This is a genomic window from Paenisporosarcina sp. FSL H8-0542 (assembly GCF_038632915.1).
GTDB lineage: Bacteria > Bacillota > Bacilli > Bacillales_A > Planococcaceae > Paenisporosarcina.
On record NZ_CP152050.1, the window covers coordinates 1,660,213 to 1,717,883 of the forward strand.

General features: G+C 37.4%; 39 protein-coding genes, 3 pseudogenes and 1 riboswitch (2 of these 43 only partly in view). Of the genes and pseudogenes, 38 read left to right on the forward strand and 4 right to left on the reverse strand.

All coding sequences use genetic code 11. From position 1 onward, the window contains the following. Window positions 1–3,462: the 3' portion of a S8 family serine peptidase gene (locus MHH33_RS08745; protein ID WP_342543594.1), read on the forward strand. 261 nt of this gene lie to the left of the window's left edge; the window shows 3,462 of its 3,723 coding nt (coding positions 262–3,723); its start codon lies off the left edge, out of view; its stop codon occupies window positions 3,460–3,462. A 101-nt stretch (window positions 3,463–3,563) separates the two neighbouring features. Here the strand turns inward: MHH33_RS08745 and MHH33_RS08750 are convergent, their stop codons facing one another. Continuing rightward, on the reverse strand, window positions 3,564–3,794 hold the full coding sequence (locus tag MHH33_RS08750; RefSeq protein ID WP_342543595.1) for a hypothetical protein: 231 nt from the start codon (window positions 3,792–3,794) through the stop codon (window positions 3,564–3,566). Between the two features lie 574 nt (window positions 3,795–4,368). On the opposite strand from MHH33_RS08750, the gene MHH33_RS08755 reads away from it, so the two are divergent. The 9 genes and pseudogenes from MHH33_RS08755 to MHH33_RS08795 all read left to right on the forward strand — a co-directional run bounded on the left by MHH33_RS08755 (window position 4,369) and on the right by MHH33_RS08795 (window position 14,692). Further along, window positions 4,369–7,881, forward strand: a complete 3,513-nt coding sequence (locus tag MHH33_RS08755; RefSeq protein ID WP_342543596.1) for a S8 family serine peptidase — start codon at window positions 4,369–4,371, stop codon at window positions 7,879–7,881. Window positions 7,882–8,370: 489 nt separating this feature from the next. After that, entirely contained in the window at window positions 8,371–8,769 is a 399-nt protein-coding gene (locus MHH33_RS08760; protein WP_342543597.1) for a DUF1259 domain-containing protein, read from the forward strand. A gap of 503 nt (window positions 8,770–9,272) precedes the next feature. Beyond that, a complete protein-coding gene (locus MHH33_RS08765) occupies window positions 9,273–9,704 on the forward strand; it encodes a DUF2975 domain-containing protein (RefSeq protein WP_342543598.1) in 432 nt (143 codons plus the stop codon). Window positions 9,705–9,794: 90 nt separating this feature from the next. Continuing rightward, window positions 9,795–9,942 (forward strand): annotated as a pseudogene (locus MHH33_RS08770) (helix-turn-helix domain-containing protein). A 151-nt stretch (window positions 9,943–10,093) separates the two neighbouring features. After that, on the forward strand, window positions 10,094–10,864 hold the full coding sequence (locus MHH33_RS08775; protein ID WP_342543599.1) for a DUF817 domain-containing protein: 771 nt from the start codon (window positions 10,094–10,096) through the stop codon (window positions 10,862–10,864). A 761-nt stretch (window positions 10,865–11,625) separates the two neighbouring features. After that, on the forward strand, window positions 11,626–11,988 hold the full coding sequence (locus tag MHH33_RS08780; RefSeq protein WP_342543600.1) for a YrdB family protein: 363 nt from the start codon (window positions 11,626–11,628) through the stop codon (window positions 11,986–11,988). A 608-nt stretch (window positions 11,989–12,596) separates the two neighbouring features. Beyond that, window positions 12,597–12,803: a hypothetical protein gene (locus tag MHH33_RS08785; protein WP_342543601.1), complete on the forward strand. Its 207-nt coding sequence runs from the start codon at window positions 12,597–12,599 to the stop codon at window positions 12,801–12,803. A 289-nt stretch (window positions 12,804–13,092) separates the two neighbouring features. After that, entirely contained in the window at window positions 13,093–14,076 is a 984-nt protein-coding gene (locus MHH33_RS08790) for a ring-cleaving dioxygenase (RefSeq protein ID WP_342543602.1), read from the forward strand. A 19-nt stretch (window positions 14,077–14,095) separates the two neighbouring features. Continuing rightward, entirely contained in the window at window positions 14,096–14,692 is a 597-nt protein-coding gene (locus MHH33_RS08795; RefSeq protein ID WP_342543603.1) for an NADPH-dependent FMN reductase, read from the forward strand. A 360-nt stretch (window positions 14,693–15,052) separates the two neighbouring features. On the opposite strand, the gene MHH33_RS08800 is transcribed toward MHH33_RS08795, so the two are convergent. Both MHH33_RS08800 and MHH33_RS08805 read right to left on the reverse strand, forming a co-directional pair. Continuing rightward, a complete protein-coding gene (locus MHH33_RS08800; RefSeq protein ID WP_342543604.1) occupies window positions 15,053–16,270 on the reverse strand; it encodes an MFS transporter in 1,218 nt (405 codons plus the stop codon). 79 nt (window positions 16,271–16,349) lie between these two features. Then, window positions 16,350–16,973: a LysE family transporter gene (locus MHH33_RS08805; RefSeq protein ID WP_342543605.1), complete on the reverse strand. Its 624-nt coding sequence runs from the start codon at window positions 16,971–16,973 to the stop codon at window positions 16,350–16,352. A gap of 594 nt (window positions 16,974–17,567) precedes the next feature. On the opposite strand from MHH33_RS08805, the gene MHH33_RS08810 reads away from it, so the two are divergent. The 27 genes and pseudogenes from MHH33_RS08810 to MHH33_RS08940 all read left to right on the forward strand — a co-directional run bounded on the left by MHH33_RS08810 (window position 17,568) and on the right by MHH33_RS08940 (window position 55,943). After that, a complete protein-coding gene (locus tag MHH33_RS08810) occupies window positions 17,568–18,818 on the forward strand; it encodes an MFS transporter (RefSeq protein WP_016427076.1) in 1,251 nt (416 codons plus the stop codon). A 220-nt stretch (window positions 18,819–19,038) separates the two neighbouring features. Then, a complete protein-coding gene (locus MHH33_RS08815) occupies window positions 19,039–19,512 on the forward strand; it encodes a DUF4306 domain-containing protein (RefSeq protein ID WP_342543607.1) in 474 nt (157 codons plus the stop codon). Window positions 19,513–20,195: 683 nt separating this feature from the next. After that, window positions 20,196–21,452: a UV damage repair protein UvrX gene (locus MHH33_RS08820; protein WP_342543608.1), complete on the forward strand. Its 1,257-nt coding sequence runs from the start codon at window positions 20,196–20,198 to the stop codon at window positions 21,450–21,452. A gap of 184 nt (window positions 21,453–21,636) precedes the next feature. Then, the gene (locus MHH33_RS08825) at window positions 21,637–23,391 is read left to right on the forward strand and encodes an ABC transporter transmembrane domain-containing protein (RefSeq protein ID WP_342543609.1); all 1,755 of its coding nucleotides are present in this window, start codon (window positions 21,637–21,639) and stop codon (window positions 23,389–23,391) included. Next, window positions 23,391–25,169 carry an ABC transporter ATP-binding protein gene (locus tag MHH33_RS08830; protein ID WP_342543610.1) on the forward strand — a complete coding sequence of 593 codons (1,779 nt, stop codon included), beginning with the start codon at window positions 23,391–23,393 and terminating at the stop codon, window positions 25,167–25,169. The genes MHH33_RS08825 and MHH33_RS08830 overlap by 1 nt, the downstream gene beginning before the upstream one ends. Before the next feature lie 378 nt (window positions 25,170–25,547). Next, window positions 25,548–25,819 (forward strand): annotated as a pseudogene (locus tag MHH33_RS08835) (DUF3784 domain-containing protein). Between the two features lie 143 nt (window positions 25,820–25,962). Next, window positions 25,963–26,181 carry a hypothetical protein gene (locus MHH33_RS08840; RefSeq protein ID WP_036659328.1) on the forward strand — a complete coding sequence of 73 codons (219 nt, stop codon included), beginning with the start codon at window positions 25,963–25,965 and terminating at the stop codon, window positions 26,179–26,181. A gap of 423 nt (window positions 26,182–26,604) precedes the next feature. Further along, window positions 26,605–26,967, forward strand: coding sequence for a hypothetical protein (locus tag MHH33_RS08845; RefSeq protein WP_342543611.1), 363 nt, complete (start codon window positions 26,605–26,607; stop codon window positions 26,965–26,967). 137 nt (window positions 26,968–27,104) lie between these two features. Then, window positions 27,105–27,635, forward strand: coding sequence for a DUF5412 family protein (locus MHH33_RS08850; RefSeq protein ID WP_231391041.1), 531 nt, complete (start codon window positions 27,105–27,107; stop codon window positions 27,633–27,635). Between the two features lie 123 nt (window positions 27,636–27,758). Continuing rightward, window positions 27,759–28,244: a hypothetical protein gene (locus MHH33_RS08855; RefSeq protein WP_016427084.1), complete on the forward strand. Its 486-nt coding sequence runs from the start codon at window positions 27,759–27,761 to the stop codon at window positions 28,242–28,244. Between the two features lie 156 nt (window positions 28,245–28,400). Further along, the gene (locus tag MHH33_RS08860; protein WP_016427085.1) at window positions 28,401–28,910 is read left to right on the forward strand and encodes a hypothetical protein; all 510 of its coding nucleotides are present in this window, start codon (window positions 28,401–28,403) and stop codon (window positions 28,908–28,910) included. A gap of 262 nt (window positions 28,911–29,172) precedes the next feature. Further along, window positions 29,173–29,278: riboswitch (SAM riboswitch) on the forward strand. A 146-nt stretch (window positions 29,279–29,424) separates the two neighbouring features. Further along, entirely contained in the window at window positions 29,425–31,725 is a 2,301-nt protein-coding gene (metE, locus tag MHH33_RS08865) for a 5-methyltetrahydropteroyltriglutamate--homocysteine S-methyltransferase (protein ID WP_342543612.1), read from the forward strand. A 231-nt stretch (window positions 31,726–31,956) separates the two neighbouring features. Continuing rightward, entirely contained in the window at window positions 31,957–32,118 is a 162-nt protein-coding gene (locus tag MHH33_RS08870) for a YezD family protein (protein WP_016427087.1), read from the forward strand. Window positions 32,119–32,356: 238 nt separating this feature from the next. Continuing rightward, entirely contained in the window at window positions 32,357–33,469 is a 1,113-nt protein-coding gene (locus MHH33_RS08875; protein ID WP_342543613.1) for a methionine biosynthesis PLP-dependent protein, read from the forward strand. After that, window positions 33,469–34,662: a cystathionine beta-lyase gene (gene metC, locus MHH33_RS08880; RefSeq protein WP_342543614.1), complete on the forward strand. Its 1,194-nt coding sequence runs from the start codon at window positions 33,469–33,471 to the stop codon at window positions 34,660–34,662. The genes MHH33_RS08875 and metC overlap by 1 nt, the downstream gene beginning before the upstream one ends. After that, window positions 34,659–36,521, forward strand: coding sequence for a bifunctional homocysteine S-methyltransferase/methylenetetrahydrofolate reductase (locus MHH33_RS08885; RefSeq protein WP_342543615.1), 1,863 nt, complete (start codon window positions 34,659–34,661; stop codon window positions 36,519–36,521). The genes metC and MHH33_RS08885 overlap by 4 nt, the downstream gene beginning before the upstream one ends. Window positions 36,522–37,191: 670 nt before the next feature. Next, window positions 37,192–37,320 (forward strand): hypothetical protein, encoded by a 129-nt coding sequence (locus MHH33_RS08890; protein ID WP_342543616.1) that lies wholly within the window; start codon window positions 37,192–37,194, stop codon window positions 37,318–37,320. Window positions 37,321–37,534: 214 nt separating this feature from the next. Continuing rightward, window positions 37,535–38,767, forward strand: a complete 1,233-nt coding sequence (locus MHH33_RS08895; protein ID WP_342543617.1) for a helix-turn-helix domain-containing protein — start codon at window positions 37,535–37,537, stop codon at window positions 38,765–38,767. A gap of 278 nt (window positions 38,768–39,045) precedes the next feature. Beyond that, window positions 39,046–40,059 (forward strand): annotated as a pseudogene (locus MHH33_RS08900) (transposase); the annotation flags it as partial. 189 nt (window positions 40,060–40,248) lie between these two features. Continuing rightward, window positions 40,249–44,427, forward strand: coding sequence for a S8 family serine peptidase (locus MHH33_RS08905; RefSeq protein ID WP_342543618.1), 4,179 nt, complete (start codon window positions 40,249–40,251; stop codon window positions 44,425–44,427). A gap of 512 nt (window positions 44,428–44,939) precedes the next feature. Then, window positions 44,940–45,581: a response regulator transcription factor gene (locus tag MHH33_RS08910; protein ID WP_342543619.1), complete on the forward strand. Its 642-nt coding sequence runs from the start codon at window positions 44,940–44,942 to the stop codon at window positions 45,579–45,581. Between the two features lie 1,181 nt (window positions 45,582–46,762). After that, a complete protein-coding gene (locus MHH33_RS08915; protein ID WP_342543620.1) occupies window positions 46,763–51,007 on the forward strand; it encodes a S8 family serine peptidase in 4,245 nt (1,414 codons plus the stop codon). Between the two features lie 384 nt (window positions 51,008–51,391). Then, window positions 51,392–52,669, forward strand: coding sequence for an IS110 family transposase (locus tag MHH33_RS08920; RefSeq protein ID WP_342541766.1), 1,278 nt, complete (start codon window positions 51,392–51,394; stop codon window positions 52,667–52,669). Between the two features lie 622 nt (window positions 52,670–53,291). Beyond that, window positions 53,292–53,783: a peptide ABC transporter substrate-binding protein gene (locus MHH33_RS08925; RefSeq protein ID WP_342543621.1), complete on the forward strand. Its 492-nt coding sequence runs from the start codon at window positions 53,292–53,294 to the stop codon at window positions 53,781–53,783. A 137-nt stretch (window positions 53,784–53,920) separates the two neighbouring features. Next, the gene (locus MHH33_RS08930) at window positions 53,921–54,376 is read left to right on the forward strand and encodes a hypothetical protein (RefSeq protein ID WP_342543622.1); all 456 of its coding nucleotides are present in this window, start codon (window positions 53,921–53,923) and stop codon (window positions 54,374–54,376) included. A 324-nt stretch (window positions 54,377–54,700) separates the two neighbouring features. Beyond that, window positions 54,701–55,144, forward strand: a complete 444-nt coding sequence (locus MHH33_RS08935) for a GNAT family N-acetyltransferase (RefSeq protein ID WP_342543750.1) — start codon at window positions 54,701–54,703, stop codon at window positions 55,142–55,144. A gap of 466 nt (window positions 55,145–55,610) precedes the next feature. After that, on the forward strand, window positions 55,611–55,943 hold the full coding sequence (locus MHH33_RS08940; RefSeq protein ID WP_342541919.1) for a DUF3139 domain-containing protein: 333 nt from the start codon (window positions 55,611–55,613) through the stop codon (window positions 55,941–55,943). A 697-nt stretch (window positions 55,944–56,640) separates the two neighbouring features. On the opposite strand, the gene MHH33_RS08945 is transcribed toward MHH33_RS08940, so the two are convergent. Continuing rightward, window positions 56,641–56,793: a hypothetical protein gene (locus tag MHH33_RS08945; RefSeq protein WP_016427923.1), complete on the reverse strand. Its 153-nt coding sequence runs from the start codon at window positions 56,791–56,793 to the stop codon at window positions 56,641–56,643. 337 nt (window positions 56,794–57,130) lie between these two features. On the opposite strand from MHH33_RS08945, the gene MHH33_RS08950 reads away from it, so the two are divergent. Continuing rightward, window positions 57,131–57,671, forward strand: partial view of a hypothetical protein gene (locus MHH33_RS08950; RefSeq protein WP_342543623.1) — the 5' portion only. Its footprint extends 170 nt past the window's final position; the window shows 541 of its 711 coding nt (coding positions 1–541); it begins with the start codon at window positions 57,131–57,133; the stop codon falls past the right edge of the window.

Below are 57,671 nucleotides of genomic sequence, written 5' to 3' on the forward strand. Positions count from 1 at the left end.
GCTCAGATTCTGAATATTGGTGAAGATACGTATGTTATTCCAGGGTCAGCTATGCCTTACCTCGCTGCGGATAAGTTAGATAAGGATTTGTTTAATGTAACGGAATTGATCGAAAATGGCTATGATGACAAAACGCTTTCGTCTCTACCCGTTATCGTAGAATATACAGAAAAAAAAGGCAAAGCCGTTCAAGTAAAAGCTGAACCAAAAGGAGCTAAAATAGTTCGCGTGTTAGAGAGTATTAACGCTGTTGCCCTCTCTGCTACCAAAAATAAAGCGGATACGTTCTGGGAAGATATCACACCTGAGGTTGAATCAAACACGGCTTTATTTGAGCAGGACATTGAAAAAATCTGGCTGGATGGCAAAGTGGAAGCCACTTTAGACAACAGCGTACCTCAGATCGGTGCCCCAACGGCTTGGGAATCTGGTTTTACAGGTAAAGGTGTTAAGGTGGCGGTACTCGATTCAGGTATCGATCCTAATCATCCTGATCTGGCAAGTCAGATAGACGAGGCGAAAAGTTTTGTACCTGGAGAAACGGTGGATGATGCTCATGGACACGGCACACACGTTGCTTCAACAGTACTGGGAACAGGTGCAGCATCTGGAGGGAAGAACAAAGGGGTTGCTCCGGAAGCTCGGTTGCTCGTTGGTAAAGTATTAAACGACTCAGGAAGCGGTTTGGATTCTTGGATTATTGATGGTATGGAATGGGCTTCAGACAACGCCAAGATTGTAAGCATGAGTTTGGGAAGCAGCGAGCCAAGTGACGGAACAGATCCTATGGCTCAAGCGGTAAACAGTCTAAGCAAAGACAAAGGGACACTCTTTGTCATAGCTGCCGGAAACTCAGGTTATGAAGGGGCCATCGGTTCACCAGGAGCTGCAGATGCTGCATTAACAATCGGTGCCGTTGATAAGTCAGACAACATTGCTTATTTCACTTCCAAAGGGCCTCGTTATGGAGACATGGGATTGAAACCTGACCTGTCTGCACCGGGTGTTGACATCGTTGCAGCTCGATCTGGTCTTTCATCAGGAAGCGGATCTTACAAAAGCATGAGTGGTACATCCATGGCAACTCCACATGTGGCGGGTGCTGCTGCAATCCTTCTGCAGAAGAACCCTGAGTGGAATGGAACTCAACTAAAAGAAGCGTTGATGAGTACGTCAAAAAAATTAGATTACTCGCCTTATCATATCGGATCGGGTCGATTGGATGTACCAGCAGCTGCATTCAGCACAGTGAGAGCAACTGGTTCTATATCATTTGGATTTTTCAAATGGCCACATGATAATGCTCAGCCTGTACAGAAAACGGTCACGTATACAAACGACAGTGACTCCGCTTTAACCTTAAATCTTCAAGCAGATTTTAAGAATACAAAAGATGATGCCGCACCAAATGGTATGTTAACCGTTTCTGAGAGTGAAATTACTATCCCGGCAAAAGGTACGAAAGACGTAACGGTAACGTTGAACCCGACACTTGGTGAATTAGGCTCTCGTTATGAAGGACACCTGACAGCAACAGATGCCGATGGCAAACAAGTGGCTCATACTTCAATGGGTATGGTAAAGGAAGAGGAAAAGTATCCGTTAACGTTTAACGCTACTGACCGTAACGGGAACCCTACCCTTACGTATGTTGGACTCGTTAACAAAAACATGGATCCTGAATTTGCTGCTGTAAACGGAACAACAGAAGTTCGTTTACCCGCTGGAACCTATTCAGCTATGTCTATGATGGAAGTAGATACTGAAACAGATCACCAAGGTGTGGCATTGGTTGGTACACCAGAGATTAAATTAGACGGTCCTCAAACAGTAGAACTTGATGCTCGACAAGCAAAAGAAATTTCAGCAGAAGTGCCGAAGAATACAGAACCAAGCTATCAGCGCATGGAATACTACCGTTCTCTTGATGGCAAAACAATGAATCACATTTATTTAATGCCTGTGTGGAACGATAAAATGTATGCTGTCCCAACAAAGGAAGTTAAGACAGGAGACTTCGAATTTTTGACTCGCTGGCGTTTAATAAAACCTTCCCTTGAGATCAATTTTAAAGGAAAAGTGTTGGATGATATTCCGTTGGCTGGAAGTACACGTCTTGATGGAAAATATAACTTATCAACCGTTTATGCAGGAAAAGGAACGGCAGTTGACTATGAGCGTCTGAAAGCAAAAGGCAAAGCGGTTGTCGTCGATCGCAACACGGAAGTTACGCCATCTGAGCAGGCCGTTGCGGCATATGCAGCGGGTGCAAAGCTGTTGATTATCGTAAACAATGAAGATAAGGAATTCAATGTGTTTGTAGGAAATCCAGATTATACAGATATTCCTCTTGCCGTTGCTGGAATCAGTAAAAGTGAAGGCGATAAAGTGATTTCAGCAGCACGTTCCGGTGACCTGAAATTGTTTGTTGAAGGTGAAGTAAATACACCTTATGTCTATGATCTAATGGATGTGCATCAAGACCAGATTCCAAAGAATTTAAAATATGCACCATCTAACAATGAATTAGTTAAGATTGATACGCGTTACAAATCAGACCGTGAAGCACCTGGCGGAGAGTTCCGTTATGATCTGCGTCCATACACAAGAGGAGCTGTTGGGTTTTTATACAAATTACAATTGCCATCTGTTCGAACAGAGTGGGTTTCAGCAGTGAAAGATACACTCTGGTATCACCATGCAGAAGTATTAGACAGTCCTTGGGAAGTTCGCCAGCCTGCTGTTACCTATGAAAAAGGTCAAAAGCTTCAAGAAGACTGGTTCTCACCAGTAGCTCGTCCTCGTTTGGGAGTTGGTTATTGGGCACCTAACCGCCAAGGGAACTATTTACAATTTAATATTCCTGCTTGGGCAGATTCAGGGAATGGCTCTACAGGCGGTATCGGTTATGATGATTCCGTGAAAAATCAAACTCTAAAATTGTTCCAAGGAGATACCCTTCTTAGCGAAAGAAAAGGACAGGCTTTATATTTATTTAATCCAGTCCCAGAAGAAAAAACACAATACCGGTTAGTAAGTGATGCAAAGCGTGATCCGAATCGGTGGACAACATCTTTAAGTACTCATACGGAATGGACATTCTGGTCTGGAAAAGGTGAGGATTTCCAAACGTCGCTTCCGTTCTATTCTCTTGACTACAAAGTTGCAACAGATATGAACGGCAATGCATTAGCTGCACCATCCACTGCAATCGAACTTTCTGTTGCAAAACTTGATGATGTAGCGGGTTACGGTAAATTAGAGGGAGCTACATTAGAGGTTTCCTTTAATGAAGGAGAGTCATGGAAAAAAGTAAAACTTGAGCGTACAGCGGATGATCGTTGGACAGCTAAGATTAACAATCCTACGACAAACAAATATGTTTCCCTCCGTGCAACCGCTTGGGATGACCAAGGAATCAAAATTTCTCAGGAAATTATTAAGGCTTATGGTTTGAGATAACATCAATTAGATTAATAGCATACCCCTCACTAGCTGAGGGGTATGCTATTTTTAGTGATATTTACTAGTGCTTTAAATAGTCTATATAGCTATATCTCCTCTCACAATAAGAATCCTTTGTCCTCGAAATATTGGACAACTGGCGTATGATAATGTCCTGTGGATTCCAACACAATGGGTGGACGTTCTCCAGATACATCTTCTATTTCCCTAATAAATTCTAGAAGGCTTGTCAGCCCCTCAAGCGTATGCGCTACTTTAAAGCTCTTTTTGTACGGTTGCTTTTTATCCAAGAATGCTTGAACCTGACTTTCACCTTTTGGAAGTAACATTAGGTGAAAAAATCATTCTTCAAACATATTCATCTTCAACTAACGGATGCTTTAGTTGAAGAACAGGAAATCGTCAGAGAGGTTCTTTAATGCACAGGATCAAGGAATGTAAGGACCATTCGGCCATTAATATTATATTTCTACATAATGAATACATGAACTAAATACCATATACGTTTCTAGTTCTTTATATACTCATTTTAATAAATTGTTGAATTTTCATAAAATTCTACCTATTATGTTTATTTCCCCCAATTTAAGAGAAAATACTCTCACTAATATTTTTGATTTCGACAAAATCAGAAATGTTTTTCCTGATAATAACTTAAAATTCTATTTTAAATGACAATCTTTTTTATGGAATCTTTTACATATAAGTCTATCGAACTATGCTATATTCCCCCAATTTACTGTTTTTTATGTTGTATGTACAATTTGTAGTGTAATTATTCACTCAGTAGGGTTAGCATTATTCGTAAAGTTATTATTCCATAATTTTATTAAATTTCTAAACTCATAATTGTAGTGAAATAATTATAAAACTCAAAGATAAATAATAAAAGGAGAGATGTGAATGTACAAGAGTAAATTAATGGCATTTAAAGTGATGACTACTGCAGCTGTAACATCCTTACTTCTTTCATCAATCTCAGTTTTTGCGGAAACGAATGACACATCAACCGAGTCACAATTGACTAACCAAGTATTTGAGTCTAATTTAACAGAAGCAACTACAGATGAACCAGGGACATTAGACCAAGCCCACAAGCCAGTTGATACTCAATATGCTCCTAACGATTCTGTACGAGTGATTGTGGAAATGACAGGAGAACCTGTACACAGTGCCAAGGGAAATGAATCTGAAAAGAAAAAATTAAAGCAAGCTCAAAAATCATTAATCCAAGAGATGAAAGAAACGAAAAAGTGGAATGTGAAAGAGCGACATCACTTTGTAACAGGTATTAATGGCTTCAGTATGGATACAGAGTTCAAAAATATCAAAGAAATCGAAAAACTATCTGGAGTGGCTAGTGTACAGATTGCAGAGACTTATCAACAAACGATGAGCAGTAGTAAATCCATGGTACAAGCGAAAAAAGTATGGGAAGAGTTAGGTTACCATGGTGAGGGGATGGTGGTTGCTGTTGTCGATACCGGAGTGGACTATCGCCATCAAGATCTTACTATGTCTGACAGAGGAAAAGCGAAAGCCAAGTGGAACCCTACTAATATTCAAGAAAAATTAGCTGAAACAGCTGTAGAAGATCGCTGGTATTCAGATAAAGTACCAGCTGGTTACGATTGGGCTGACCGAGATCAAGATGTTCTTCCATATGCTACATCACATGGAATGCATGTAACTGGAACGATTGGGGCCAATGGAACCGATGAAATCGACGGGGTAAAAGGGATTGCACCCGATGTGCAGATCCTAGCGGAAAAAGTCTTTTCCGATTATTGGAATGGGGCATATGCAGACGATATCATAGCAGGAATCAATCATGCGGTTGAAATGGATGCCGATGTCATCAACTTAAGCTTAGGGTCTGATGCTGATTTTGTGGATGAGAACAATCCTATCCAAAAAGCAGTTCGTATTGCTACAGAACAAGGAGTATTAGTAGTAGCAGCAGGTGGAAATGCATTCTACAGTACCAAAAGTGGATCCAACGCTTATAATCATCCACCCTATGCTCAAAATCCTGATATTGGAGTAGTAGGAGCACCTGGTTCAAGTCCATATGCTTTACAAGTAGCTTCTTATGAAAATGATCAAATCCATATGAACACACTTACTCTTTCAGATGGGAAACCACTTATTTACCAACGCCATTCAGGCAATGTTCAAATGGAAAATGTTTTTGCTCCAGGTGAAGAGATTGAGTTAGTTTATGTAGGTTATGGTCGTACTGAGGATTACACAGGAAAAGACGTAAAAGGCAAAATCGTGGTGGCTGAACAACAATTCGTGGGCAGTGAACAATTCATACAAAATCCTGCTTACCAGAGAGAAGCAAAAGGAGTAATAATGGTTCCTTTAGCAGAACAAGGAGATTATGCTAAATTGCTTTTTTCCCCTTATGGCAACGTTCCAGGAGTTAGTATTCAGATCGCTGAAGGAAAGGCCTTGATTCAACGTTTGAAAGATGGTGAAAAGATTAAGGTTAAAGTGGGTAAGGGAACCTTGATAGATAATAAAAACAAGGGGACTATGTCTGGATTCTCATCATATGGAGCACCGCACACCCTTGATTTTAAACCTGAAATCACCGCACCTGGTGGTAAGATTTATTCTACTGTCATGGATAACAAATATGATACGTATAGCGGAACTTCGATGGCTTCTCCACATGTAGCGGGTGCAGGAGCTCTAGTGTTACAGTCGCTCTATGAAAAAGGCGTGACGAGAGGTACAGATGCTATTTATCGAGCGAAAACAGCTTTGATGAATACAGCTCAAATCTTAATGGACCCTACAACAGAAAGTAAAATTCCATATTCACCACGTAAACAAGGCTCAGGGATGATGCAGATTGCTAATGCACTAAAAACACCTGTATTAGTCAAAGATAAGTTTGCTAAGCCAGAAAATGCAGCTGCTGTGGAGTTAAAAGAGATTAAGCAAGATAAAGTAAAATTTATGCTGGAGTTAGAGGTGTTAACTGGTAAATCTTCTCAAGAAGAGATTACCTATGATGTTTATCTAGATCTTTTAACAGATGATACCGAGCAGAAAGATCTAGATTTAAATCGCGATGGGAAAATTGATAAAACGATGGAAGTGCTAAAGCTAACAAGTAAGCGGGTCGAAGGAGCAACAGCGAAAATCAACGGAAAAGATTTTAGCGACATAACACCTGCCACCTTTACCGTGAAAAAAGGTCATCTGCAAGATTTAGAGGTGGATATTAAACTTCCAGATGGATTGAAGAAAAATATATTTGTTGAAGGATTTGTTCGCTTTGTTCCGAAAAATGGAGATCAAGCTTCGATTCCGTCTTTAACTATTCCGTATATGGGCTTTTATGGAGACTGGGATCAACCTCAGAACTTAGATGCACCGATGTGGGAAGAAAATGCATTTTTACAAGAAACAGCTTTATTTCCATACTATGGTAATAAAAATTGGCTTGGCAAACCAGCTATAGCACTTGGTTATGATAAAGTGACCAAAACATTCGCAGAAGAAAGAATGGCCAGCTCTCCACATGCTGCGAATCAAGGTGTTTATTCGATGTTTACCACCTTGCGCAATGTAAAACTGGTGCAAATGTACATTGAAGATGCATCAGGTAATCGAGTTCGTTATCTTGGAGATTACAGTCAAGGTACTATAACAGGAGAACCATGGAAATTCAGAAAAAATGTAATGTCAAGAAGCGAGTTCTTTAATCCTGGATATGGATGGGATTTGAAATCAGAGGATGGAAAATACGTTCCGGACGGAAAGTATCAATTTATTATTGAGAGCACATTAGATTATGAAGGAGCACGACCACAAACGATTAAGCTCCCAATTAGTGTAGATTCTGTTGCACCAAAAGTAGAAAATATTCAAGTCAACAAAACACCAGAAAATAAGTATCTGGTTAGTTGGGACATGAAGGATAATGCAGGGGGAAGCGGCTTAACAAAATCGATGGTTTATGTTGATGGCATTTATAAACCTATTTCTGCAACACAATCGTCCTTAATTGTAAATACAGAACCGAAAAGTGTAATCGTAGTGCCATTTGACTGGGCAGGTAATGTCACTTTTGAAATATACGGAGATCACTCGTATTTAAATGAGTTTTTATTCCTTTCAGCGTGGGATGTATGGGCTAGACCAATAACGCAAAAGGAGCCAGGTCATATTTTGGGAATTGGCTTGAAAAAATTGAACTGGACCATTACAATCCAAGATCCTGAAGGAAAAGTGGTTCATACTTATAAAGAAGCGAATACAGAGACTGCTTATATAAAATGGACTCCATCTGCTGATCTACCTAGTGGGAAATATAAAGTGATCGCAGAGATGGAAGAAATTGAAACGGGACTAAAGATCACAACAACTCCACGTTATATGACGGTGGTGCAACCTTAAAAAAAGAAACCATAAGATAAAATCTCAATCCTTTATGATGTTTAGAAGGGTTGAGGTTTTATCATGTACGAATCCTGGATGTTTCATATAAAAAAGAGCCCCACTTTATCCTTTAAAAACTCAACTAATAAATAGCTTTAAATCTGCTATCAATAGTAGTAAGTAATTAAAATAAATAATCCTGTTAAATGAGTTGTCGAACGTAGTGAAGACAAAGGGCTTTGCCCTAATCCCTCTAATGGTCTTTAATGGCTGTTAGAGGGCTTTTTTATTTGTCTAAATCCCCTAGCTTTTAACGGTCACTGTGGAAGATTTACCGTCAGAATCACGCCATTATTTAACCTCAGATGAAGAAAAATAATTCTTGAATTACAGAAATCGATTTGAGGAATTGTTTGTAATTACTTTACTGTTCAATTTTCCACCTAAGACAATTAACCAAGTTACTGGCACGAACATAAACTGAATAAAATATTAAGGATGTGTCTAATGGAAACTTTCAACACTCTTTGTCAACAGTTCGGCCAAATTCTTAACGGAAAACCAGATATCGAAAATGGTATTTGCTCCGTAGAAATTAATCGTGATATTCCAGTCACAATTCAAGGACGTCCAGTTCGAGGAAACATTGAGACTGAAATCATGTTTGAAGATTTAGATCAATACGGGTACGCTCTTAATCGCGGAGTAACAGTTATTCTTGAAAAAGAAGTCCCTTATTTTGTTAACACACTTGTGAAAAATGGAATAATTATCAGTGCATTGCATAACAATTGGCTTTATACGAAACCCAACATCCTTTATATTAATTTTCAATCTGTAGAACCACCATTAACTTTTGCTCATAAAGTTGCAGAAGCGCTAAGGACTCTAAGGGTAAGTAGATAAAATACTTTATTTAACGTACCACGGTCTCCTGTGATTTTACTTTGTATAATAGGTCTTCTATGACAAACAACCCTGTTTTTCTTATTAAACGATTATCGACTTAGGGGATGAGTAAATGCTAGGAGAAAAAGTAATACAAACGATTACATCTGGACATGTTGGTCAAGAAGCAGATAAGTGAACTTTCTATTTTCAAACTCTATTCCATTAAAGAATATCTTAAGACTGAGTCATTGAAATGTGAAATAAAGTCGATAATTACTGGAATAACAAAAAGAATTAAGTTCAGGTTGGGTGCTTAAAGGTTCAGAGTAATAAAATGAATAGTTTAAAGTTATAAAGCATTTCCATGTAATGAGGAATGCTTTTTATTTTGTCGAAAATTAATAGGATTCTTCGAAAACAATAATAATGTAATTGAAATCAATATTTTTTTATTTTAAAACGATAAATCATGTGGTAAAGTCATATTGACAAAAATAAAATAAGGGAGGCGCTTTTTTATGAAACGTAAACAAGGATCAATAATTTTCTTAAAGTTAGTTATTTTTCTTATTGGAATTACAGTGCTTGCTTTGTGTCTATTTTGGTTGCCTTGGATAGCCAGTAGAGATGCAGAAGCGAATCCAGAGACTGCTTACTTGCAATATCCCTTTTTAGTGTGTGGGTATGTATTGTCTATTCCATTTTTTGTTGCGTTGTATCAAGCATTTAAACTTTTAACCTACATAGATTGGAACAAGGCTTTCTCGGAAGTATCTGTTAACGCTTTGAGGTATATAAAATACTGTGCAATCATAATCAGTACCTTAATTGTATTAGGAATAATATTCGTAGTTTTATTTATTGATGGTGATGTAGCAAGTGTTATAGGACTGGGATTAATGTGCACTTTTGCTTCAAGCGTAATTGCAACCTTTGCGGCTGTTCTTTAAAAGCTTTTAAAAGAAGCTATTGATAAAAAATCAGAAAATGCTTTAACGGTATGAGTGAATAACACGGAAATTACAATTAATATTGATGTGATGCTGGCAAATTTGCCTAATAGGGGTATTAGCGTTACAAAACTTTTGGAGAGGGTTGGAAGGTAATCATTCAAAGGCAAAGGGGATTCGATTATCAACTTTAGAGGAGATTTGTAAGGCTTTAGAATATCAACCCGGAGATGTTTAAGAATACCGAAGTGATGAAGACACCCAAGATTAATAAAGTGGAAATACATAACATTCGGCGGTGAACCTATGTACATAACCCTAAATCTATTTAACTACTTTACTAAGCAGGACTTACAAATATTCAGTAAACACCTTAGGAGGCACAAATCATGAGAGCACTAAAAAAACTCGTTCGTTTTGGTTGGGAGCAGGCTTTATCATGTTTGTTTCCTGTCGTTATTTTTGCCTCTTTGGCTTTTACACAGATCATGCCACTTCCATTTCTACCACGGTATGACTGGCTACTCATCATCTGCCTTCTGATGCAGTGGTGGATGATACGTTCTGGGCTTGAAACACGGGATGAACTAAAGGTTATCACATTGTTCCACCTTATTGGACTTGCTCTTGAAATTTTCAAGGTACATATGGGCTCTTGGTCTTATCCAGAGGAAGGATATTTCAAAATTTTTGGAGTGCCTCTCTATAGCGGATTCATGTACGCAAGTGTAGCGAGTTATCTTTGCCAGGCGTGGAGGAGATTTAATGTTGAACTAGTAAAGTGGCCACCGTTTCTGGTAGTTGTACCTCTTGCAGCTGCGATTTATTTAAATTTTTTCACCCACCATTATTGGATTGACGTTCGTTGGTGGTTATCTGGACTTGTAATTATCGTCTTTTGGCAATCATGGGTCACTTACGAGGTTGATGGAACTCGTTACCGTATGCCACTCGCTCTTTCTTTTGTGCTCATCGGATTTTTTATCTGGATAGCCGAAAATATCGCAACGTTCTTTGGAGCTTGGGAATATCCAAACCAAACCGATGCATGGAGTCTCGTTAACCTAGGAAAGGTGAGTTCATGGCTCCTATTAGTGATTGTTAGCTTCCTTATAGTAGCGACGTTAAAGCGGGTTAAGGGGAAAATTCCACTAGAATAGATACTAGACAATTTTTATTACTGTTCAGATCGCTTTTATAAAAAAGTCGGATAGTAAGGAATTCGACATTTTTAGGTTGAAGTACTCCTAGCGTACAAAATTCTGAATAAGATAAACTGGAAAAAGCAACGTTCGAATTGTTGCTTTTTTCTTTTTAAATAGCTTTTGATTTAACAATACTCCCGGAATGCATTTATTAGGGGTTCTTGTGAAAATATTCACTTAAACTTTAGATAGCTTAGTTGTAGATCAGTGGGCTGATAAGTCAGCTGTTACTGTTAATTAAACTAACAGGGCAGGTTAGAAATGTAGGGTTAAGTTCGATGTAACTCCATTATTATATAGGATTAATTCAGCGTAAACGTCCATTAATAATAATTTCAGAAAAATCCAAAGACAAACTCAGTAATTTTGAGTGAAATGAACCAAATCATACTCCGATATTCTGGAATAGCGTACCAGTACAAGTTCAGGTAAGTTTTTTTAACGGATTCTGTTGATTTAAAATAAAGTTTGATAATTTGTAAAAAAGTTTGATAAAACCCTGTATTAATATAGGGCTTTCTTTTGACCTTTAAACTCCAGCAGTATTGTTCAATTAAAGGGCCATTTTCTGGAATAAAGCGATTGCTAAAATCACGGAATTTTGAAATAATTGTTATTAAGTTAAAGGGCAGGATTTTAGAATATGGCCGAAACATATTGTATATAAAAAAATTAACATTAGTTTCTTAATTCTTTTTATTAGGAGGAAGAGTCGGATGGAAATAAAATGGATAGGTGTTAGCGTCCTCACCGGATTCTTTCTACTGGAGCTTGGTGCAATGGCTGCGTTCAGTTACTGGGGTTATCATATCAAGACAGGGGTAGCGGTCAAAATTATACTCGCGGTTGCCACGCCACTAGTCATAGCCACTCTATGGGGTATGTTTCTCTCCCCGAAGGCGTCGCTCCCCATCTTCTCCTTTCCCATACGAACTACGCTTAAGCTGGTTGTGTTCATCGTTGCTTCCGCAGCTTTGTACGCAAGTGGGCAAAGCGCGCTCGCGGTTACTTTTCTGACGGTGTCCCTTCTTATCGTGGCAGCAGTCTTTATCTTGAAGCTTCATAAAGTAAATATGTGAAGTGGATTAGTCTAAAACCGAACTTCAATAATCGGGCGTGATTGTTGAGCAACACAGGTAGAAACTGAGCAAGCTTTTTTATAAAAATCGTTCCCGTGAAATATTTAAAGAGCCTGTTTTGATCAATCTTTTTTTCAAAAGCAGGCTCTTTTATATTGGGGAAATCAACTTAATAAGACGAATTTTTTGATTAAACTTTTTTTAAACCAACAGATTCCAAACCCCAAAGCTGCCAAGACTTATTCTTCACCTCTACTATATAAAAGTAGTGCAAACCAATGCCTTGGTTTGAATTATGGAGGCATTACAACTGATAGAAGAACAATTCTCGCGGCCGCCAGTTAATGATTATGGAATTGGCATCAAGATCAAGATAAGTGAATTACAATATTTTTTTAAAATCCAGGCACTTTGCTGTTTTTTTTTTTAGATTCCTGTTTTTCTAATGCTTTTAAAAACCATTTCGTCGTTCCTGTTAAAATGGATACGATCCCTTGGAAATCGAACAAAAGTGATGCATTAATTCTAAAATCATGTTATATTTAGTTTGAATTAAAGATATTTGAATTAAAGATATTGTCATTGAAGATAGTTAAGTGGTGATACTATTGGTTTTAACTCAAAAAAAGTTGCTTCCTGTTTCTGTTATTCTTCGTGCAGCCCAATCGATTCAGGAAGTGATCAGAAAAGATGCAGCAAGATTTGACTTGAATCCAACAGAGTTTGCTGTATTAGAATTACTCTATTATAAAGGCGATCAACCAATTCAATTGATTGGCAAAAAGGTTCTCATTTCAAGTAGTAGTATTACTTAATGAGGTAGATAAGCTTGAACAGAAGAAGTTTTTCGTTCATTGAGCATGTCCAAAAGATCGTCGTGTAACTTATGCTAGTCAAACGATTCTTGGGAAGGCCTTTATTAATAAAAATTCCCTCAGCATGAAAAGAAACTCAAAGAAATCTTTGAACAGTTAAAAGATAAGATCTGAATTAAATGATTGAACTACTAAAACATATAAGTCAGCAAGCAAGGAAACTATAATTTTTTTATTAATTATCTCGAATTCGAGAATTATTAATTTGATATAAAAAGGAGGAATCATAATGAATCATTTAAAAGGAATTCACCATGTAACAGCGATTACAAGTAGTGCAGAGAAAAACTATGAATTTTTCACATATGTATTAGGAATGCGTCTAGTAAAAAAAACAGTAAATCAAGATGATATTCAAACGTATCATTTATTCTTTGCAGACGATAAAGGTTCTGCCGGTACAGATATGACGTTCTTTGATTTTCCAGGTATTCAAAAAGGAACACACGGAACGAACGAGATTTATAAAACGGCTTTTCGTGTACCGACCGATGCGGCACTTGATTACTGGGTGAAACGTTTTGATAAGTACAAAGTAAAACATACAGGCATTAAAGCAGTATTTGATAAGAAAACAATTTCATTTGTTGACTTTGATGATCAACAATATATGTTAATTTCAGATGAATTCAATGAAGGTGTTTCATCAGGGACACCTTGGCAGAACGGTCCGGTACCACTTGAATTTGCAATTACAGGTTTAGGACCTATTCATGTTCGTATCGCTCAGTATGATTATTATAAAGAAGTATTGGAAAAAGTAATGCTAATGCGCGAAATCGCAGAAGAGGGTTCTATGCATTTATTTGAAATGGGCGAAGGTGGAAATGGTGCACAAGTGATTGTGGAGCACAATACGATTTATCCAGCAGGCCGACAAGGATTCGGTACAGTGCATCACGCAGCCTTCCGCGTGGAAGATACAAAGGTATTATATGAGTGGATTGAACGTTTGAAAGAATTTGGTTTAGGTACGTCAGGGTATGTTGATCGATTCTTTTTTGAATCACTATATGCACGCGTAGCACCTGGAATCCTTTTTGAATGGGCAACAGATGGTCCTGGATTTATGGGGGACGAGACTTACGAAACAGTAGGGGAAATATTATCGTTACCACCATTTCTTGAAGGAAAAAGAGAACGAATTGAGGCATCAGTACGACCAATCAACACGGTTCGAAGCACACTTAAAATTGAAAAAGAGTACTTGTAAGGAGGTGAAATAACAAAAAATGGGCTTTTTAACTAAATTATTTGGAGCACAAAAAATGGAGGGAAAAACAATGACAAAATTAAATATAGGTATTATTTTAGGATCAACACGTGAGGGGCGCGTAAGTCCACAAGTAGGATCATGGGTAAAAGAATTAGCAGATAAACGTGGTGACGCAAATTACACAATTATCGATATCGCGGAATACAAACTGCCACTTTTAGGTGAAGCAGGCGGCGATGCATCAGGGGCAGCTGCATGGTCAGAAATCATTGCAAAACAAGATGGATTTGTATTCATCGTTCAAGAATACAATCACTCTATTACAGGCGCACTAAAAAATGCATTAGATTACCTACGTGATGAGTGGAATAATAAAGCAGCTGGTATCGTTTCATATGGTTCTGTAGGTGGGGCTCGTGCAACAGAACATTTACGCGGGATTTTAAGTGAATTACTAGTAGCACATGTTCGTGTACACCCAGCATTATCACTATTTACAGACTTCGAAAACGGAACAGTATTCAAACCAGCTGACGTTCAAGCAGCTTCTGTAAACCAAATGTTAGACCAAGTTATCCCTTGGACAACTGCATTAAACACAATACGCAAGTAATTTTCAAAGATGTAAATCATAACAAAAACCCAAAATGTACATGTTATCATGTACATTTTGGGTTTTATTGAAGTTGAATAAATTCTGAGCAAAATGATATCAAGATGATTGAAGGTTTTGCTCAGAAATTATTGAGAAAATATTATTTACCGATTTTATAAAGAATATGAGGAAAACATGATGGACAAAATAGCTGGATAGTTAATGGCATCTAGCGCTTGCTTATCTAATGCTGGTCGGCAATTATATGCACTTAATGTAATAATTTTTCTACACCTTGTGCAAACTTACAAGTACTTTAATATAACAATAGGCCTTAGCAGTTAAGAATAACTGGTTTCTTCTCCTTTTGATAAGCATTTAGTTCTCTATTTCTTTCACATCGATGAACTTAAATACAAGAAAAGTCAAAATAACACCTAGTGCACCTGCCACCAAATAACTAACATTGAGATAATTGTTCATGACCAGCGCCATGATTGGTGGTCCAGCTGCCACGCCAATGAAACGAGCAGAACTGTAGAAAGATGAGACGGTACCGCGTTCTTCTTTATCAATATTCTCCGTTATGAGTGCGTCAAGAACAGGTAGCATGGCACCTATGGCAATTCCGACAAGGCTGGTAATAGTGAGCAAGACCCAAAGTCGGTCGGACCATATTCCAACCATACTCACGCTCACAGATAAAGCAATTAGACAGACTAGCATCATTTTTTTCATCTTGTATAGATTGCCTTTGATCTTGCGGCCCGTAATGAAAGAAGCGATACACAACATTAATAGAGGAATGGCCAGAACGTAGCCTTTCTTAATTCCTTTCAATTCGTATTCTTTCTCCAGAATTTCCGATAGAAAGAAAAGTGTGCCGAATAAAATAAGCATAACAAAAATACCACTGAGAAAGACGGCTGATAGCCACTTTCCTTCCTCTTGGAATGTCTGCTTACTGTTGCTTAGGAACTCCTTGAATTTCTTTGGCTCCTCTTTTTCATGGGGTACTTTGATAAAGAAAAAAATAAGAACTATTGAAATAAGACTGAAAAAGGAAATGGAGAAGAATGGAAGGAACCATAAGAAAGAAGCGAAAGTAGCTCCTAATATTGGACTAATCACTTTTCCGAACGTATTCGAAGTTTCGATGATGCCAAGACATGAACTAGTTTTTTCATCATCGTCTTTATACAAATCCCCAACGAGTGGGAGGATGATCGGGAAGGCACCAGAGGCACCGATTCCCTGCAAAATTCTCCCGATGATAATCCAGGCGAAGGGGTTATCCAGTTTCCAGGAGGCGAAACCGGCAATTAATCCACCAATTAGGGCTAAAATCAAACTAGGCAATATGACAATTTTACGGCCAAATCGATCGGATAGATAGCCTGCAATTGGGATGAGGAAAATGGCTGCTATTGAGTAACTTGTGATAATCATGCTCGACTGAAACGAAGAAATACCCACCGTTTTTTCCAAAATGGGAAGAACGGGAATTAGCATTGAATTTCCTAATGTCATTACAAGTGGAATTGAAGCCATACTGACAATGCACCATGTACTGACTTTTTTTTCACTGTTTTCCATACATACACCTCAGAAAATTTCATATAGAGGAACGTATTTAGGGTCTCCAAGACGTACATTTTTATGCGGGTGCGATTTGCTAGAAAAGTGAATGATAGGCTTGGACGCCGAAATAAACGCCGAAGCAAATCATGGAAAGGGAGGATATCATGGAAATGCCTGTCAGGATGTTATTCGAAAGCACTTTGCTGGCGCTACTGGACAATAAGGACATAGTTAAATCCACCATCATAATTCCCAATAATATGGCTCCACTGCAAATGAAGATTTCATATCCTGCCAATGGTTCAGAAGACCCTACAAGGAGGGAACCATAAATACCTAACCAAAAAAGGACCGTCAAAGGGTTTAGAAACGCCATGAATAAGCCGGCTATGTATGTATGTCGAATTCGATTTGTCTTGGTCATTGTTTTTGCTTTAGTTTTGTGGAGCACAAGCAGATTTTCAATCCCCGTATAAATGAGGACAAAGCATCCGAAAGACCAGAGCAGCGTTTGCATGAATGGTGAATCGATGAATTTAGCGATTCCGAAGTACACTAAAAGCATGTACAGGATATCGGAAGACAAGGCTCCAAGACTGAAAATCCATGCACGAAAAAAGCCTTTGTTGATGCCTGTATTTATCAGCGTAGCTTTTACTGGGCCGATAGGTGCTGCCAATGAAATTCCAAGAAATACATACGTAAAGAATGAATGCATGGAAAACCCTCCAATAAGATCATGTCTTAGCATCTTATTCAGAAGCCGTATTCTCTACAACTAATATAAAATAGTACACATAAATAATAGAATATCCCGAAAACTAAAACCGACACCACCATACCGATGATAATTCATATAATTGAAGATAAGGGCAATCACCATTTTGTATACCAATGTTTAATGATAAACAGGAACTTGTTGCTAAATCTAAAGCAGTCTTCTATCACCTTGAGTAATCTAATGAAAAATAATCATCAAGCAATATAGAATTTATTGGAAATGAAAATATTTCCATCTATTTATTGAACTGGAAAAAAAGCAATGGTAAAATTAAATTTACTAAAATTAATGGAGGTTTTCCTTTTGACAGCATCTATGAGACTTAGAATCCGAACTTTGAACCGTTAATTGCATATGGTCAAGGCTCTGCTTAAGTATGGAGTAAATGGGATTAGTCTGTCTCTTTAGGAAAACTTTATTTTTATGTTTATCAAAAAATAGTAATGTAACTACTCTTTTTCGATTCGAGTAAAAAGACCTTAACCATTTACTTTTCATTGTAGGAAATATACAGAAAAGGTCGTGAAGAAAATGAATATGGAATATGAAAATTGGAAAAAGAATATTATTATCTTTTTAAGTAGCCAGACGATATCACTTTTTGGTTCCTCTCTGGTTCAATATGCGATTATGTGGCATATTACACTTACTACACAATCAGGAATGATGATGACACTGTTTATTTTATGTGGATTCATCCCTACTTTTATTTTATCGCCTTTTGCCGGAGTATGGGCAGATCGATACAATCGAAAGGTACTCATCATCTTATCGGATGGATTAATTGCTGTTGCAACTCTCGTCATGGCAATTGTCTTCTTAATGGGATATGAGGCAGTTTGGCTACTGTTTGCTATGGCTGGTATTAGAGCTATAGGAGCAGGTATTCAAGGTCCAGCAGTAGGGGCTATTTTACCGCAAATTGTTCCAGAAGATAAACTGACGAAGGTAAGTGGAATTAACGGAAGTATACAGGCTATTATTATGTTCGTGTCTCCTATGGTAAGTGCGGCAATGCTGACAATGGCCACATTAGAAAGTATTTTCTTTATAGATGTGGTAACTGCAGCTATAGCAATCGTAACTTTGCTTGTATTCTTAAAAATTCAGGTACATGCAAAGGCATCCGAGGTACAAACAACAAGCTATCTTACTGATTTTAAAGCAGGTTTAACATATATTAATAACCACGCTTTTTTGAAAACGTTCTTTTTGTATTTCGCGATGTTATTTGTTTTGATGGCGCCTGCAGCATTTTTAACTCCTTTACAAGTGACTCGGAGCTTTGGTGATGATGTATGGCGGTTAACTGCAATTGAAATAGCCTTTTCGATTGGAATGATGGCAGGCGGAGGTATTATTGCTTCGTGGGGAGGCTTTTCAAATAAGGTGCATACGATGACACTTGCAAGTATTATTATGGGGGTTTGTACGATTGCATTAGGGATTATGCCAATGTTTTGGGCTTATCTACTCTTCATGGCGATATTCGGAGTGACAATGCCAGTCTTCAATACACCGACGACTGTACTGATTCAAGAGCGAGTCGAGGGTGATTACTTAGGTAGAGTATTTGGTGTATTTGGGATGATTGCTACATCTATGATGCCGATAGGAATGCTCATTTTTGGACCTATGGCAGATGTTGTGAGAGTTGAATGGATTCTATTGGGTACGGGAGTGCTTATGTTAATCCTTGGCGTGTTATTAGGAAGAAACAAAGTATTATTAAAAGCAGGTGAGCCTGTAGTTGTTCCAGAGTCATCTGATTTAACCTTATAATAAATACATTTAGAACTTGATAGCCTGGCAGATCTAGCAATTACAAGAAAATTAGAGACTAGATGCCCCTACAAGTCTAATGGGTGCTTTACTTCAAAAAGGAGTAAAGCATTTTTTTCTTGTTCAACTACACATGGAGATTAGTTCAATATCACCTCCTCTGTAATTTTTCTAAAATGTAAATTAATGTTAATATTGAGTATATCTTGGAGGTGTAAACATGTCTTTTAAAATTATTATCCATTTATCTGTAGCATCAATGGCTTTCATCTTTTCTGCTCTAGCTTCATGGTATGAGGGAAGTAAAATATTAGATGTCTCTTGGGAATGGAAACATACAGCTATCTTTTCTGAGATGTTAAATGGTCCTGTGAAGCAAGCAAGCGATATTTTAACAATTGACTATTTTGTATATGCAGCTAAATTTTTACCTACATTTCCTTTAATTATGTTATTCAGTAGTACATACATTCTAATCCTTTTAGGATATATTCTACTCAAACGTAACGATAAGTTGTTTTCGTATTTCCTAACATCTATCGGCGTAATATTCTTGGTATTAAGTGGTTTTGTATCAAATTCTCCAACTATTGGTTTGAAATATTTTTTCATAAGTTTTTTATTACTAGGGATGATTTCAATTGTTATTGCGTTAAATAGATTTATTAACAATAAGACAAGAGAAATATATTAAATTGTATTACTAGCTGATGCTTTAGTTAAAGATCATCGGGCAATTAAGAAACCCTTTTCCTTATTCAACAAACGCAACAGGTTAGTTATAAAAAGGGTTAGATTTTTTGAGTCAAATATCGGGGTAAGGGGGGATTCACCTGGAAGAATTTCCATATGTAATCTTAATTTCAATTGTAACGTTTATTAGTTGGATTGATTATAGATAGAAGGTTAAGAAAGCTGAAAGCGAAGAAGAAATAAGACAGGCATTAGTTCCCTTTCTTTTAGTAATGGTTCTATTCGCTATATCTATTTCAGTATTTCTTACCTAATTAAAAGGATGTAAACCTAATAGGAATAGCCTTACTAATTATCGTCGTTTTTTTCTAGTGGTGCTGCTACAATTTGCATTCATTCATGCTGAGTGATTGATTTCTGATGCGTTCGATATTTTTCGAACGTTTTTTTCTTTGGGAAATTTATGGGTTTCGTGATTTTGTGCAACCTGGAGAATCATCGTGTCTACCTGGACGAGTGTTCTGTCTACCTAGATTCCCATTCTGTCTACCTGGAGTGCCATTCCTTCAACCTGAAGTTACCTCACCTCAAAAATGAAAATGTTTTCCATCCATTGATTAAGAACATTCGTTCGGGGTATAATTCGTTTAAGAACATTTGTTCGTTTTGAAGGAGGAGAACATCATGTATGAACAATATCCCGATCGGAAAATCGTTTGTCTCGATATGCGGTCATTTTATGCAAGCTGTGCGGCAGCGGATGAAGGACTTGACGTGATGAAAACCCCGATTGCGATTATTGGGAATCAACAACAGAAGGGAAGCATCGTGTTAGCGGCTTCCCCACCATTAAAAAAAGAATTTGGCGTGAAGACAGGTACGCGCTTATTTGAAATACCAGATCACCCAGATATTCGGCTGATTGAACCTAAAATGGGCTTTTTCGTGCGGGTATCTATGGAAATTACCCGTTTGCTCAGTGAGTATGTGCCAAAAGAAGCGATTCATGTCTACAGCGTGGATGAAAGTTTTATTGATTTGGCTGGAACGGAGCGATTATGGGGACCTGTTGAGCAAACTATCCAGCGCATTCAGGACGATTTACTGGAGCAGTTTCAATTGCCATCTGCGATGGGCATGGGTCCGAATATGTTGATGTCCAAGCTGGCGCTTGATTTGGATGCCAAAAAAAAAGGATTCGCTCGTTGGACTTATGACGATGTCCCAACAAAGTTATGGCCAGTATCCCCACTTCGCGAAATGTGGGGCATTGGACCGCGAATGGAAAAAAACTTGAATGCCATGGGGATTTTTTCAGTCGGAGATCTTGCGAAAACGAAGTTGGCGACGCTTGAAGCAAAATTCGGGGTCATGGGAAACCAACTGTACCATCACGCCTGGGGAATTGATCTATCCGACCTCGGTGCACCCCTTATCGAAGGGCAAGTCAGTTACGGAAAAGGGCAAATTCTATTTCGCGATTACCGTAAAAAGGAAGACATTCTCGCAGTTGTCCTGGAAATGACGGAAGACGTGGCAAGACGTGCGCGGGAAGCAGGTAAAGTCGGGCGTACCGTTCATCTCGGTGCCGAGTACAGTAAAGATGCCTTTGGCGGAGGGTTTCATCGTTCCCGTTCGATGGAAGAAGCCACAAACGACACAATGAAAATTTACAAGATGTGTGTGAAGCTGCTGGATGAACATTTTGATGATCGACCCGTCCGACGACTGTCCGTAACTTTATCAAATATGGAGCCTGAGCATTCGATGCAGCTCAGCCTGTTTGAAGCGGAAAAGTGGCGCAAGCGAAAGCTAGGTTCGGCCATGGATCACATTCGCAGCAAATATGGTTCGGCCGCATTACTGCGTGCCGTTTCCTATACAGACGCCGGAACAGCCCGAGCCCGTTCCAAGTTAATTGGGGGACATAAAGCCGAATAAAAGAAGAGGGAGATGTTACACCCTGGCCATTCTAGTATGGCCGGGGGGTGGGCGATGTGAGAAAATCCACATCGCTTATTCGAACTATTTCCCAATCCGAATAATTTCTATTTCGTATCTTCTCTAAATTCCGAACATTTGCTAAACTAGTAAAGTCTGAAAAAAAGAATCGGGGGATTACTGCGTGAAAGTATTTTTAGATTTAGGGTGGTTTTTTAAAGAGAGAAAGAAACAGTATATCTTCGGCATCTTGATGCTGATGGTCGTTGCATTTTTGCAACTGCTGCCACCTAAAATAATAGGATATGTCGTCGATGAAATTAGATTGGGTACTTTAACAGGCGAAGCACTTGTGAAATGGCTGCTGTTCCTGGCAGGTGCCGCTCTGGCCATGTATATCATTCGTTATTACTGGCGCACGATGATTTTTGGTTCGGCAATTTTACTTGCTCGTCAATTGCGAGAACGTTTATTCCAACATTTTACCCGCATGTCACCTAGGTTTTATCAAAAGCGCCGTGTTGGCGACTTGATGGCACATGCGACCAATGATTTATCAGCCGTTCAACAGACGGCAGGAGCGGGTGTCTTGACGCTAGTCGATTCATTGACTACAGGTGGGTTTGTTATAGCTGCGATGGCAATTACAATCAATTGGAAATTGACGCTCATTGCATTGATTCCCATGCCAATCATGGCGTATTTGACAAATTACTACGGAACAATGTTGCATAATCGTTTCCACTTTGCCCAGGAAGCCTTCTCGAATTTGAACGATAAAGCACAGGAAAGTATTTCGGGAATCAAAGTCATTAAAACATTTGGTCAGGAAAAAGAAGACATCCAAGACTTTGTAAAGTTATCGGATGACGTAGTCGAAAAGAACATACACGTAGCCAAAGTGGATTCACTATTCGATCCAACAATATCGGCAATTGTTGGTACTTCGTTCTTCCTATCAATCGTGTTCGGTGCACGATTGATCATGGCAAATGAAATGTCCATCGGGGATTTGATTGCATTTACTGCCTATCTTGGGTTACTAGTCTGGCCAATGCTAGCATTCGGTTGGTTATTCAACATTGTTGAACGAGGACGTGCTTCTTACGATCGGATTCGCGCATTGCTTGCCGAACCAATCGATATTGATGACGCGGAACATGCACTAGATGTAAAAGCGCAAGGTGACCTGGATGTTCATATCGATGAATTTAAATTCCCGGAAGATGACCGCGCTGCCTTGAAAAATGTTCACTTCACACTGAAACGTGGAGAAACGTTAGGAATTGTCGGCAAGACGGGTTCAGGGAAAACAGCTATCTTGAAATTGTTATTACGTGAATTCGAAGGATACGATGGGTGGATTACTTACGGTGGCCATTCCATCAATGCCTACAAAAAAGAACGACTGCGTTCAGCAATTGGTTATGTACCGCAAGATCATTTCTTGTTTTCAACGACGGTTGCTGGAAATATTGCCTTTGCGAATACAAGTGCTCCAATAGAAGAAGTGTATGAAGCGGCTCAGCTCGCACACATTCATGAAGACATACTGAAATTCACGAATGGTTATGAAACCATTGTCGGCGAACGAGGCGTGTCGTTATCTGGTGGACAAAAGCAACGGATTTCGATTGCCCGTGCATTGATGATGAAGCCGGAGTTGTTAATCTTGGACGATTCGCTATCTGCAGTTGATGCGCGAACAGAAGAAGCAATCCTTGAGTCGTTAAAAGCATCCCGACTGGATGAAACGACCATTATTACCGCACATCGATTGAGCGCGATTCAACATGCACATCAAATCATCGTGCTTCATGAAGGAACAATTGTTGAAAAAGGTTCCCATGAAGACCTCATGGACCAAAAAGGACGTTACTACGAAATGTATCAATTACAACAATTAGAAGCACTTGTCGAAATGGGGGGTGAGGTGTAATGGAAGAACAGCCAAAGCTAACAGGAAAAGATCAAGGCATCATCTTAAGAAGGCTCATTTCCTATTTGAAGCCACATAAAAAGGTCATTACATTTGCGTTATTCCTACTTGGCCTTACCGTAGTCGGGGACGTTGTTGGACCTATTTTGATTAAAACGTTCATAGATGATTATTTGACCGTTCAAAACTTTCCGACAGGACCGTTAGTCGGACTGGCGAGTGCGTACTTATTCATTCAAATCTCTAATGTTTTCATCAGTTATTTCCAGCTGCTGAAATTCCAGGAGATAGCACTGAAAATCATTCAGCAAATGCGAATTGATGTTTTTACGAAAGTACAAAACCTCGGAATGCGTTATTTTGATAAAACGCCTGCCGGAAGCATTGTGTCTCGCGTAACGAATGATACGGAAGCCATTAAAGATATGTTTGTCAGTGTCTTGGTCGGGTTCTTGCAAAGTGGTTTCTTAGTGGTCGGAGTATACATCGCGATGTTCATTCTGAATGTTAAACTGGCCCTCGTTACATTATTGCTATTGCCGATATTATTTATGATTATAAAAACGTACCGTCGTTACAGCTCGGTGTTTTACCAAGATTTGCGTGAGCGATTGAGTCAATTAAATGCAAAACTGGCTGAATCCTTGCAAGGCATGTCCATGATTCAAGCATTCCGACAAGAACCGAGATTGAAAGATGAATTCAATGACATCAATGAACAGCACTGGAAAGCAGGCAAGCGTAATATCAAAATGGATAGTCTGTTGCTGCGTCCCGCGATTGATTTGGTGTATGCACTTGCGCTGATTATGTTGCTAAGCTATTTCGGGGTAACTTCATTCAGCAATACGATCGAAGTTGGTGTGATTTACGCCTTCGTGACGTATATTGACCGATTCTTTGAACCGATTAATCAAGTCATGCAACGTTTATCGATTTTCCAACAAGCCATTGTAGCGGCTTCCCGTGTTTTCAAGCTACTCGATGAAAAGGAACTTGTGCCAAGCCAGGCGAACACAAATGCACGGATTGATGCTGGGAAAATTGAATTCAAAAATGTAACATTCTCTTACGATGGACAAACAGATGTATTGAAAAACATTTCCTTCACCGCGAATCCTGGGGAAACGGTAGCGCTAGTCGGCCATACCGGAAGTGGGAAAAGTTCCATCATCAATTTATTGATGCGTTTTTATGAGTTTGAACAAGGTGATATTTTGATAGATGGACAATCTGTAAAAGATTTCAAAGCTCAGGAATTACGGGATAAAATGGGACTTGTGCTACAAGATCCGTTCTTGTTCTTCGGGGATATTGAAAGCAACATTCGTTTGCACAAGCAAAGTATGACGGATGACGAAGTGCGTGCTGCTGCAGAGTTTGTTCAAGCTGACGGCTTCATCAATCTGTTGCCAGAAGGCTATAAGCAAAAAGTAACCGAGCGAGGCTCAACCTTCTCAAGTGGTCAGCGTCAACTCGTCGCATTCGCCCGTACGGTGGCAACGGATCCGAAGATTTTGGTGCTGGATGAAGCAACAGCAAACATCGATACGGAAACAGAAGTGGCAATTCAATCAAGTCTTGAAAAAATGCGACAAGGACGAACAACGATTGCCATTGCCCACCGTTTGAGTACGATTCAAGATGCAGAGCTGATTTTAGTCCTTCATCAAGGCGAGGTTGTTGAACAGGGCAATCATCAACAGTTGCTTGCAAAAAAAGGCTTGTATCACAAAATGTACCTGTTGCAGAACGGCATAGTGGAAGAAGCAGTATAAAACCCATAGCTAATCAAAATGTCTATCAAATTGTAAGTAGATTTGATAGACATTTTTATATAGCAAATAATGTACAAAGGTTTGTTAAATGGAAAAATATTGTATTAATTTAAAGGGGAATCAAGGGTTCGTGTCTAATATAGAATTACTGGAAACAGTAAAGTTGTAGACAACCTCTATATGTATATCGAAATGTTGAAGTAGTACTCAAAAGGCTTTACTTTCTAAGAAAGTAAAGCCTTTTTTCTTATTGAACTAAAGCAGCAGTTTAATTAAAAAATGAAACATTTCTGAAATCTAATCGTACTAAAATAATGTAATAGGTAGCAGGGAGGGTTTATTGTTTTTGGAACAATTTTAATCATCGTGTTATTCGTAATGTTAGGAATTATTCTATCGAATGGTAAAGGCTCATTTTTAATTGCTGGATTTAACACGTTGCCACAAGAAGAAAAAAAAAATATGATACGGTTGCATTCTGTAAGTTTATGGGGAAAATGATGTTCGCTTTATCATTCAGTATGGTATTTTGGGTACTTAGTGAAGCATATGAAAACAATTGGTTATTTGTTTTTGGTCTCATATTATTTATCGGTATTGTCGTGTTTACTCTTATATACGCTAATACAGGGAATCGGTTTAAAAAGTAAATGTTTATCAGTTAATACTTGAATAGTTAATTTGAAAAATTATTTAAACATTTGTGAAGGATTGTACTTCAATTAACGGGTGCGTTTGTTCATTAAGAGCAACCGCTATTGTGCTAACAACCAGGATTGTGGGGAATAAAACTTTGGAAGAAAAAAACCAATCGAAACTAGAAAAATGGAGAACGAAATATGGTTCATTAGCTGTTGCTTCGGGATGTTTATATTCTTTGATAGTTACTTGGGGAGAAGGCTGGTTTTTTACAGCAATAATGATTTTAGGGGTCTGCATATGTGGTGCTTTTGCATTTTTTGATTTAAAAATAGTACATACAATCGGATTGATTAAAAAGGTACAAGAATAATACCAAGTGTATTATTTGTCGATGTTCCACTCTTAAACTAACGGGCGCTTTACTTCAAGAAGGAGTGAAGCATTTTTTCTTGTTGAACTAACGAGACTGTATAGTTGAGGAAGATAAATTAGCAAAGGGAAGGGGGATGTCTTAATTCATGAATAAATTTGTAAACATCTTTGTGTTTGTAATTTAATTCTATGTTTTTTATACCTTGGCTGAGGAGTACGTAGGTTGGATAACGAGCCCTGATCACAATTTACTGTTACAGCTTATGTATCCACTTAGTATTTTTATAGTTGCAATCATAGCTACTGTGATTTCAATTAAATACATAAAGAGAAATCAAATATGATTATATGCAATAGCTTCTTTAACTAACGGAACAGGTTAGTTGAAGAACAATTGATTTTAAAAAGGGGTGCCAAGTGAATGAAGTTAAGATTTTTTTCCTTAACATTAACAGTATTATCAATTTTACTGATTTGTGGTTGTTCGACTAAACAAGATGAAGTGAATTCCAAAGGCACAGATAGCTATGAAAGAATTAGAAAAGTTGCTTGGGATTTCATCGAAGAAAAAGGTTGGGGTGGCAGTGCTATAGCGGACTGGAAAAGTGCTGATGTGAAAAAAACGATTGCTGATAATAGCTATGAATTACTGGATAAAACTTATGAAGGGAAAGAAGTATTAAGGGTATCCTTTATAGACCAAGAGGACGTTGTAGTTGGTCCACCTTTAATACTTGTTGACCCTGAAACCAATGAAGTAATAGGCTATATGCCGGGTGAATAGAAATGAATGATCTTCAACTAACGGGTGCTTTACTTTAATAAGGAGTAAGACCATTTCTTCTTCAACTAACGCAGCAGTTTAGTTGAAGAAGAAGATTTTTTGGGGAACACCAGAACTTCTAATCGGGAGGTAATTTAGTGGAAATAGTGGAAAGAAAATATAATTTGTGGTCTTTTCTTTTATGCTTGTTAGTAACGGTTCTTTCTTTACAGACTTTATATGCTTCTTATAACCATTCGTGGTCAGTTGCACCACCTGCTTCGGTTTTATTGTTGCTCACGTTTACTACTTGTTTTATGGGTATTTCGGGATTTAGAGACAAAAGCAACAGGGGAGCAAGATGGAGAAGTTGGATGACTGTCTTAATTGCATTTCCCCTTTCAGCAATTTTTCTATTAGGGATAGTAGTGAATACATTTGCAAGAGAACCCATTGCAACAACCCAATCACCCGATTCTAAAACGACAATCAACTTCTACACATTAAATGGTGGTGCAGCTACTTCTATTAGTGTAGTAGGAATAGTAGATGGTCCCCTTTGGTTCAAGAAGAATATCTACTATGATGACAATATGCACAAGGCAGATGTGGCTTGGACAAATAACGGTATTATTACAATAAATAATCACACTTTGAACTTAGATAAAGGGGAAACTTTTTCGGATTAATAATTCTTTTTACTAACGGTTACTTTAGTAAAAATCTTTGGGCTGTTTTGGTAGCCCTTTTTTCTTTTTCAACTAACGGGGCAGTTTAGTTGAAGAAACACTGAAAAGAAAGGGGCTGTAAAAATGAAATATTTATTATATGAATTGCATTTAGCTCAAAATATGGATGGCACGAATGATGAAGAATTGGATAAATTAGATAATCAATGGATGGAAAATGCGAAAAAATACAAAGAGGTATTCAATACATTATCTGATAGATTGCCTCAAGATATTTTTAATCGTTTTAACTCTTGGGGTTTTCACGATTATAGACTTATAAAAATTGAAATTGAACATAAAAGTCTCCTTCACTCAAACATTCACTTCACTGTTTCCAGTGACGATGTTTGGATATTGAGTTTTGACAATGTCTCGTTCTTTCAATTTCAACACTTGAATTATGATAATGATAAACCTATTAATAATCGTGAAATAGATGACTGGTTGTTTGAAGAATTATTACCAATTAACGAATCAACATTATCATTTGAAGTCATTTTGTCATCAGGAGGAAATATACTCTTACACTTCCCAGATAAATCGGTTTCGATGAAAAAGTTAAAATAGCTACTGCATTATTGTTCAACTAACGGGTGCTTAGTTGAAGAACATCGAGATGCTTAAGCGGTCTTTTTCTCATTGAACTAACGGGGCTGGATAGTTGAACAAGAATATTGTCTTATCATAAGGAAATACTACCTTTAAAATTAGGTAGGTGATTAGATGAAAAAAATATCAGTTATATTTTTGCTATTGCTATTAAGTTTAACAACTCTAATATTTGTAATTTGGGAAAGACCACCAAAAGCAAAGGCAATAAATGAAGAAAATGATGAATTATTAGAAGTGATTTCAGTGCCCTGTAGCCTAACATTGGAGTCTGTTGATAAAAGTCTGACGAATACAAAAGGTGTAGCATTAATCTATAAAGTGCAATTAAATCCACCAAGTTTTGCAAGAACTAATATAAGTATTCTCGCTGTTCATCTTCCTGAACCGTCTTCGTATGGAGACTTCGATAGCTATGAAGGTTTTGCGTTTGTTCCAAAAGAAATAAGTTGGCGTTTTAAGCTTTATCCAACCCCAGAGGAGAATGGTCCAAGTTGGGCTGGACGATTTGATTTAATTACAGCAGAAATGAAGAATGTCGAAGTTCAGGTGCGTCTCTCAAATTCCAAAACAGGTAAGTTAGGACCAAGTGTTCTAACAAACAGTATTAATTATTGTAAATAGTTTCTGCTTCAGCAGCAATCATGCTCATTTTATTTCCATCGATTCCACGACGAGCAAATACTATTGGGGCTGCCCTTTAATCTGTTCTTTACATCCGTAGTGTACTTTGTAAAAAGATAAAAACGGGAAAAAACAAATTTCAGGAATTTATTTACTTTATTGAATGTTTGTATTATTATAATAAATAAGTGAAATTCGTTGATTTCAAAACGAGCAAAACTGATACCATTTAAACCATTAATAAAACTAAATAGTTAATTTCTACTTATCAAGAGAGGTGGAGGGAAAGGCCCTTTGAAACCTCGGCAACAGACTCATTATGAGCACTGTGCCAATTCCTTCAAGCGATTATGCTTGGAAGATGAGTTGAGATCTTGTCACATATTTTTAATGATGAGCCTCTTCTTGCTTCCAAGAAGAGGCTTTTTTGTTTTTAGAAATATGGGTTCATTTGCTCTGTTTCAAATAGAAATGGGCATGAAAATATAAAAATAGAAGGAGTGTAAAAAATATTATGAGCAAAGTGAAAAGTTCGAATTTAGGTTATCCAAGAATTGGTGTAAAACGTGAATGGAAAAATTCACTGGAGCAGTTATGGGCAGGGAAACTAGAAAAAGAATCATTCTTAAAACAAATTGAGGAGATTCGGCTAAACAATCTGCAGAAACAAAAAGATTTAGGAATTGACTTGATACCAGTTGGAGACTTTAGTTTGTATGATCATGTGCTTGATACAGCCGTTATGTTCGGATTAGTACCGAAACGCTTTGAATACGACGGCGGTAAAGTATCGCTTGAAACGTATTTTGATATAGCACGAGGCAATAAAGGTGCTGTTGCATCTGAAATGACAAAATGGTTTAACACAAACTATCACTATATTGTTCCAGAGCTTAATGAAGCAGTACCTACTCTTGTTGAAAACCGGCCACTTCAATTTTATAAAGAGGCTAAACAGAAACTTAATATCGAAGGAAAACCTGTAATCTTAGGACCTATCACATTTGTAAAACTGTCAAAGGGTTATAGAGAAAATGAATTTAAAGCAGTTGTTGAAAAATTTGTACCGCTTTACGCTGACATTTTACGTGAATTACAAAAAGAAGGAGTAGAGTGGGTACAAATCGATGAACCGATTTTATCTACAACGATTTCCAAAGAAGATGTTGCGTTATTTAAGGATATCTATCAAACATTGCATGATGCAGCGCCAAACATAAAGCTGATATTACAAACATATTTTGAAAGCATTGAACATTACGAAGATGTCATCTCACTTCCTGTTAAAGGAATTGGACTTGATTTTGTATATGATAATGGTCAAAATCTTGCTGCTTTGAAAAAGTATGGTTTCCCAAAAGATAAGGTTCTTGCTGCTGGTATTATTGACGGGCGAAACATATGGCGTGCGAATCTTAATGATCATTCTGCAATTCTTGCAGAGATTGTGGATGTTGTTTCAAAAGATCGTCTAATTGTACAATCTTCATCAAGCTTATTGCATGTACCTGTGACAGTTAAAAGTGAAGAAACGCTTGATGACGTCCTAAAAGGAGCATTATCATTTGCTAATGAAAAATTACATGAAATTGTTCTACTGACAAAAGGCTTAAACGATGGAAAAGAAGCGATACAAAAAGAAATCAGTGCAAGTACAGAAGCGATTCATGCGTTACAAAAATCATCATTCCGAAATAACACACAAGTTCAAGAAGCCATTCAAAACTTGCATACGTATAAAGCGGAACGAAAAGCAATATTTAAAGTCCGTCAAGAGATACAAAAAGAGGCTTTTCAGTTACCACTGCTTCCAACAACAACAATCGGAAGTTTCCCGCAAACTCAAGAAGTAAGAAAGAACCGATTAAAATGGCGTAAAGGCGAGTTAACGAATACAGAATATGAAACATATATAAAAGCAGAAATTAAAAAGTGGATTGAAATTCAAGAGGAACTTGGTCTAGATGTGTTTGTACATGGAGAATTTGAACGTACAGACATGGTTGAGTATTTTGGTGAAAAATTAGATGGCTTCCAATTCACGAAATTTGGCTGGGTCCAGTCATATGGCTCGCGATGTGTGAAACCACCACTTATTTACGGTGACGTGTCATTTATAGAACCGATAACAGTTAAAGAATCCTTATATGCCCAATCAATAACTGACAAACCTGTAAAAGGAATGCTGACAGGTCCAATTACAATTTTAAACTGGTCGTTTGTTCGCGATGATATTTCACGCTATGTTGTTGCCAATCAAATTGCACTTGCGCTTCGAAAAGAAGTTGAAACGCTTGAGGAAAATGGAATTCGTATGATTCAAGTTGATGAGCCGGCAATTCGTGAAGGGCTGCCGTTAAAACGTGAAAAATGGGAAGGGTATCTTGACGCTGCAGTTTATGCGTTTAAACTTGCAACAACGTCAGTACAAAACGATACACAAATTCATACCCATATGTGTTATTCGGACTTTAAAGATATTATCGATGCGATTAAAGCACTCGATGCTGATGTTATTTCGATTGAAACATCAAGAAGTCATGGTGAATTAATTCAATCGTTTGAAGAAAACACGTATGACAAAGGGATCGGTCTTGGTGTATACGACATTCATAGTCCACGTGTACCAAAGCTTGAAGAGCTGAGTAGAAACATTGATCGTGCCCTACAAGTTCTTGATCCAAATCAGTTCTGGATTAATCCTGATTGCGGTTTGAAAACACGAGGTCTTGAAGAAACGGTTGCAGCACTTAAGATAATGGTTGAAGTAGCAAAACAAACGAGAGAAAAGCTGCTCGTGAATATAGGGTCATAAACTTCCAGAGTGGAATATCCGAATAATGAAAGTGAAATAGAAAATCTTGGGACCCTTTCGCACAAGCATAGGCTGTTCCTTCCATATAAGAACTACCTTTAAAGAGTCTTTGAGACCAAGGCAACCACTGAATCGAATTGTAACAGTGCCAATTACAGCAGAGTTATTCAAATCTGCTAAATAAGAGGGCCATGTATATTGAGTTAATGTAAGCATATGGGAGTTGAGTGAATGGGAGATTTGGTGAAAGAAGGTAAGGAAAAGGAAAAGGAAAAGTTTGAAGTTATCGCAAAAGCACTTGAAGGCTTGCATTTTGGAGAGCTACAAATTACGTTTCATGAAGGAAAGATTGTTCAAATAAATCGCATAGAAAAGCAACGGTTTTCTGTTTGAAAAAATTAAAATATTAAAGAAGCTCACCGGACAACTGGAGGCCTCTTGTATTCAGTAAGATTGTTTATTGACAATTTTATGGAATCAAGAGGTCTTTTTTATATCCTAGGGTTAAGAAAATAGATTGGAATAAGTTAACGTTGTAAGAATCTGCAGTGAGAGTATCACTAACTGATGATCCACAATGGAGAACGCTGTTTTAAAGTGCATCAACATTATTATTAGAGGAGTGATTGGGATGTATAAAATCGATACACAACTTGCTCAAATTGGAAATCGCAGTGATACGGCTACAGGGACTGTGAATCCCCCTGTTTATTTTTCTACGGCCTATCGTCATGAAGGGCTTGGGCAACCGACGGAGTTTGATTATAGTCGTACGGGAAATCCAACACGTCAGCTCCTTGAAAATACAATATCAGATTTGGAATATGGTGATCAAGGCTTCGCCTGTAGTTCTGGAATGGCGGCAATTATGACAGTTTTGTCCCTTTTTCAATCAGGTGATGAATGGTTAGTTAGTGAAGATTTATATGGAGGTACCTATCGTTTATTAGAACAAGGATATAAAAAATGGGGATTGAAGTGTCAATACGTAAACACATGTTGTCCGGAAGCGATCGAATTAAAGATTACCCCTCAAACAAAAGCCATCTTTCTGGAAACGCCTACAAACCCCTTAATGAAGAAAACAGATATTTCCGCTGTTTCGGAAATTGCCAAGAAACACGGAATTATGCTGATTGTCGATAACACTTTCTATACGCCTCTCTTGCAACAACCAATCACTCTTGGTGCTGACATTGTAATCCACAGCGCAACCAAATATTTAGGCGGTCATAATGATGTTCTTGCTGGCATTATTGTTGCTAAAGGAAAAAAACTATGTGAGGAACTAGCGCATTACCATAACAGTACGGGAGCTGTGCTTAGTCCATTTGACTCCTGGTTATTGATGCGCGGTATGAAAACTTTATCCCTACGAATGAATCGGCATGAGAAAAATGCTCGGGAAGTTGTCCTTTACCTTTCCAATCTTCAAACTGTAACCGACGTTTTTTATGCAGGAAAAGGTGGAATGATCTCTTTTCGCCTAAAAGAAGAGTCATGGATTAATCCTTTTTTACAAGGTTTATCTCTTATTACATTTGCCGAAAGCCTTGGAGGTACAGAAAGCTTCATCACCTACCCTGCCACTCAAACACATGCTGATATCCCTGAAGAGGTTAGAATTCAAGCAGGTGTTTGCAATCGATTATTGCGTTTATCAGTTGGAATTGAAGATGTAGAAGATTTGCTTTCAGACCTTGATCAAGCTTTTGTGAAAATAAGAGAGGAGATGATTATGTAATGGAGAACAGAGAATATTCCTTTGAAACAAGACTTTTACACAATCGTCATAAGATTGATCCGAATACTGGCGCAGTGAGTGTAGCGATCCAACATGCGTCAACTTTTCATCAATTTGATATCGATCATCTTGGAAAATATGATTACAGTCGCAGCTCTAATCCTACAAGGAATGCACTAGAAGAAGTTATTGCGGAACTAGAAGGTGGAACAAATGGATTCGCTTTTTCTTCCGGGATAGCAGCGATTTCAACGGCATTTCTGCTTCTCTCTTCAGGAGATCATGTCGTGATTTCAGAGGATGTTTATGGTGGTACCTATCGATTGATCACCGAAGTCCTGTCCCGATACGGAATTGACTATAGCTTTGTCGATATGACGGATCTGATCCAAGTAAAACAAGCCATTAAGCCAAATACAAAAGTGTTTTATGTTGAAACACCTTCCAATCCTTTATTGAAGGTGACCGACATCAAAGCGGTTAGCAAGTTAGCAAAAGAAAATAATGCCTTAACATTCGTCGATAACACTTTTCTCACTCCAGCCTTGCAAAAACCACTTGAACTTGGGGCTGATGTTGTGCTGCATAGTGCAACCAAATTTCTATCAGGGCATAGCGATGTCGTCGCTGGATTGGCAGTTGTCAAGGATGAAAAATTAGCGAAAAGACTTGGTTTTTTACAAAATTCGTTTGGGGCTATTCTGGGTGTTCAGGACGCATGGCTCGTGCTAAGAGGGCTCAAGACGCTTTATGTCCGTCTCGAACAATCACAAAAATCTGCAATATTACTCGCCGAATTTTTACAAGGCCACCCGCTAATCGATAAGGTTTATTATCCGGCTCTAGAAAGTCATCCGCAGCATCAGCTTCAAAAAAACCAGGCAGAAGGTCCAGGTGCGGTTTTATCATTTGAACTTGCCAATGAGGATGCACTTCGTTCATTTGTTTCGAATGTGAAATTCCCTGTATTTGCAGTAAGCCTTGGGTCTGTAGAGTCGATTTTATCGTATCCGACTAAAATGTCCCACGCGGCGATGCCAAAAGCGGAAAGAGAAAAACGTGGCATCAAAAATAGCCTTCTTCGCTTATCGGTCGGCCTTGAAAACCCGAATGATCTTATCAAGGATTTTTCACAAGCCTTTCAGCACGTTCAAGATAGACAGTTTATTTATCATGGAGGAGAGAGCCAATGAGTTTTTTGGAGAAATTAAAAAACCAAATATTAATTGGTGATGGCGCCATGGGAACTCTCCTATACTCGTACGGGACAGATTGCTGCTTTGAGGAACTGAACCTATCCCATCCGGAACAAATTCAAAACATCCATAAAGCGTATATAGGTGCAGGTGCGGATGTGATACAGACGAACACGTATGCAGCAAATTATTTAAAGCTGCAAAGGTATGGACTGGAAGATTCAGTAAAAGAAATCAATAGTGCCGCTGTCCACAATGCCAAAATAGCAGCTAAGAACGACGCTTATGTTTTTGGGACGATTGGTGGTAATCGGGGAGTAAAGCCCAATTCTATTTCATTAGAGGACCTAAAACGAAGCTTTCGGGAACAGTTATATTGCCTTTTATTAGAAGGGGTTGATGGGATTCTCCTCGAAACTTTCTATGACCTTCAAGAGCTTGAAGCCGTTCTTACAATCACTCGTAAGGAAACAAATCTGCCAATCATTTCACAACTAGCACTTCAAGAGCCAGGGATTTTGCAAGATCAAACACCTGTCAATGAAGCATTTTTGCGGCTCGAAAATCTTGGTGCTGATGTCATAGGTCTGAATTGTCGCCTCGGACCACATCATACGTTGTTATCACTTGAACAGATTGAGATTCCAGCACATGCTTATCTTTCTGCCTATCCAAATGCAAGTCTGCCTGCATATACGGATGGGAAATTTCATTATGAAGGTGATGCGGAGTACTTTCGAAAGTCAGCACTGGCATTCCGCAATGAAGGAGTTGGTCTTCTTGGAGGATGTTGCGGCACTACACCTGAACATATAAGAGCCATTGCTTCCGAATTAAAAAATGTGGTTCCAATTACACAAAAGGTCGTGAAAATAAAACCACCTAAACAAGTTGTGGAAGTAGTTTCAATAAAAAGGGATTTCCCGCCTCTTGAGAAAATTGTAAAGAAGAAACCATCGATTATTGTTGAGTTAGATCCTCCTCGGAAATTAGATACAACAAAATTTTTCAAGGGAGCAAAAGCTTTAAAAGAAGTGGGCATTGATGCGATTACACTGGCGGATAACTCGCTTGCCTCTGTTCGTATTTCAAATGAGTCATTGGGTTACCTAGTTAAAACTCAACTGGAGATGCGTCCACTTATCCATATAGCTTGCAGGGACCGCAACCTTATCGGTCTGCAATCCCACTTGATGGGCCTACACACTTTAGGGATGAATGATGTACTTGCGATAACGGGCGATCCAGCTAGAGTAGGCGATTTCCCAGGAGCATCTTCTGTTTATGATGTGTCATCCTTTGAGCTAATTCAAATGATAAAACAACTTAATGAAGGTTTATCTTTTTCAGGAAAAGATCTTGGCCAAAAAACATCTTTTAGCATTGCTGCTGCTTTTAATCCAAATGTCCGTCATCTAGATAAAGCGGTGCAGCGCCTTGAAAAGAAAGTTCAGCTTGGCGCCGATTATTTTATCTCACAACCTGTATTTTCAGAGGAAAAATTACTCGAAATTTACGAATCTACCAAACATCTTAATGCGCCTATATATATTGGTTTAATGCCCTTACTAAGCAGTAAAAACGCTGAGTTTCTTCATAATGAAGTACCGGGAATCAAAATCTCGAAAACGATTCGTGACCGCATGGCAAAATTTAATGATAACCCGGTTCAGGCGGTACAAGAAGGAATCGAAATTACGAAGTCTTTAATTGATACAGCATTAGACTTGTTTAATGGGATTTATTTAATTACACCATTTTTACGTTATGAACTAACCGTTGAGTTGGCTCTATATGCCCGTCAGCGTGCAAGCGAATTGCAGAGGAACAGAATTGCCGTAAGCACTATTCATTAATTCAACTATGCAAACGGTATATCGGGGCAATATTAAATGGATCTTTCTATTTATTTTGTTATATTTCAGATTATCAGAGCATCCAGGAATGTTTATCAATCTGATTCTTCCATATAGCTTATTAGTAGGGGGATTAAGTGGAATTCTTTATTTTACTCCAATTGAAATTATGCGAGCTAGTAAGACCAAAGTGGATCATAGGAACAAAAAAATGTATAAATAGATTTGTTCTTATCTCGGTAGTGATCTGGTGCTGTAAACAGGCATGTATTATAATTTAATACTGGAAAATTGATGTTAATTAGTAATAATCGGCAAACGCGTGTTACTTATTTTTAACTATCCAAAAGATTAACCCTATAGCGTTTTATTAACTAAAGGGTTTTTGTTTTCCTCTATTATATATTCACCAAACACTTCTGGTTCCATTGATGGATTGCATGACGTTCCTTTGCAAATGCTTTATCTAAAAAAATCATCGTTGTTTCTATCTTTTCGTGGCCAAGAGATATCATGATGTCGTAATTAACCTGAATTTTCTTGTTCGAGATAACCGGCTTAATCCTCTGATATACACTGGGTTTTGGCGGTTTTTTATTGTGACATATTGGAATGGTAAGAAGGATCAACGCAAAAAAGGGGGGGAATCCACCCAAAACAGAAGGAAGGAATGAACACTAGGTCCGATTGGTTAAAGAACAGAAACCCGCAAGAATGGCGTGACAAGGTTGTGATTCATAACGAGCATAGTGGAACAATTAAAGTTGAAATGGGTGAATTGGAACAATGGAGCAATTAGCAGTATTTCACACCATATCGTAAACAGCAACAATATAAAATAATGTAAATTGTTTAATTGAAATAATATTTTGTAAATTGAAAAAAATAAGAGGTTATTATACAATATTCGAGAGATTGTAACAAATGCAATACAAATTTTATGAGGTAAATACGCAACAAGAAAGCTGGTGAATAAGATGAATGCCATTCTTTCCGAAAAAATTTACCAATGTATGCAAAAAATGAAATTAAGCAGAACAGATTTGGCAAAACAATCCGGCATCCATTTAAGTGACATAAGCCGTATTTTGAATCATAAACAGTCACTTTCATTGTACAATTTGGATGTAATCACTCTTTCACTCGGGCTGACGGAAGGCGCTTTATATTCTTATTTTGCTGAGGAATGTTTTAATGTTAGCCGGTATTTGGATAAGCGGAAAAGTGAGCAATTTTTATATAAATGTGCAGTGATGGGATTTGAAGAGCAGCTCCACTCCATTTTGGATGCAGTATTAGAAGAAAGGTCTAAAACTATTCGAAACAAAAATTTCGTTCACATTTTTGCTGTGGCTGAGCAGCTTTTTGAAGAAGGAAAAGAAGAGAAGGCATTGTCACTGTATGAATTCATCATAGAGAACATGCCCGATCACTTCTCGCAAGAAGTAGCGATTAGTTATTTCAGACGGTTTTATATAGTTCGATTGACAGAAGAAGGACAATACGCCCTTGGGCATGTGCTGGAACATATAGCTTATATGCCAGAAGAATTTCAGATATTATCCTATATGTGGATAACAGCTACATTTTTTATACGAGAGGAATGGAAAAAAACACTCTATTATGCTCGTAAACTAGAGAAAATAGCTAAAGAAGGGGAACATTATGGAAGAGCCCTTGTGTACCAGAGTCTTGCATTACAACGCCTAGGGAACTCTTTAGAAGAAGTATTAGCCCTTATAGATCGTTATGAGCAAGTCAATGATTATTATGCAGGTGCAGCTATTGGGAATCGATTTTGTGTTTTTTTAGATTTCGGTCAATTCGAATATGTGGATGAATACTTAAATTGGTTAGAAGGCAGGGACGATATGTTTGCCGGTTTACCGCGAGTATTGGAGGCGTATGTCCATCTGCATCGATTAGAGGATGTTGAGCGATTGATATATAGATTTCAAAATGTTATCCAAGACTTAGCTGTGAGTATTCATCCGCATCAGCAGCAATTATACTTGCGTTTCTGTTATGCTTATGCTTTGTACCATTTTGCAAGCAAGCAATTTTCAGAAGGGCTGTATGAAGTGTTGGATGTAGCATATGCGGCAAATCAAATCGGAAATAGAGAGAGATTTAAACAATGCATTCTTATTTATTGGGAATATAGAGAATACGTCACAGTCGAACATGAAGCAATGTATGTGAAGTTATTCCAAACAGAAAATATGAGCAAACAACTTTTAAAATAAAAAGCGGTTTATTTTCCTTTAATTTGTTGGTTATTCGCACTTAAAAGAAAGAAATCAAGCGGAATTTTTCATTATTAAATTAACCTGCGCATGAATAAGTAATAAAAAAGAGGCCTCAAAGGAGGGCACTGCAAAACGAATACAGAAATTAGGGAAAAGCGCTAGATTCGCTTTTCCCTTTTTCGTATAAAATAAAAAGCTCTGAAAGTGTGTGTTAATCATGTTAAATCAATCAAAACAAACAAACTACTTTATCTTTCCACGCAGAACTTTACATCATTGTTCCAAAAAATCATCAGCAACGACAAATCCACGAAATCATAGATTTTAGTTTTGTCCATGACATTGTCAAAAGTTCATATTGTGAATTCTATGGTCGCTCAGCGAATGAACCTGAGTTATTATTCCGCCGGCTTTTTCTTCAGACATTATCCAATCTTTCTGATGAACGAATCATTAAAGAAGCACAGGTCAATATGGCTTACAAGTGATTTTTAGGATTGAATCCGGATGATTCCTTACCAGATTCATCTCAATCAAGCCGTTTCCGAAAGCATCGTTTGGGTGCTCAGAATATCGAGAAAGTTTTAACTGAAATAGTAAAACAAGCACAGGAAAAAGGACTAATCGGTTCTAAAGGCTTATTTATTGATTCAACCCATACTCTCGCAAACGCAGCGAAAAAAAAGCCATTGGCTTAGTAAGGCTGCCTCTAGACTTCGAAGAACCGTAAGAAAGCAACACAAAAATCTTTACGACAAACTACCTGCCTATCCAACATTTCCTAAAGAAATATCGGAAGAAGAAAAAGGGAAGATAATGATTTCATACCTTGCTCTATTAGGAGAGACTGTTGAGAGAGTAGAGAGCACTTCCGGATGCTGAAGGCGCAATTAAAGAAAAGCTAAAAGTGGCAAAACAGATTATTGAAGATGAGCGTCTACTTGCGAACAAAGGAATTCGCTCTGCAATTGACCCAGATGCTAGATTTGGATGGAAATCAGTCTCTCGTTCATTTTTTGGTTATAAATCTCACATCGCCTTGACTGTAGAAGAAATTATTACTCAAGTAAAAGTAACAACTGGACAGAAGATGATTGAAAGCAATTAAAACAATTGGTGAACCAGACGAAGGCTCAAGCGTTAGAAGTAAACGAAATATTAGCAGATACAGCTTATTCTTCAAAAGATAATTTGAACTACATAGATGGTGAATAAATTATAACTACAATTCCCTTAATCCTTCTGTTTACGGCACCAGAGAAGATGACTGTTTTCGTTATGACAAAGAATGTTGCGCTGAAAAATCGTCAATAAACGAATAATTTCATAAAAAGCCCCCTTAAGAGGGCTTTTTGTATGTCTGAATAGTTCGATTAAAAAATAAATTAGATATTGATGCTTTTTAGCAAAATCAAAAATGTCATCAACCCTCTGTATAGTAAGAGAGTAATAAGTAAACAGGGAGAGAAGGAGAAAATATGAAACAATTTTTCAAAGGGACTGCGATTGTCGCATTGAGTAGCGGACTGTTATTTAGTTCGATACCAACTAGTCAATTTCATTCGGTTCAAGCAAAATCAACTGAATCAATTGAGCAAGTACTCGCAAAACTTTCACCAGAACAACGTCAAGCATTAGAAAAACTACAAGTAAGTAGTGAGGAAGGATTACAGTTATCACCTTCAGTAGATTTAGAGAGTTCAGATAATCTATCAGTAATTGTAGAATTCAAGGACAAGCCGGCAAAAGTTGCAGTAATTGAAGAAGTAGCAAATGGAAATAGTTTATCACTTTCAGATGCCGAACAAAAAGCAAATTCCGCACAAGAAACGTTTAAAAGTGATTTACAAACAATTTATAAAGATGATTTAAAACAAAATAATAAATTGTTTAAGATTAAACGCACATATAAAAGCTCACTAAATGGGGTATCAATCGAACTGCCAGCAAATAAAGTAAAATCATTATTAAAATCAAAAGTTGTTAAAGCTGTTTGGCCAAATAATGTCTTTAAAGTTGAGCCACCTACTAGTCCAAAAGGATCTAGTGATTCGAAAAAAGTAGCAACTGAGGTATTTCCAGGAATCAATAAATTACATGACGAGGGATTTACAGGTAAAGGGATTAAGGTAGGGGTAATTGATACAGGAATTGATTACAACCATCCTGATTTAACGGATGCATATAAGGGATACCGTGCTCAACCAGGTGTTGATCCGAAAACAATTAGTCCAAGCTCGGTGAAAGGTTGGGATTTTGTCGATAATGATGCCGATCCGATGGAGACTACATACGACGATTGGAAGAAATCAGGCCTCTCCGAAAAAAATCAAAGGGGATCAACCTTTTATACGGAGCATGGAACTCATGTTTCTGGAATCATTTCTGGACAAGGTAAAAATAATACAGATTACGCCGTAACAGGTGTAGCTCCAGATGCTGACCTTTATGTTTATCGTGTGTTAGGACAATACGGTTCTGGTTCAACTGAAAGTGTATTAGGCGGAATTGATAAATCTGTAGCAGATGGAATGGATGTTATCAATTTATCGCTTGGTAGTAATTCGAATGATCCAGAGAATATTGAAAGTCTGGCAGTAAACAATGCTGTACTTTCAGGTGTTACAGCAATAGTTGCAGCAGGTAATGCTGGAAACGGAATGTACACACTTGGGGCACCAGGTGCATCTGCATTAGCGATTACAGTTGGAGCAAATGATACGACTCAAGAAATTGCTACTTCAAAAGCGACTTTGCATGGAATAGAAGAGGTATCTGCGGATTTAAAATTATTAGGTAAAGGTTTTAATGACAAAGTAGATACATTACAAGGACAAAATCTACCAATCGTCTCAATTCCAAATTCAGGATCACCAAATGATTATAATGGAAAAGATGTAAATGGGAAAATCGTATTAGTAAATCGAGGTATTACAGCTCTTGTTGATAAAGTGAAAGAAGCACAAAAACACGGAGCTAAGGCAGTAATTATTGCCAATAATGTGGTTGGAGAAGGCTTTATTCCGACTTATTTAGGTGCAGGGTATGGAATGATTCCAGCGTTCTCCGTATCAAAAGAACAAGCGACTGTCATTCAATCAAAACTTGGTACAGGAACACCAACATTCTCATTTGACGAAATGGGAAAAGAAACTGTACAAGGAAGCAAATTGGCAAGCTTCAGTTCTCGTGGTCCAGCTCGTATCACATACGATATTAAACCAGAAGTAACGGCTCCAGGTGTATCAGTCTTCTCGACTGTACCATCTTATATGCACGGAGCAGATCAAGTTGGTAATTTTCAATATGCATATGATAATTTATCAGGTACTTCAATGGCTACACCAAATGTAGCCGGTGTTGCAGCTTTATTATTACAAGCAAATCCAAATTTAACGCCTGCTCAAATTAAAGAAACATTAATGAATACTGCAGATCCATTAAATGGAGAGTACAGCGTGTATGAAGTAGGCGCAGGGCAAGTTGATCCTTATGAAGCGATGCATTCACAAACAAGAATTGAAGTATTAGATGAAACACTAGGAACACATGATAAAAAAGGTAACCTAAAAACAGTGAAAGATTTAACGGGCGCACTTGCATTTGGCGTATTTGCACCGGGTGGAGCAAATGTAAGTGAAGAGCGTTCACTATTTTTCTATAATAATAGCAATCAAGCAAAAACATTCGATGTGAACGTTACATTCCAAACAGGTCGCAGAGGCTCATTGGATGCAGATGCAAATGGAGTCATGATTGAAACAGACAGGTCGATTAAATTAGAACCTAATGCGAAAAAGAAATCAGTTGTTTCGATTGCAGTTCCTAAATCAGCAGCACTTGGTACGTATGAAGGATATGTTACTTATACAAATCATGAAAATCCAGATGAAACATACCAAGTACCTTTTGCAATCAAAACAGTCGAAGAAGGAATAAACCCAGTAACAATGAGTCCACAAGCATTTACGCAAGTGTTTGATTCTGCATATAGTGGACAATTAGTTTATACGAATGCAATTTTTAGCATCAAATCTCATATGCGTACGTTTGATGTTATTCTTGTCGATGGAAAAACCAACAAAGAGCTAGGATTCGTTGGCACGATGAATGGTTTAGGCATGAGTGAAAATGTGAATTATGGAGTTTCTAAAATATTTAATGGTTTTTACTATAAAGCAACAGGTGATGAAGAGCATCCATTCGCTTATGATCAAGATCTAGCGAAACCAGGATACTATAAACTAAAAATAATTGGAACAAATGATGCGGGGCGTACATTCTCTCAAGAAGCACCTTTCTATTTTGATAATACGGCTCCAAAAATGACGGTTAACAGTCCTGACGTTGTTGAGTATAAAAATGGTCAAAGTACAGTGACGATTACTGGTTCAGTGTATGATAAAGAAACAGATGAGATGAAATCACTTGGCATGAATTTTAATCAAGGAAGTACGAGAGTGTTTTATAAAGACAATCTTGGAGGAAGAGATGTATCTGTTCCTGTCAATGCAGATGGTACATTCACTGTTAATATTCCAACAAACCCAACAAGAGCAATGTTACCTTCATTCTATGCAATGGACGCAGCATCAAATAAAACATTTAAAGAAGGTAGAGATATTTTTGTTATTCGAGACGATGTTGCATACGGTTTTATGCAACCTGAAAAACGAACTGCTAAGATGGGCGAAACAGCCCATGCGACGTTAACTTTAAATAAAGTAAGCAATGTAAAACAAGTTGTTTATAGGTTTTATCATCACACTGATGTTGCGTCAATGAATGTCACACCACATCCAAGTGTGGCAGATAAAGTCAATGTAAATGTTGCGGAGAAGCTTTTTTCTGGTAATTTATATGAAGCGACTGTAACAGTTACATTAAAAGATGGAGCAACTCCATTATCAGGAAATCTTTCTTTAGTAGATTTAGGATTTACTATGAGTAACACTTATACTGCACAGCCTGTAATGTGGCCAGCTTATATACCAAGTGTTACGTATACAGATATAAATAATACGGCAAAAACAGCATTAAGCGGTAATCCTGCAATTTATTTTATGGAACCAACGTATTCTTTAGCTCGTGGTATCAATCGTGCTGAGGCATTTACGATTTATTATGGAACACCAAATCAGCAAGCTAATCAATCATATGATTATTCAAAAATGGGCATTAAAGTAAAAGCAACAAGTTCAAACGGCACGGTATACAATGGAGTAATTCCTTCGGGTAAAGGACCTTCAGTAGCATATCAAATACCAAAGTTACCATTAACTGATGATCAATACGAACTTGATTTCAATGTTCCAGGACATTTTACAGTACACAAAGACTTTACAATTGGCTTCCATGAAGATGGAAAAGTCACATATCAAAATCTATCCCTAAGACTAAATCCGGCTATTGCAGGTGATGTAAATAAAGATGATGTAATCGATGTAATGGATGCATTGTATATCCAAACATATTGGGGAACAAACAATCGTGAAGCAGATATTAACTTTGACGAAAAGGTTGATGAGAAGGATCTTGCATTTGTAGAAAAGAATTACTTGATGCAAAATCCAACGATCAACTATGCACCTGCTCCAAAGAAGAAATATAAATCACAAACATTAGAAACTCTGAAGCGTGCATTAGGAATACAATAATCATAGAAAAAGAGCAACTACTTGATTCGTAGTTGCTCTTATTTCTGTATGCCAGGCATGTTCATCAACTAGACAGGGAAAGCCATCGGAAGATTTATTCGACTTCCCTGTTCCTAAAAAAGCTGAAGTAAAAATAATATTTTTGAGTGGTTGGGTAGAAAATGTTAAACTATCAGAATTTATACACATAACAGATCAAAATTGATAAAAAACCAGCAATAAAGGGATCCCTAGATGGAGATCTCATTTATTTTTATTATTTTGATAGTATTTAGAAACGTAAAAATTCATACAAATCTCAATATAATGATAGTGGAAATAAATTTAAGGAGAGAAAATGGTTTTTTAAACTGCTTAAGAGAATTTATAGAATATTACAACCTTACACAAAGAAAAATTGAAATTCTATTAGCTAACAATGAAAATAATTTTTTTTGAATGTAAGAAGTGAAAGACTCGGCTTTTCTCTATTATGGATTATACATTTATAAGCAGGGGGGTATACCTAAAGCATGATTCAAGTATTTTTAATTGATGATCATACCATTTGGAAACACGGGATCTGTAGTGTATTGGACAGTGAACTGGATATTAAGGTAATTGTAAAAGCTTTCTTAGAAGATGAAATTTTGGAAAAGGTGCATCAGTGTGCTCCTGACGTGATTGTATTAGATATTAATCTGCGTAAGAAAGATGGGATTGAGGTCATTTCACTTGTCAAAAATTATTTTCCAAACTGTAAAGTTCTGGTGTTAACGATGGATGAACATTATGAGCATTTGATGTCTGCATTTCAGGCTGGGGCCGATGGATATCTGTTGAAAGATACATCATCTAAACAAGTTGTTCATGCCATCCGGACGGTATATCATGGGAACTCAATCATTCATCCGAGCATGATGCAAAAACTTATTAACTTTCGTCAGAGTCAAAAAGAATTTACCTTAAATAAGAATGTACTAACAGATCGAGAAAAAGAAATTTTATCAGGTCTTACTAAAGGAATGAGCAACAAAGAGATTGCTAATACACTGTATATCAGCGATAGTACAGTTAAAAGCCATATGAGAATAATTTTCAAAAAGCTGAATGTCAATAGACGTTCACAGGCGGTTTACTATGCGATACAAAATCACCTGATTCCGCCTTATTAGCAAAGATATTTGTGGTCTTGTTTACGAAGGATAACATCTATTATTAGTTAGTGATAGGATGAAATGAAAGCAAAGGAGAAGCGAAAAAAGATTATTGTTTCCTTTCAAAGGATATTAATGACCGAGATTGATAGTAGAATAGAGCAGAGCTCCTTTTCCGTAACGGTTGAGGGGTTCTTTTTCATATACAGGATTTTCCTTTAACCTTTCAATTCTGACATGCAGATTTCCCATATCACTCCTACTAGAGTGGAATCGATTTTTAAATCATCCACATTATCATCCGGATTGAGGACACAAATCCGAATTTCCTTGTTTGAAAAAATTTTCTCCCTAAGCCGAAAATAGTGAGGGATGTTGTATGGTAATGCTTTATTACTATTTTATTTTCATACTAATGCGCATAGAATTTGTGACTTTTGTGTAATTTTACCAATACTGAAAATTTGAAATAATTAAACAAAGTGTTAAGGAATGAGTGAGAGATTAACATAACTATTCTTTGTAATACGTAGTGAAGATGAAGAAAAGCCAGATTCGCACTATTCAATCGTACTACAAGGATTGGAATGTTACATACATCACGCTTTGAAGATTAACCAGCACAATCAGTTATTTCTTGCACTTTTAAAAATAGGAAGAGAGGAGGCTACTTAAATCATAAATATATAGGTAGTAAAAAAGTGATAGAGAAATGAAGTGAAAAAGAAGGAATGCATACCTATTTAAGTACTGTTCTGTCACTTAGTACGTTTCCATCATTCAATGATTTCGAAGGTTATATCTACAACTACTGCCATTACTCGATCCATTTAAAATGCGGTACAAGCTCTAGGCCATTTTAAATTTTAGTGAGAAGCAATCCAATAGCTAAAAACAGCTGAAGAGAGCGGTCTATTTTTTACATGATACCTATTTAGAAAGTGAAATTGAACTACTTGTCATCGAACAATACAAGTCTCATCCTACTATTAGAAAGAATTCATTTGTAAAATAGAGAGAAATCTGTACGTTTATGGTTCCTGGACTATTAAAGGATGACTGCACTTTCGCTGAGAGCGGATCCCTCTTTTAAAATTCACTTATTGTACAAAGTTAGGTAAGTGGACATTTAGTAATGCTTGATTGGGAGAATGATTGAGGTTAAGGAAAATTTATACAAAAAGAGGAGACAGAGTAAGATGAGGGTAAGAAACCGTTATATCAGGTTGTTTACTGTGTTATTTTGTTTGATGCTGATCATACCTGCCAATGTATCAACAATTTCATACGCGCAATCAGATTCGAAATCACACACTATTAGTACCGAGTCGAATATTAAAGCGGAAGACAAGATTAGTAAAAGGCTTCTTAATCAATTTGATGATAAGCAATATGTGACCTTTCTGATTAAGTTTAAAGATCAGGTCGATTCTATTAAAGTGGCAGCTCAAGCTGCTGAAAATGCCAAAAGTCAGAAGCTAACAGAGGCAAAGAGCGAGCTAATGGGACGCTCAGCCGTAGTATCGTCATTAAGATCAAAAGCAATGGAAACTCAGGATAATGTAAAAGAATTTTTAGAGAATAAGAAAAAAGCCGGAAACGTAAAAGAATATGAGTCCTTCTATATTGTAAACGCCATGGCGGTTACCGGAACGGAAGATGTGATGAATGAGCTGGAAGCATTTGGGGAAATCGAAAAAATTCTTCCGAATGAGATAAGACAGCAGATTCAGCCGGTACAGCAAAATACTGTAAAGGAATCCGTAAAAGCAAACAATACGGCAGAAACTTCAACCATTGAATGGAACATCGAAAAAGTCGGTGCTCCACAAGCTTGGAACATGGGGATTGACGGTTCTGGAATCGTTGTTGCCAATATTGATACAGGTGTTCAATGGGATCATCCTGCGTTGAAAGAGAAATACCGTGGGTATGACCCAGCACATCCGGATCATCCGAATAATGAGTTTAACTGGTTTGATGCAACCAATGGGGAAGACATTCCATATGACACGGGAGGCCATGGTACGCATACAATGGGCACTATGGTAGGGGCTGATAAAGAACATCATATTGGTGTTGCTCCTGGTGCAAAGTGGATTGCTGTTAAAGCATTTACGACATTAGGAGCTACAGATGCAGACTTGCTGCAATCTGGAGAATGGATTCTTGCTCCGAAAGACAGTAAAGGAAATCCCCATCCGGAAAAAGCACCGGATATTGTTAATAATTCATGGGGAGGCGGACCAGGATTAAATGAGTGGTATCGCTTAATGGTTCAAAACTGGCGTGCGGCAGATATCTTACCAGTGTTTTCTGCAGGAAATGCCGGCTCTAGTTCCGGCACTGTCTCTGCACCTGGGAACTACCCGGAATCTTTTACAGTAGGAGCGACAGATATTGATGACAAATTAGCCAGCTTCTCATCAAGAGGTCCAGCCCCTTATGATGAGATAAAGCCGAATCTTTCTGCACCTGGTGTTAATATTCTTTCTTCTGTTCCTGGAAACGAGTATCATGCAATGCACGGAACATCGATGGCTGCACCTCACGTAGCTGCCGCTGCGGCCTTACTGCTCCAGGCAAACTCTTCTTTGACAGTGGATGACTTGGAACAAATTTTGATAAAAGCGGCAAAGCCTCTTACGGATAGTAAGTATACGGAAGTGCCAAATAGCGGATACGGTTATGGACTTTTAAACGTGTTCAAAGCTGTGTCTTCTATCACTAATGGTTTTGGTACAGTAAAGGGGCAAGTGCTTCAAGAAGGGCATGATACAACAGCACCAACCTTTCAGCATTATGTTCCTGCAGAAGCATATGATGGATTGTCTTTACCGCTTGAAATTAGTGTTAAAGACAATGTCAGTGTTCAAAAAGTGGAGCTGCAATATCGTACTGTTGAAGGACAAGACTGGAAAAATGTTGAAGCGTTACGTACCTCTGGTAATTATCTTGATGGAACGTACCAAGCAACCATTCCTGATGATACAATAGCTCAACCTTCAATTTTTTATCGTTGGAATATTGTGGATTTTGGAGGGAATGCAGTCACAAGTGACGATTATTCTGTAAAAATTGTTTCGGGAGTTTCTGCAGGGTACAAACAGGATTTCGAAGCTATTCCAATCGGTTGGTACAGCTATGGAAAAAATAATAGTTGGGAATGGGGAGTTTTTTCAACTTCTGGACCTATAAAACCAGGGGCTGATGCCAAAAACAAAATGTATGCCACAAACTTGAGCGGTCCTTATGGAAGAGACGCAGATATGTCATTAGCCATGCCGCCGATTAACGTGCCTGAAGGTCAAACATATTTAAACTTCAAACACTGGTATGGTTTTGAATACAAAACCGATTTTGGTCGCGTTTTCGTTTCGACGGATCAAACAAACTGGGAAAATGTTGCGGAATTTGGTACCACCGCTAGCGGATGGCAAGATGGCAAAGTCGACTTGACCAAATATGCCGGCCAAAAAATCTTCGTTATCTTCAATGTACAATCTAATTCAAGCTATCAGGCTTTTGGATGGTACTTGGACGATGTCGATGTCTCGAATACACCTTTAAATGGTTCTAATATAGAAAACTTGGTTGATGTTCAGGAGAAAACGGGCCTTGATTTAAAGTATCAGCAGAAAAAGTTAGTCAATACCGATAATGTTAAACCTGGAAAACAAATAAATATAGCACTGCCAAACGTTCAAGATGAAGATTCTAAAAATTCTAAATCATCTGTATTGCCTCTGCAAGCACGGGTCAGCGTTCTTGAAACTGGACGCTCTGTGAATACGAATCCTGCGGATGGGAGCTACTCCTTAGGCCATGAAAGTGGATCTTATACATTAAGAGCTGAGGCATATGGATTCCAGTCAGCTAACCATACAGTTGAAATTACTAATGGCAATGGTACTATAGAAAACTTTACGCTAGAACCAATTCCTCAGGGAACCGTGACAGGCAGGGTGATGAATAAAGCAACAGGCAAACCAATTAAGAATGCAACTCTTATGTTACTGGAAGATGCAGTGATTCACCCAGTAAAAACGGACGAGAACGGGCAATTTACGATTACTGCTTATGAAGGAACTTACACCATGCATGTGTCGGCACCAAACAACTTTTACAATCAAGATATTAAAATCACTATTTCCGGGGGCAAAAATACGGAACAAAATGTTGAGCTAAAACCATTCATTGGTCATCCTGGTGAAATTGGTTACGACGATGGTACAGGTGAAAATGGACACGCAGGGTACCAATCTATTAAATATGCTGTTAAAATGTCTCTTCCTGAAGGAAAAGACAGGGCTTTGGTTACTTCTGGAGTATTCCGATTTTGGGAAAAAGGTTGGCCGGTACCTGGTGGAACGCAAATCCAAGTTGCCATCTATGACGCGAGTGGTCCGTATGGTAAACCAGGAAAGCAAATCGCGGGGCCAATCGACGCTACTGCACAGCTAAATGGAGAATGGACGGAAGTTGATTTGACTGGTGAAGGGATTATCGTTGAAGGCGATTTCTATATGGTCTATATACAGCCTAACAAATTCCCTAATGTTCCTGGCATAACAGCAGACAAAGATGGGGAAATTGCCTATCGAAGCTGGATGTTTACGGAAGGAAAATGGACACCAACTCCAAATGATGTAGGAAATTTAATGATCAGGGCCCGCGTGAGTTATGAAGTGGATACGCCTATAATAACAGAACCGGTCAACGGAACATATACAAATCAAAGCAACGTAACAGTTAAAGGTGTAACAGCTCCTTTAACACCTGTACACATTTTAAGGGACGGTAAAGAAATTGCAACAACAACAGCGAACGAGGATGGAAAGTTTATATCAGATATATCAATTGTAAGCGGGAATAATGTCATTACGGCAACAGCCTCAACGGAAACTGAAACGACAGAGACTTCAGAACCAGTTAAGGTCATTCTTGATCAAGTTAAACCGAAACTTACGATTACAAGTCCAGTTGATGGCATGAAAACGGATCGCGAAGCCGTTACTGTAGAAGGCACTGTATCAGATGAAAATTTCGATTCGGTGGAGGTTAACGGAAAAAAAGCTACAGTGAACGAAGCCGGATTTTACTCCGTACGGATCCTTTTAGAATACGGTGAAAATAAGATTAAGGTCGTTGCTGCTGATAAATCAGGAAATATAACTACTTTATCGAGAACGGTATCCGTTGATAATGACAATGTCAAACCTGTCATTTCGGGTGCTACAAACAAAACCATTAATATCAATTCAACATTTAATCCAAAAACAGGTGTAACAGCGAAGGATAATGTTGATGGTGATTTGACAAATAAGATTAAAATCTCAGGTACAGTTAATACGAAGAAAAAAGGGACATATACGTTAACGTACTCTGTTTCCGATAAATCAGGAAACAAAACAGAGGTTAAGAGAAAAATCACAGTTAAATAATTTAAAAATATAGGTACACATAACCAAGAATGACCTATTTAAACGGTACTGCTTAATGTGGGAAAAATTATAATTCAGGATTTTAGATTTTTAAAGAGGGTGTTCCAAAAGTATAAAACTTTTGGGACACCCTCTTATTGTTACAAATTTTTACGAGATTTGTTACATACCCGATTATATTCAATATTTTATACCTAAATAATTTAATGGGTTAATTGGATATTTATGTTAAAATAAATCAGAGAATGTGAAGGCTTTCACTTAAACTAACGGGGCAGCATTCCTGTTTGAAGGATTTGTGCCATCTTGAAAGAAAAAAAGCCCTCTAGTATGATGTGAGTGTCAACGACCATTGACCCATCAGCTAACTAGGAGGACTTCTCTATGCAGTTTAAATGCAATGAAAAAATTAATCAAGTGACTGAAAATACACTCGTTGTCGGTATGGATATTGCCAAGCGTGTTCATTATGCGTGCTTTGTCGATGAACGAGGGCGTGTGATTGAAAAATCCTTTGCAGTAAATCAATCAAAAGAAGGCTTTGAAAGTTTGTATGAAAAGATTCGTCAAACCATGAAGGAAGCTAAGAAAACAGACGTTATCGTTGGAATTGAGCCTACAGGCCACTATTGGATGAACTTGGCTTATTTCTTAGGTAACTATGGCATTCCACTCGTCATGGTAAATCCAATGCACGTCAAACGTTCGAAGGAACTGGACGATAATTTACAAACAAAGAACGACAAAAAAGATGCGTTGGTCATCGCACGCTTATTGAAGGATGGCCGTTTTAGTTATCCACGTTTGTTAAAAGAGGTAGAAGCTGAACTTCGTATCGGATCTACTCTCCGTTCAAAGTTAACGGAAGATTTAGCGAGTATTAAAAATCGAATCGTCCGTTGGCTTGATCGCTATTTTCCAGAGTTTACTCAAGTCTTTCCGTCTTTTGGAAAGATGGCGTTGGCGGCATTGGAAATGACTCCATTTCCACAGGATATTGAAGGGAAAACAGCTGAGGAGTTGGTTTTTCTATACCGTGAGGTAGAGGGTATGAGAACGCCACAGTTGCCGAAAGCAAAGCTTCTCATTGAAGCTTCGACTAACTCAATCGGCCTGAAAGAAGGAGAAAAGATGGCCCGACATGAAATCGCCACGCTCCTACGTCAGTATCGCTTATTAGAAACCGAAATTGCCTCTGTAAATAATCAATTAGCCGAAATGGCACAAACAACAATGGAATATGAGTTACTCAGTTCCGTTCCTGGTTTAGGAGATGCGACGATTGTTGATTTACTTTCTGAAGTAGGGAGCTTTTCACTTTATGAAAATCCACGCCAACTTATCAAACTAGCGGGATTAACACTACGTGAAAACTCGTCTGGTCAACATAAGGGACAAAAACATATCTCGAAAAGAGGGCGAAAGAAACTCAGATATATCCTCTTCAAAGTAATAGTTCCACTCATACGTCATAACGCGGCGTTTAAACAGCTTCATGAATACTACACAACACGCAAACAAAATCCCTTACGGGGTAAGCAATCAATGGTGGTCTTGTGCGGTAAATTACTGAAAGTATTACATGGCATATGTAAAAAGAAAGTCCATTTTAATGAGCAGTATATGATGAAGGATCTTTACTGCCTCTCAGAGGCAGCGTAAACATTTCGATGATCGATTTATGACAAGAAGGATGACACGGAGAAGCCAGCAACATAACTAAACTAAGACCATGAGTCCCCGGGGCAGCTTAGCAGGCCTCTGCCTTATGAATAGACCAAACGAAGGAATGTAAGCGCACTGACGCTAAGAGACATGGGAGGGTCCGTCATCATAAGTTTCGCAGAGATCCATTGTGCATCACATAATGGCAAAGAAAAGCTAATGATTTCCATTAGTTTTAGCGAAGCGTACTCTTAAGTTGGTAATAAAAACTATATATTCAAATCTATGTTTATTGAAACCGTCAAAAATATTTTTCCTCACATCACGAAGTGATGTAAACCGTTGATACATCAATGTTTATAGAGGGAGGTTAGTTGAATAAGGAATTGGAACTTTTAGGATAAAGAAACGTATTAATAAATGGTTTGAATTTTCCTGTCACTTAAGGGGGATGTATTTGAAAACATTTATAAAGGTGTTAATGGCATTATTAGTAATTGTTTTATTAGCATTTATACCACAGAGGGTGAAGGACTTCGAATTTAGGAAATGAACTTCAAACTAATACCACATTACCGGCGATATTTAAACAAGACCAATTCAGAGAGGGGAACAAAAGATGCAAAGTAAATATTTCTTACTTTTATTAATAACTTTATTAGTTTCTGCATGTAGTAATAATAATGTTAAGGTCGTGTCCCAAAATGCTGAAGAAGCCTATACCCTCTTGTTAGAATCACTTATGAATGAAGAAGAATCATTAAATAACGATATTGAATATGTATCTATTGATTTGAGTAATATCAATGGTTTGAGAGAGGAGCAAAAACAAATAGTAAAAACTTTCTTCAAATCTCCGGACGAAGTTGAAGTTTTGGACTTAACTTTAGATGAATTAAGAGAAGAGAATTTATTTGATGCTGATTCAAATACGTTAACTGGTATTCTATTAACAATTGAGGAAATTAATTTTTACCAAGACGCTGAATTTGCTAACTTCAAGGGTTCAAAGTATAGGTCAGATGAAGATGTGGTAACTGTTGAAGGTAAAATGCAGTACACTGATGGGCAATGGGAGTTAATAGAAATCAAACAAACATCGGAAAGTTAATTTCTATTTCAACAAGGTACTTTAGTTCAATATCATTGGGTTGCTTAGGCAGCTCTTTTTATTTAACTAACGGGGCAGGTTAGTTAAACAGTAGTATAGAATCAATAAGGGAAAAGTTGTTGGGGGAGGATATCTTTATGCAAAATAATTTATTTTTTCACATTCCGTTTTATACACACGATAATTCAGCCTTTCCAAAACCTGTGAATGGAAATTACAATTATTGGGTGTCGCTAATAAATTACTTTTTAGAAAAAACGGACACTATTGAAATTCATTGTTGGGATGAAGAAGTTGATACTATTGAAGAAATTAAAGCTCTCCCTTTAAGTACATTTAAAATGATTAAAGAAGAAAATATCACTATTTTTAAGGGCAATAAGACCTCAAATCTTTCGAATTATTTATTGAATCACTATACGAATAATATTGAAGAGTTCAAGTGGTTCACAGTTAATTTAGATTTAGGTATGGTTCCTATGTTTCATTCAGGTCACTGGGGAACGGAATTCTTTGTTCCTAATGTTACAGAAAAAGAAATTGCAGTTATTAAAAGTGTAACCCCATCTGAAACAAGGTTTCATCAATATTAGTAACATTGCATATTCTACAAACGTGGCAGCATCCCTGTAATAAAAGTTAAGTTTGTGAAGTAATGTACTTAAGCTAACGGGTGCTTTAGTTGAACAACTGGCTGCCTTTACATGGTGGCTTTTTCTTATGGATTATGAAGTTGAATACTACCTACTCCGGGTGTTATGTCAATTTATTATGTATACATGACGCAACATGTTTGAGTAATTGAATCGATGTTTTGCGGACGGATCATCCAGTTTCTGTTCAACTAAGGGGGAAAGGTTTGTTGAAGAGTAATGCTATAATTGGAAAAAAACTGATTTTAGGAGAGAGGATCTTTGATGGAAATCCGAAAGTATAATTCTTCAGACATAGTACAATTTACAGATATAATGACAGATTTAGGCTATCCTTCATCTCTAGAAGAAATGAAGTTAAGAATGGAACGTATCGAATCAAATCCAAATTATTTTACATTCGTAGCAATTCTGAATAAAACTGTTGTTGGGATGATTGGGATAACATTTCATAATACATATACAAATAACAATGTAAAAACTCAAATAACATCACTTGTTACCAAGAAAGAATTTCGTGGGCAAGGGATAGCAAAAAAACTAGTTAGTTATGTAGAAGAATGGGCCAATAGCAAAGGATCAGATTTTATATATCTATTAAGTGGGATTAGTGAACAGCGTATTACAGCACATGAATTATATAAGTATCTTGGATATGAAATAACTGGATATAGATTTGTAAAACGTTTAAAGACAGACGTCTTATAGAAGTCAAGTAGGTGTTGCTAAGCGTAAAGGGCAGCTTTTTCTAAGGGTCTTCCTTCCTTTTGTCGAAAATGTTGATTATTATTTCATAAAAAAAGAGTAGCAAATGCTACTCTCTTCCATCTCGTAATTTCCTGCGGTTTACTTCTTTTTAAAAAACGAGCAGAAATAGCATCATATATGGAAAGATAAAAGAGGTTGCTTTAATTGATGTATCTAATAAAAATAAAGTCTCATTAATTTATTCAAAAGAGTTATTAGAGTAGCGGTGCATCTTATTCAACTAACGGGTGCTTTAGTTAAAGATCATTAGGCTGCCTTGGCAGCTTTTTTTCTTCTTCAACTAACGAGGCAGTTTAATTCAAATAATTATTAGAGAAAAAAGCTACTTAATATCTCATTTGAACTGTACCCCTAATAGTGGCCACATAAGGAATAATAAAATTTTTAAAAAGTGGAGGTTGGAAGAATGAAAAAAAAATCAGTGATTATAAGCATCGTTTCACTAGTAATTATTCTGGCTGCTGCTGTTGGAGGTTATTATTACTTAACACCACGGGCATCAGTAGAAGAACAAATGGAAAAAGATGTGCGGGAATACCTTTACACAGAACGGGGATATACTGAGGAAGAAATTCGCGAAGTTGATATTAGATTTGACGCTCTGAAAGAAACGGGGATTCAACGCTATAAAGCTATTGTTTATTTTTCAGACGAGCCAGAAACTGATTATGGATTCATGTATATTGATGGGGAAATAGCACCGGCCTATATTGGCAATGGCAAACACAATCCGGAATAAGTGGTTGTGACTAAAAAAAGACTGTATTACCGAATAAACGCAAAAAAAAATCGTATAATTGCAATAATTTTGGGGATTTGCATGAGTTGTTGAACTAATGGGTGGCTTTTTTACAATAAAATTTATCGGTAGTGAACCAACTGTTGAATGCTTACACTGGGAATATATAGATATATATAGACCGTAAAATTAATCTGTCTAATTCAACTAACGGGTGCTTTAGTTGAAGATTCGATTTCCGAAATAATAAAATATTTTTATAAAAGTGAATAGCAATAAACAGGTAAAACCTTGTATTTTGATCAAACTTTGTTCAAAATATGAGGTTTATTTTTCACCTAAAAATTGAGGAATCTCGCTAAATTTTAATCAATCTTTATTCAAAGGTTACATTGACGCCATCTAATTTAATTGTTGGTGGTTTGTTTAAGCCAATTATTTCAATTGATATTGTTTTGAATTCATTCGCTCCATCCTTCATCCCTCCACAATCATATTTACTATTTAACCGATAGCTCGAAGATAATAGATCACTCTCCATTTCTCGAATTTAACTTAGAGTATTGCAAGAATGACCACCGACCTTAATGAGCTAGAAAAAGCACCCACAATTTGTGTGCGCCTAAATGCTTCAATTTCTTTTTCAAGAAAATAAAAAGCACCTCCGAAGAGATGCTTTAGTTCACATAATAAGTATTCACGGATAGTAGCAATGTCCATTATTAGTACAGATAGGCTTAGGACCATTACCTTCGTGATCGTCCATGGCACTTGCTCCCGTAGCAAAAGATAAACTCAATAGTAATAGAAATCCTGTAGCTACTGACAATAATCTCTTTTTCTTTTTCATAATTTCCACCCTCCATTTTTTACCATTATTGTGTTACATTTGTTATATTCTACAAAATTTTCTAAATTCCTTTTTATTTATTAGAATTTTTAAACTTTTCTAAAGTAAACTTAGACAGTAGTCAATCCTTAATTAATCGTGAATGAACGTATTCATATTGGATATACTTTTAAAGATGTTCTAATCAAAAATCGAACTGATGATTATAATTGTAGTTTTGAAATAAAGTTGCGTTGATCCGAGCAGGATTAACGCTTTTTTTGTTGAACTTATTGAACTAACGGAGCAGTTTATTTGAAGAAGAAAGTAAATGTTCTCTAGTAGAGGGGGGAAAGTAGTGGGAATGATAATAACTATTTATTCAAATAAACATATTGGTATTGAAAAATATGCAAATTCATTTTTTGATTTAATATTCGATAAAGGACTTAAAATAGAGAAAATAGGGCTCTTTGAACCCATTAACAAAACATTTGATATAGAAGATGCAATTAAGATGTGGACTAAACAAGAACCAGGTATATACGATTTTGAAACCAACAAAATGATTGGAAAGGCAGGAGGTATGCTCGGAAAGGGAAAAGGATTTTGGTTCAGTACTAATTGGTGGTTGCATCCAAATGAATTAAGTTTGAATCATTTCACATTATTCATAAACAAAAAACTATTTAATAAAATAAAGAAAGATATTTTAACTTTATTTGGAGAGTTAGTATATAGTTTCGAAGCAATATATGGTTATGTAACAGAAGAAGTGGCTGAAGACAGGCAACACACAACAGGCAAATTGACTGAAAGAATACCAGGAGTGTTTTGGCTTAACTTCTTTTCTTCAGTTTTTGTAGACTACTTAAATAAAGATAATAATTTATTTGAAT

Coding starts and splice junctions, on each gene's coding strand:
- MHH33_RS08860 (WP_016427085.1), top strand. CDS start 28,401: ATGAAAAAAATATCAGTTATATTTTTGCTATTGCTATTAAGTTTAACA.
- MHH33_RS08750 (WP_342543595.1), bottom strand. CDS start 3,794: ATGTTACTTCCAAAAGGTGAAAGTCAGGTTCAAGCATTCTTGGATAAA.
- MHH33_RS08915 (WP_342543620.1), top strand. CDS start 46,763: ATGAGGGTAAGAAACCGTTATATCAGGTTGTTTACTGTGTTATTTTGT.
- MHH33_RS08830 (WP_342543610.1), top strand. CDS start 23,391: ATGGAAGAACAGCCAAAGCTAACAGGAAAAGATCAAGGCATCATCTTA.
- MHH33_RS08810 (WP_016427076.1), top strand. CDS start 17,568: ATGAATATGGAATATGAAAATTGGAAAAAGAATATTATTATCTTTTTA.
- MHH33_RS08920 (WP_342541766.1), top strand. CDS start 51,392: ATGCAGTTTAAATGCAATGAAAAAATTAATCAAGTGACTGAAAATACA.
- metC (WP_342543614.1), top strand. CDS start 33,469: ATGGAGAACAGAGAATATTCCTTTGAAACAAGACTTTTACACAATCGT.
- MHH33_RS08780 (WP_342543600.1), top strand. CDS start 11,626: ATGGAAATAAAATGGATAGGTGTTAGCGTCCTCACCGGATTCTTTCTA.
- MHH33_RS08895 (WP_342543617.1), top strand. CDS start 37,535: ATGCAAAAAATGAAATTAAGCAGAACAGATTTGGCAAAACAATCCGGC.
- MHH33_RS08930 (WP_342543622.1), top strand. CDS start 53,921: ATGCAAAATAATTTATTTTTTCACATTCCGTTTTATACACACGATAAT.
- metE (WP_342543612.1), top strand. CDS start 29,425: ATGAGCAAAGTGAAAAGTTCGAATTTAGGTTATCCAAGAATTGGTGTA.
- MHH33_RS08805 (WP_342543605.1), bottom strand. CDS start 16,973: ATGCATTCATTCTTTACGTATGTATTTCTTGGAATTTCATTGGCAGCA.
- MHH33_RS08875 (WP_342543613.1), top strand. CDS start 32,357: ATGTATAAAATCGATACACAACTTGCTCAAATTGGAAATCGCAGTGAT.
- MHH33_RS08885 (WP_342543615.1), top strand. CDS start 34,659: ATGAGTTTTTTGGAGAAATTAAAAAACCAAATATTAATTGGTGATGGC.
- MHH33_RS08845 (WP_342543611.1), top strand. CDS start 26,605: ATGAAGTTAAGATTTTTTTCCTTAACATTAACAGTATTATCAATTTTA.
- MHH33_RS08925 (WP_342543621.1), top strand. CDS start 53,292: ATGCAAAGTAAATATTTCTTACTTTTATTAATAACTTTATTAGTTTCT.
- MHH33_RS08910 (WP_342543619.1), top strand. CDS start 44,940: ATGATTCAAGTATTTTTAATTGATGATCATACCATTTGGAAACACGGG.
- MHH33_RS08940 (WP_342541919.1), top strand. CDS start 55,611: ATGAAAAAAAAATCAGTGATTATAAGCATCGTTTCACTAGTAATTATT.
- MHH33_RS08870 (WP_016427087.1), top strand. CDS start 31,957: ATGGGAGATTTGGTGAAAGAAGGTAAGGAAAAGGAAAAGGAAAAGTTT.
- MHH33_RS08795 (WP_342543603.1), top strand. CDS start 14,096: ATGGGCTTTTTAACTAAATTATTTGGAGCACAAAAAATGGAGGGAAAA.
- MHH33_RS08905 (WP_342543618.1), top strand. CDS start 40,249: ATGAAACAATTTTTCAAAGGGACTGCGATTGTCGCATTGAGTAGCGGA.
- MHH33_RS08935 (WP_342543750.1), top strand. CDS start 54,701: ATGGAAATCCGAAAGTATAATTCTTCAGACATAGTACAATTTACAGAT.
- MHH33_RS08800 (WP_342543604.1), bottom strand. CDS start 16,270: ATGGAAAACAGTGAAAAAAAAGTCAGTACATGGTGCATTGTCAGTATG.
- MHH33_RS08765 (WP_342543598.1), top strand. CDS start 9,273: ATGAAACGTAAACAAGGATCAATAATTTTCTTAAAGTTAGTTATTTTT.
- MHH33_RS08820 (WP_342543608.1), top strand. CDS start 20,196: ATGTATGAACAATATCCCGATCGGAAAATCGTTTGTCTCGATATGCGG.
- MHH33_RS08775 (WP_342543599.1), top strand. CDS start 10,094: ATGAGAGCACTAAAAAAACTCGTTCGTTTTGGTTGGGAGCAGGCTTTA.
- MHH33_RS08815 (WP_342543607.1), top strand. CDS start 19,039: ATGTCTTTTAAAATTATTATCCATTTATCTGTAGCATCAATGGCTTTC.
- MHH33_RS08790 (WP_342543602.1), top strand. CDS start 13,093: ATGAATCATTTAAAAGGAATTCACCATGTAACAGCGATTACAAGTAGT.
- MHH33_RS08945 (WP_016427923.1), bottom strand. CDS start 56,793: ATGAAAAAGAAAAAGAGATTATTGTCAGTAGCTACAGGATTTCTATTA.
- MHH33_RS08890 (WP_342543616.1), top strand. CDS start 37,192: ATGAACACTAGGTCCGATTGGTTAAAGAACAGAAACCCGCAAGAATGG.
- MHH33_RS08755 (WP_342543596.1), top strand. CDS start 4,369: ATGTACAAGAGTAAATTAATGGCATTTAAAGTGATGACTACTGCAGCT.
- MHH33_RS08855 (WP_016427084.1), top strand. CDS start 27,759: ATGAAATATTTATTATATGAATTGCATTTAGCTCAAAATATGGATGGC.
- MHH33_RS08760 (WP_342543597.1), top strand. CDS start 8,371: ATGGAAACTTTCAACACTCTTTGTCAACAGTTCGGCCAAATTCTTAAC.